Consider the following 51,244-nt stretch of genomic DNA (forward strand, 5'->3'; position numbering starts at 1 on the left):
TACGCTTGTGATACCTTGTTTGATCGTAGTTTTTACACCCTTTTCTTTGAGAAAATTACTCTCTCATTTCGATAAATAGGATCAATTATGCAGCAATTATGGGGTGTTTTTTCATAAGACCAGTTTCTTGTCCCACTTTTTTGACTTGGTTTGATCTACTAGGCTAGCAGCTTCTCTAAGTAATCGATCGCCGTTTCTTTAGGCAGGTCATGCTGGTCAATAAAGACCCAAGTTAAAAGGACCATGACAGTTTCGGAAAGATAAGCTACCAGCAAGTCTTTTGGAAGTTGGTGCTCAAGTCCGGATTTGAGGTCGCCAATGATTTGGTTGACCTCTTTTTTGAGGTAATTAACAAAACTTTGCACCATTTGGCCGTCGATATCGTTGTGCAGCAAGATCTTGCCTAAAAGCTCTTTCCGCTCGGTCAACAGATCATAAAGATTTCCAAAGTAAAGATGGGCCGCTTGTTCAGGTGTTAAATGCTGGGAATCATTGATTTGAATATCGCTCACGATCAGGAACCAGCAATAATTCAGCAGGTCATACTTATCTTCAAAATAATTGTAAAAGGTCGTTCGCGGGTAGTCCGCATCTGTGCAGATCTGGTTGACCGTGATTTTCTCAAATGCTTCTTGTTGGAGTAAATTTAAGAAGACTGAAGAAAATGCGGTCAAAGTTCGCCGTGCTCCACGAGTCAGTTTGTGGTCTAAATCAATTTTCATCTAATCATCTCCTGGACAGTTTGTTAGATCTGTTCATTTTTGGGCAAATGCAAAAGAATGTAGCTTGAATATTTTTTGGTTAAATTTTACTATTTCTCAATAGTTTAACATATGCACAAAAATGATTAGACGAAGAGGGAGAGAAAAATGGGGAAATTTAAACAAAACTATTGGTTATCTTTGCTGACTTGGCTAGTAATCGGGATCATTAGTCTGTTAGCCTTGCCAAATATTTCGCAGGTCGTAGCAGAACACGGGCAGACGCAGATCCCAAGTTCTGCTAAAAGTGAGGTTGCCAAGACTATCCAGCAAGATTGGGGGCACCATCTCAAGAATACACGGCAGATCGTGGTTGTCTTTAACAATGGTGACCAGCAGCTAAGCGGCCAACAGCAAAAGAAAATCACGCAAACTATCCATAAATTAAAGGCTGATAAAGATAAATATGGAATCAAAAAGTTCACGACTGCCGCGGATAATTCTGCCACGCAAAAACAGCTGGTATCTAAAGACAAGTCGACCCAGCTTTTGCAGTTAGACGTCAGCAAGAAACGCTCTGTCCGGGAAAGCACCCGGAATTTGAAAAAAGCGGCTGCTACGGCGGGTGTTAAAACCTACGTGACGGGCGGAGACGTCCTGACTGACGATTTTAGCCGGGCAACTGAAGAGGGGATCAAAAAAACTGAGGTTATTGCAGTAATTTTTATTTTACTGGTCTTGATCGTGATTTTCCGTTCGATCGTGACACCCTTGATTTCACTGCTATCAGTGGGACTTAGTTTTATTGTGTCGTTAGCGATCGTGATGAATTTGGCCAAAAACGGCTGGCTGACGATCTCTAACTTCACTCAAGTATTTATGGTCGTTGTCATGTTCGGAATTGGGACGGATTATAACATCCTCTTATACCATCAGTTCAAGAATTACTTGAGCCAAGGATTAGAGAAACATGCAGCAACTAAACATTCACTGAAAGTTGCCGGTAAAACGATCCTTTATTCCGGCAGCTCGGTTCTGATCGGCTTTTTGACCCTGGCTTTAGCCAAGTTTTCAATTTATCGCTCAGCGATCGGTGTCGGGATCGGCGTTGCGGTTCTCTTACTAGTTCTGTTGACACTCAATCCCTTCTTTATGGCAACACTGGGAGAAAAAATCTTCTGGCCCAGCCATCAGCAGGCTGAGACTAAAACGAATCACTTGTGGAGTTTTCTTTCAAAGAATTCTGCCGCTCATCCTTTTATTGCCTTGGGGATCGTGTTCCTAGTTGCATTACCATTTGTTTTCACCTACCAGAATGGTTTGAACTATGACACAACAGTCGAATTGCCGGACAATTATTCTTCGAAACAGGGCTTTAAAGTAGTTCAGCAACACTTTAGTCAAGGAACGGCGGAACCAACCACGATTTATATTCAGTCAGACCATAAGTTGAATAACGAAAAAGATCTGAAAAACCTTGACCAGATCACCCGACAAATCAAAGATCAGTCCGGGATCAAAACAGTGGCTTCTGTAACGCGGCCAAGCGGGACTAAAATCAATCAACTCTATGTTCAAGATCAGTTGAGAAACTTAAACGGACAAACAGGCAAGGTCCAGTCTGGTTTAGGTGAGATCAGCCGCCAAACAGGTACTAGTTCCTTTGACAGCAGTCAACTGAAAGATATCGGGAACAAGACCCAACTGATCGGGCAAAAATTAAAAGAGATCCAGTCGGCATCACAGAGCGGTTCTAGCCAGCAAAATGTCTTGCCGCAGTTGCAGCAAAAAATGACAGCTGCAGGTCAACCGTTGTCTGCACAACAACTACAGATGCTTGGTGTCATGCTGCAGCAGATGCAAGGCCAGCAAAAGGCGACCTTGAATGAACTGCAGCAAAGCTTGCAAGCCATTGCGGCATACACACAGGCCATTGGTCAGGATGCACAAGGAACGGGACAGCAGCTTAAAGAGCAGCAAGCTCGCATTAGTCAGGCATCTAAGGGACTTGCCCAAATCAATGGCGGGATGACTTCAATGAGCCAATATCTGCAGGGCCTGCAAAATTCAGCGGCTGGGGCAACATTTTATATTCCGCAAAATGTTTTACAGAGCTCGACTTTTAAGAGTGCCCAGGATAACTATCTTTCCGCTGATAAGAAGACTGCTAAGTTCACGATCATACTCAGTTCGGATCCGGCAGCTAAAAAATCGCTGGACAAAGTCAATGCTTTGCAGACACAAGTCAAAAACAATCTCCAAGGGACGTCCTTGAAAGGAGCCCGTGTGGCGGTTGGCGGCCAATCTGCTAGTTTAGATGATACTGCCAGGGTCTCGAAGGCTGATTTTTTCCGCAGTGCTGCTTTAATGTTGATTGGGATCGGCATAGCTTTAATGCTGGTGACTCGGTCGATCCTCCAGCCGCTTTATATTATCGGGACACTGATGTTGTCTTATTTTGGCGGGATCAGTATTGCGCGCTGGTTAAGCGGAGTGTTTTTAGGTGATAAGATGTTGAGCTGGAACACACCGTTCTTTACTTTTGTCATGTTAATAGCACTAGGCGTGGATTATAGTATCTTCTTGATGAGCAAGTACCGTGAGTATGGTGCTTGGAATGATGTACCTAGTCGCCGGATCGTGAAAGCTTCTGGTATGGTCGGGACAGTCGTGATCTCCGCTGCATTGATCCTTGGTGGGACGTTTGCGGCTTTGATCCCAGCTAATGTTGTCACCTTGACCCAAGTGGCAATTGGGGTCATGAGTGGACTGCTGATCCTAGTTTTCGCTATTCCAACTATCAACAGCAGCTTGATCAGGTTGACCTATCCTCTGGACGACAAAATGAAACAAAAGGAAAAGAAGTAAGTGTTTTTTCGCTTTAAATTTTCCACAAGAAAAAGCTTCTGTTATCTTGATCATTTCAGATCAAATTAACAGAAGCTTTTTAATGTCTTGGAGAAGAATTAGTAAACTGCTTCTTCACTTTCTGGGTCGAAGAAGTGGGCGCTGTTTAGGTCAAAACCAAGCTTAACTTCGGAGCCTGTTTCTGTAAAATCACGCGCATCAACTTTAGCAACAACTTCGGTATTGCCAATCTTACTGTATAGTTGCGATTCGGCACCGAGGAGTTCTGAAACAACCACTTTCGCGGAAACTACCGCATTCGGGAAGGTCTCCAGGAAGGCGTTTTCAGTATGCAGGTCTTCGGGACGAATACCAAAGACTAACTGTTTGTTTTGATAGCCCTTGGACTCTAAGACCTTCAGACAACCGGAAGGAACTTCGAGGTTGAAGTTGCCGTCTTCGTCTTTAATGGTGTTTCCGGTTAATTGAACTTTAAAGAAGTTCATGGCTGGTGAACCAATAAAGCCGCCGACAAAGACATTTGCTGGGTTATCATAGACTTCTTGCGGTGTTCCTACTTGCTGAACTTTTCCGTCTTTCATGATGACGATCCGGTCAGCCATTGTCATAGCTTCAGTTTGATCATGGGTCACATAAATTGTAGTAGTTTGTAGACGTTGATGCAGTTTAGCGATTTCTGCACGCATCGAGACCCGCAGTTTGGCATCAAGGTTAGAAAGCGGTTCGTCCATTAAGAAGATCGGAGCATCACGCACAATGGCACGGCCCAGGGCAACACGTTGCCGCTGTCCACCAGAGAGGGCGGCTGGTTTCCGGTCTAAGTAGTCGGACAATCCTAAGATTTGAGCTGCTTCTTTGACCTTTTGATCGATGTCTTCTTTACTATATTTCCGTAATTTCAAACCAAAGGCCATGTTATCGTACACAGTCATGTGAGGGTAAAGGGCATAGTTCTGGAAAACCATCGCGATGTCGCGGTCTTTTGGAGCCTCGTCGTTCACCGTCTTACCATCGATCTTCAGCTCACCCTTACTAATATCTTCAAGTCCTGCCAGCATCCGTAAGGTTGTTGATTTACCACAACCGGAAGGGCCAACAAACACTACGAATTCTTGGTCTTTAACATGTAAGTTAAAATCGGTTACTGAATAGTCAGAAGCATTTTCGTATTTTTTATAAATATGATTTAATTCAATTTCAGCCATTTCAAGTCACCTTATACTTTCTATCAATTCTTAAAAATTTTTGAATTACGGCTCTAATCCTTCATTTAAGACATCGTCCACTTCAACTTCTTTTTGCGGAGACTCGACGTGTGAAGGGATGAAAAACTCGTTTGCTTTTTTGATCACTGCTGGATCAACTTTTGGCTGCCGATCGACAGTCAACAAACCATTGACTTCTTGTTCCGTATCACTGAGCTGGGTGTAAACAAAGCCGGTCAGACAATGTGAAGCCCCGACAGCATCAATGATCCGCTGATATTCGCTGATGAACTCTTCGTCTGATTGTGCCCCTGTATAACCCCAGCCGTTAGCTGCATCGTGCTTGTTATACCCGACACCACCAAATTCAGTTAACAGGATCGGCTGACCAGTGTAGCTAAAACCGTCTGCAAAGATATCCCAAACTGGCGGGTTCATGATGATGTTTTCCCAAGAACTCAGAGTTTCTCGATACTGCTGGTAGGTCTTCTCATCATCCTTGGTACCATGGGCGTAATTATGGACCGCACAGATGTCAGTTTCGGTCTGAGCCCAGCCGTCATTAGACTCAACTAAACGAGTCGGATCAAGCGAATGGATCAAATGGTACAGAGCTTGAGTAAAGTGCTGCTGTTGGCGATCGATATGGACTTGTGGAACGCCCCAGCTTTCATTGATCGGGACCCAAGTCACGATCGACGGGTGGTTAAAGTCGCGTTCAATGATCTCAAGCCATTCTTTATAAAGTGTTGATTCAGCCTTAGCAGTAAAGACGTTCGCTGCAGCACATTCTCCCCAGCAAATGAAGCCTAGTTGGTCTGCCCAGTACAAGAAACGAGGATCTTCAATTTTTTGATGCAGGCGCGCACCATTAAAGCCCATTTCTTTGGTCAAGTTAATATCTGTTTTGAAAGCTTCATCATCAGGCGCAGTCAGCAAGCTGTCTGGCCAATAACCTTGGTCTAAGACCAGTTTCTGGTAATAAGGACGGTTGTTAAGGTAAACCATGCCTTTAGCTGTGTGGATCTTACGCATCCCAAAGTATGAAGCCACACTATCAGTTTGTCCGTTAGGGGCTTTGGTCTCGAAGGTAACATCAAACAAATGCGGGTGTTCCGGTGACCAGAGCCAGCCTTCATTATGATAGCCGATCCTAAAGATATGCTTGCCCAGTAAATCAGCGCTGAGCTCAAAACTTTCTTCTTGCGGATACAGTGTCACTTTGGCAACTTGCTGTTTTTCAAATGTGATCGTAGCCGTGACTGCGGTCTCTGGCACGAAGTTGGCGATTTGACCAGTGATTTTAATGCTGCCGTGATCAATATCTGGGTAATACTGGACTGAATCAAGGCTGGTGTGCGGCCGTTTTTCCAGCCAAACCGTCTGCCAGATCCCTGTCGTATTGGTATACCAGATGCCAGAGCTTTCACCTATCCAGTTTTGCTTGCCACGGGTCAATTCCTCATCACGGACAGGATCTTTCGCGCGAACTGTCAGTGTATGTTCCTTTTGGGCGGATAATTGTTTGCTGATATCAAAGGTAAAACTGGTATGCCCGCCTGAATGACTGCCAATATGCTGATCATCCAGCCAAACGTCAGCGTGAAAATCGACTGCTCCAAAGTGAAGCAGCAGATCTTCATCCTGAGCTAGTTCGGTAGAAAATGTCCGCTGGTACCAGACCACACTGTGTTCGCTTTGATCATCAATGCCGCTTAACTTAGTCTGATAAGCAAAGGGCACTTCAATTTTTTGCTCCCAGTCATGACCGGTGAACCATTGCTCTTTGACACCCAGATCCTGGTCGTCAAAAGAAAAGTCCCAGCTGCCATTTAAGTTAGTCCAGTTTTCTCTTTGAAATTGTGGTTGAGGGTATTCAGTTCTGTACATATTAATTTTCTCCTTCGTCAGCGAGATGTTGATCGCCATTTGTATGAGTTTAATGTGTTCTTAACTCGGTCGACGGACCGGATGATAATATTTTTCTCCTAAACGCTTCTCTTTACTCTCTTTTTTAAAGACATAATGATTATTGCTGGAACCAGGGTTGCAACCGAAATAATGTCCATGCAGAGATAAGCTAAAATCGCCTCTAGCACTAAAATTGGGGTGATTGCTTTTGAGAGCGGCTTTTGCTTTAAGAAATACATGGCGATCAATAGGTTAACCAGCCCAGCCAGCATGAATAATCCACCAATTAGGCCATTAAATGAATTTAATGGAACAGCATGTGAGAATTCTTCCAGCTCATTGATTTTAGTTGGGTTGAAGAAGCCTAGGAAGATCGTCAACGCGCCATCAATGAACTGCCAGGCAGCACAAGCGATTAAAAGAAATTTTTCCCAATTTTTTGCTAGCATGTTTGATTATCCTTTCACTCCGACTGATAACGACATCGATTGTAAGAAGTACTTCTGAGCCACTAAATATAAGATAAATGTTGGGATGATCGCGATGATCGCACCAGCCATCAAGGTTGGGATATCAGCAACATACATACCTTGCAGCAGCTTCAAACCTGGAGTGATCGGCATGCGGTTGATATCTGAAAAGACGATCGATGGCCAGAGGAAATCGTTCCAAGAACCTGTAAACGTGAAGAGGGCAACCACGTACAGGACTGGTTTAACCAAAGGCAAGATCACGATATGGAAAATCTGCCAGTCACTGGCTCCGTCGATCCGAGCTGCTTCATCGTAGGCAAGCGGGATATTATCCATGAATTGCCGGACCAAGAAGATATTTAACGCTCCGGTTGCTGCAGGGAAGATCATTGCCCAAGGTGTGTTAGCCCAGCCTAAGAAGGTCATGATCTTGTACAGTGGGATGATGTTCATAACTGCAGGAAACATCATGGTAGATAACAAGAAATAAAAGAGCGTGTTTCTGCCCTTAAAGCGCAAGCGTGAAAAGGCAAAAGCGGACAATGATGTTACGACTAAAACTAAGATCGTTGAGCCGCCCGCGATCACCAGTGAGTTTAAGAACCAGCGAAAGACAGGGGTGTTTGATGTGTTTTGCAACAATCTACTATAGTTGGTTAAGATCCAGTTGATCGGCAGGAAACGAAAACCAACCGATTGCATTTCGATGTTACTCTTAAATGAGGACATTACTCCATAGAGCAAGGGAACGACCCAGATGATCGCTAAGAGCAGCAAGAAAATAAATGAGGTCCATTTTGAGACACTGTTTTGTTTTGTTTTCATAAAGGTTTCACTCCTTTGCACTAGTCTTTATCTCTTAAGAGGTAGAGTTGGACCATGGAAACGACTGTGATACAGATCCCCAAGATAACTGCCATTGCTGAGGAAAGCCCAGCCAAGGACTGACCAGAACCAAAGGCATTTTGCTGAATGTTCATCATCAAAACAGAAGTTGATCCGTTTGGTCCACCATTAGTTAACATCAATGGTTGTCCGTAAATGTTGAACTGAGCAATTGTAGTTGTCACGATCGTATAAAGCAGCTGACCACGGATGCTTGGCAGTGTAATATGGATGAACTTGGACCAGCTTGAAGCACCATCCATATCGGCAGCTTCATAGTAATCCTTGGAGATCCCGTTTAGGGCAGCTTGATAAATGATCATATTGCCGCCAATCGTCCACCAAACCGTCAAAATTACGATCGTCATCCAAGCCCAAGGCTGTGTACCAGTCCAGACTTGGTTGAGGTGAAACAGAGTGTTTAAAGGACCGTAGTTCGGGTTGAAGATCAGTGACCAAACAATAACAACGGCTGAAATAGAGAAAAGACTTGGCAAGTAGAAAAGGCCTTGGAAAAATTTCCCTAAGAATGGCTTGGTATTTAATGCCACCGCTAACAGCAGGGGTACTACGATACAGAACGGCACAGATAATAATACGAATAAAATAGTGTGCCATAAACCGCTAGTTAATTGGTCATGGAAAATTGAGTTGGAGAACAGAATGTTCTTGTAGTTTTCCAGACCGACAAAATCTGGTGTCCGAACCAGATCCCACTTGGTAAAGGAGACATAGATCCCAAAGACCAGCGGGATCAAAAAGAAAATCGAGAAAATAATCAAATGCGGTAACAAATAGTAAAGTGGATGGCTCTTGGTAGGCTTTGAATTCCGGCTTTTTGTCCGGACGTTTTCAGCCGTTTTGGCTGTGTTAAGCATATCTTCCATCGTTTTTCCTCCCATCTAATAGAACCATAGGCATCGATTTAATTTAAAAAGGAAATTGCTAACCTTCTAATCTGCCATTTGTGCATCAACTTCGTCTTGGACAGTGTTTTGCATTTTCTTGAGATATTTAGAAATAGAAGTTTTGTTGAAAACTGCATCATAGGCATAGCGATCCAGATAATCGGCAAGATAGCCGTTATAACGATAATCAAAGATGGTCAGCGAATTTTGTTCAGTTTTGTTAGAAAGCAAGAACGATTGCTGCATATTGTTATATTTTGCATTCTTGGTAATAGCCAGTGAAGCCGGATTTTGTCCTGCTTCAGCCCAAGTTAGCGAATGAAGACGGACCCAGTTAATGAATTTTAAGGTTGCTTTAGTCTTAGCTTTGCTCCGCTTTGGCTGTTTCAGCAAAACAAACTGATGGCTAGAAGACCAGTTGACCATTTTGTTAGGGTTAGATGAAATTTGCGGCATATTGGTTACACCGTATTTGATCTTGCCTTCTTTGATCTGATTGTTCATCCAGATCCCTTCTGGGAAGAAGATATCTTTGCCAGTTAAGAATAATTGCATTGGATCTTGCCCATCTTGAGAGGTGATCTTTTCTTCACGTAATCTCTTGTAAAGGTTGATCGCTTTTTTAGATGTTGCATTGTTGAAAGTTGGGTTGCGGCCGTCTTTAGTCAACTTGCCGCCCATCTGACCATAAAGGGAAAGGAAAAGTGGTTTCCACCAGGTCAAGCCCAAAGCTGTAATGCCGTCTTTTTGGGATTTTTTCCCTGCTTCTTCAATTTCCTTGAAGGTAACAATGTTGTCATCTAGAGCATGTGGAGCATATTTTTTAACTAGATCCTTGTTGTAGTACATGAAGGTTGTATGGATATCCAATGGGACACCATAACGATGGCCTTCGTACTTGCCGTTTTTCCAAGCTTCAGGCACGTAGTTTTTGCCCTTGATCTGGGGAAACTGTGAGAGATAAGGATCATAACTATCAAGCAAGCCATTATGAACGTAATCTTTGATCCGTTCAACGTGGACGATTTGCAGATCTGGGATCCCTTTTCCGGAGTTGACGATCGTCGGGATCTTGGAATACATATCTGATTCTGTCAGCGAAACATTTTTAACCTTATACTCAGGGTTAGTTTTATTGTATTGGTTAATCAGCTTCTGCATGTTGGTACCATCTGGACCTGTGAATGGGTTCCAGAAAACGATTTGTTTATTGGACGCAGCATGAACAAAATCTGTCTTGGAACTAATGAAAAATGACAAGAATAACGAGAATGTTAACATAAACAAAACACGTAGTTTCTTCATCGGTGCTCCTCCCTTACTAACATGGTAGTTCACTATATAGCTAACAAAATTTTGAAAAAGCGCTTTCACAAAAACTATAATACTTCTCTGAGAAAGCGGTGTCAACGTTTGCTAAGCTTGATTTACCATGGTTAGTTTAAAAAGATAACATCTTGTCTTTGACAAAAAAATACGTTAACATTGTTAATTAAATAGTGAACTAATTGGAGGTGTGGGGTATGGACCTCGATATCAACGAAGCATCCTTGCCTGTTTTTCAAGCATTAAGTTCAGCGGTGAGATTAGAATTGATCCAGATCATTTCAACGGAAACTATCTCGGCGACACAACTAGCCAAGAGAATGAATGTCAGTAAGGCGGCTATCTCGAAAAATTTACATATTCTGGAAGAAACAGATCTGATCCGTTTGGAAAAAGGAGCTGATGGCCGTGAATTAGTCCCAAGAATGAACGTGGAAAAAATCAACGTTAATTTTCCGGAAAAGATCTTCCCGCAGTATCACAGCAAAGTCTATTCACTACCTGTCGGCAGTTATTTTGAGATCGAAGGGGTCGAACCATCTTGCGGCCTGGCGACTTCAAACGAAATTGTAGGTGCGATGGACGACGTGAACGTCTTTTTTTCAGCGGAGCGTTTTAGAGCTGAACTCTTATGGTTTACTCAAGGCGAGATCGAATATATTATTCCCAATGAGATCCCGCGTGACGGGAAAGCGGAACTGGTTGAATTTGACTTAGAATTATCCAGCGAATTTCCGCTCTCGAATAATAATTGGCAGTCGAAAGTCGGTTTTTGGATCAATGACATTTTTATTGGGGCAATTGAGCTGCCGGGTAATTATTCCGACGTGCGGGGGACATATACGCCAGAATGGTGGCCGGATGACTTTAGTCAATACGGGTTGTTAAAGCATATTCGGGTCGGGAAACTTGATACCGCTGTCGACAGCATCAGTATTTCAGATGTGAATGTCGCGGATCTGCACCTGGAAAAACAAAGGCGGCTGGCCTTAAAAATGGCTGTTTTGCCGGTCGATGGTGAAACATACGGCGGGGTGACGATCTTTGGCCGAGAATTCGGCAATCATCACCAAGACATCAAGGCGACGATTTACTATTCGCAAAAAGATTGAAAAAATTGGACTGGAGGATCAAGCTAGTTTGGCGGACCGCTTAATTGTATTGAGAGTTGTTTTTGGTTAGACTAGGGGTGTAAGCAGTTAACCTAGAAAAGCAGTAAGCATCAGCGAAAATACAGATTGGAGGAGCCTATGAAAGAAGTTTTACTAGCTGGTCAAAAAGTTCCAGCCATTGGGATCGGAACTTGGCATATGGGAGATGTCCCTGCCAGAGAAGAACAGGGAATTCAGGCAATCAGAAACGGCTTAGATGCTGGCGCCCGGTTAGTCGACACCGCAGAAATGTACGGCTCAGGCCGCTCGGAAACTTTAGTTGGGAAGGCGTTGCAACCATACAAACGTGAAGATATTTTCTTAGTTTCCAAAGTTTTGCCGCACAATGCTTCCAAAGCAAAGCTGGAACGGCATTTAGATCAAAGCCTGCGCAGGTTACAAACGGACTACCTGGACTTATATCTGTATCACTGGCGGGGCAGAGTACCTTTGAAAGAAGTAGTTAGTGAACTGGAGCGTGTGCGGCAGGCCGGAAAGATCAAGGCCTGGGGCGTTTCAAATTTTGATACCAGTGATATGGAAGAGTTGTGGCAATTACCTGCTGGAAAAAACGCAGCTGCTAACGAGGATCTTTACAACATCGAAGAACGAGGGATCGAGTATGACTTGTTACCATGGCAAAAAGAGCACGAGCTGCCCTTGATCGCCTATAGTCCAGTCGGCGGGCGCCAAAATGAACTCGGGACCACCATGTTAAGAAATAAGGTCGTCCAAAAAATGGCCGAGCAGCATGGTGTTAGTCCATATGTTTTGTTGCTGGCTTGGATCATCCGCGATGGCCGCACGATTGCGATCCCGCAGACAAGCGACCCAGACCACGCTGCTGCAAACGTGCAGGCAGGTGAACTGGAATTGACTGGAGCGGAACTGTCTTCTTTGGATCAAGAATATCCGCAACCGACCACTAAAGAACCGTTGTCGATCAACTAGTAGTTTAGGCAGATGTTTCACGTGAAACACCTCTGTACTGGCTGAGTACTATTAATTCACGGAAGTAAAATAACAAGTCATGGCTTGTTTTTAATCGGAGGAACGTCAATTGTTGAAAATTGCTTTTATTGGTAACGGCAAAAGTGCCAACCGCTATCATGTTCCATTTATATTGAAATTGCAGGATAAGTTTCAGATCAAAACAATGTATTCCCGTCATTTGAAAGACGATTGGCCGAGACTGCAAGGGGTACATTACACGACAGACCTGGATGAAATTTACCAAGATCCGGAATTGGACCTAGTGGTTGTTTCAACTCCGCCGCAAGTTCATTATTCCTATGCCAAAGAATTGCTGGAGCACGGTAAAAATGTCCTAGTTGAAAAACCCTTTACCCAAACGGCAAAAGAAGCCCAGGAGCTCTTTGCTTTAGCCCAGGAAAAGAACCTTTTTATCCAGTGTTACCAGAACCGGCGGTATGATTCTGACTTCTTGACCGTGCAAAAGGTGATCAACAGCGGAGTATTGGGTAAATTAACTGAGATCGAGATGCACTATGATTACTTCCGCCCTCAGGTTCCACAAGGCGAGCATAATTTTTCTTGGGCAGATAGTTTCGTGTACAGCCATGCCTGCCATACCTTAGACCAGGTTATTTCTCTTTATGGCAAGCCGGATAATGTTCACTATGATGTGCGGCAACTACTGGGACCAGGAAGAATGAATGACTATTTTGACCTTGATTTAAATTACGGCGACCTAAAAGTCTCCGTTAAGTCTAGTTATTTCCGGATCAAACCCCGCCCAAGTTTTGTTGTCTATGGGCAAAAAGGGAGGTTTGTTAAGGAGACAAAGGATCGGCAAGAAGAACACTTGAAGCTCTTTTACATGCCAGATCACGCTGATTTTGGCTTGGACCTGCCTGAACATTTCGGGACTCTGACCTATGTGGATGACCAAGGACAATATCATGAGGAAAAAGTTCCTTCTGAAGTCGGGGATTACAGTCGTGTTTATGCTGATATCTATGAAACCTTGGTCAACCACCGTGAAAAAGCAGTTAAGGATGAAGAAACTATTTGGCAGATCAGTATGTTAGAAAAGGCGGCTAACCAGCTCAACCAATAAATGTGAAAGAGACAGGCGCAGTGTCATAAGGGCTGCACAAATCATTGAGATACTTGGGTAGAAAAATTTTGATGGTGGATCAAGATAGTCAAGGCTTTTGAAAAAGAGGTCATAACCATGAAAGAAAACATGCCTGGAATTTTCAGAATACTGGAAACCAATTTACAAAATGTAAAAAGTGGAGCAACTTTTTCATTGCCCAGTCTTTATGGGCTGGATAACTGGGATCGCTTATATATTGGGGACAAGGTCATGGCTGGCAACCAATTCTTACGCAAAGTTCGGCAAGGAGAATATCCTGAGGTCAGAGAATTGCCTAAGAATAGCCGGCAGCAGCAAAGACACTACCAAAAAAGATAAAAAGCATGGACAGCAAGTTCAGCAGAGCGGATGCAGCTGAATTTAGGTGAGTATGCTGATGTCTGTCCAAGCAAAAGAAACATTTGGTTAAAATAAAGAATACCTGTTAGAAACTATATACTGTTTAGTTTCTAGCAGGTATTTTTAATTTAAATTATCTGATGATCAGCTCGGAGGCGACCGGGATCTGTTGGAGTTCATCGTGTTGTACTAGCTGAAAAGCCACCTGGCCGACCTTGCGAAAATGGTGGTCGATCGTTGAAATGTTCATTAGTTTACTGGATAGTTGATTTTCCTGGCCCATTAAAGGAGGGACAGGCAGTTCTGAGTCAAGGTAGAGCTGTCTAACACCTGCCGCAATATCATCACCATTGGTAAAAATAAAATCCGGCTGTTGATTTAGTTGAACATACTTTTGCGCACCACGGTAGCCGTCGGCAAATGTGGTCACATCTGTCAAAATCAGTTCTGCCGGTGGAAAATCCCCAAAAACCTGCCGGTAGCAGTTAATGGTCAACTTGCTGGTGGCGCTTGATTCATAGCCGCGGCTTAACATGAGCGCGATCCTCTGAAAGCCCTGTTCCTTTAGATGGGAAAATGCTTTGAGATAGGTTGCTTCGCGGATTGTGAAAGCGGCTGAAATCGGGATCGATCCGGGGTCTTCGCAACAGACCACTGAACCATATTTACGGTATTCAGCCAACTGAGCCAAGGCGATCCCGTGGGAAGTAAAAATCAAACCGGCCAAACTTTTACGGTGGAGTTGTTCCAAGTATTTGACCTCAAGTTTAGCGTCATACTTTGACTGCAGGAGACTGACGTTATATTTAGCTGCAAAGGCAGATTCCATGATCCCAGCCACGAGCTCAGTAAAATAAGGGTGTTTCATATGGGGCACAACTACTCCGATCGTCGAGGTTTGGCCTAAGCTCAGTTCCTGAGCAACAGAGTTTGGGACATAGTCCAATTCACTGACTACTTGGCGGATCTTACTTGCAGCCGTCTGTGAAACATAGCCGCTTCGATTGAGATAACGTGAAACGGTCGAAGTTGAGTATCCCGCACGTTTAGCAATGTCTCTAATGTTAGTCATCTTGATCCGCCTGCTCCTTTATTCTGCCTGGCTTAACTCCGAGTTTTGTTCGTTTGGCAACTGTGAAATGAAGTGAGTGATCCCATAGGCCACACCATCTTCGTCGTTGGTTTTCGTGACAAATTTGCCGGCGCTTTTGATCACATCCAGGGCATTGCCCATCACGATCGGCGTCCCAACCGCCTGCAGCATCGGTAAATCATTGTGTCCATCACCGAAGGCAGCAGTTTCTTCCTGGCTGATATGCTGCTCTTGCATAATATATTCGATCCCGCGTGCTTTGACTGCATTTTTGCTGGTGATCTCCAAGTACATTGTACCAGATTGCTGGATCGCTACGGCCTTTAAATTAAGGGTCAACAGTTCACTTTGTAATTTTAACATTGTCTGCTGGTCAAAAACGATCAGCATAATTTTAAAAATTCCAGCTTGAGCGGCTGTACGTAACGTTTGTGAAGTGGTCAAAGTTGGTGTGATCCCAGTCAGACCGGTCTCATATTCGATCCCAGCATCGATTTGCTCCGTCAACCAGGCATCTTTGGTGTAATAACTGCAACTGACACTGGGAAAGTTTTCTTTTAACCAACGCAGGAGAGTGCTGCTAGTCTGACTGGGAATGAAGTGACTTTCGAGCACCTGGAGTTTGCCTTGAGTGCGGCGATAAATCAAGCCGCCGTTAAAACCAATTTGTGTCGTAGTTAATCCTAAATCATCGATTGCGGCTGCCATTTCGAGCGGGGCTCGGGCTGAGACAAGACTTAAAGGGATCTGGCTTTCCCTGATGACGCGAATATTTTCGGCACTGACCTGACCAGCATTATTGAGCAGCGTTCCATCCATATCTAGAAAAATCTGTTTGATCATGATGTTTCATCCTTTGTACTTTATTTCAAACCTTACTTGGTTATCTTAAACTGTGGGACGCGTTCCAGAGCAAACTATTTCGCCAATTTTAGTGAAAGTAGTTTGTAAAAATTAAAATTAATCGATGTGAACTGGGCACCGCTGGTCTTGAGCGCTGACCAGTGCTTTTTGTGTTTTACGCTATATGTTGTATTTAAAATTAGTTGGGTATACCATATGTAGCATAGAGAGCGAGGAGTGATAATTATGGCAACAATGCAGCAGACTAAAATTTTCCTCAGTCAGGAATTTATTGAAAAAGTTAAAAATGAGGTGACCCCACACTGGGGACCGCTCGGCTGGGTCACATATAAGCGGACCTATGCGCGGTATTTACCGGATGAAAAACGCACGGAGAATTGGGATGAGACTGTCAAACGTACGATTGAAGGCAATATTAACTTGGATCCGCGTTTGCAAGATGATCCAGGCGCAGAGGTGCGCCAACAGCTGACTAGCGAAGCCCAGCAGCTTTTCCGTTTGATTTACGGCTTAGGTGCTACGCCATCTGGACGGAATCTCTGGATCTCGGGGACAGACTATCAAAAAGCGCACGGGGATGCTTTGAATAATTGCTGGTTCATCGCTATTCGCCCGCAAGCTTATGGCAACAGCCACATTGTGCCGGAATACCTCAAACCAGACCAGGACGCTGTGTCGATGCCGTTTTCTTTCATGTTTGACGAGTTGATGAAAGGCGGCGGAGTCGGATTTTCAGTCAAAAGAGAAAATATTGAAAAGCTGCCTGCAGTTTCTAATCCAGTTGATTTGACGGTTTTGATCAGTTCTCAGAGTCAAGCCTATGACGAAATCATTGCAGCCGGGGCCCACGATAAGGAACAATGGCTATCCGAGCACAATAATGACAGCGACTACGACTGGTATGAGCTGCCGGACACACGTGAAGGCTGGGTTTTAGCGAATGCCGCTGCAATCGACCATCATTTTGCGCAAACCAATCCGACCGGCAAGCATAAATTAGTGCTTGATGTCAGTCAGATCCGGCCGCGTGGTGCGGAGATCAGAGGCTTTGGCGGTACTGCTTCCGGACCAGCACCGTTAGTTGAAATGTTAAATGACATTAACCAGGTCGTAAACACACGAGCAGGGCAGCAATTGAGCTCAGTTGATTGTACCGATATCGGTAATTTGATCGGCAAAACCGTGGTGGCCGGCAATGTGCGCCGGTCCGCCGAGCTGGCTTTGGGTTCAGCCGATGACCAAGACTTTATTACCATGAAACAAGATCAAGAAAAACTCTATCATCATCGTTGGGCTTCTAACAACAGTGTCGCTATTGACCCGTCGTTTAATGATTATGAAGTGATTGCTGACTCTCTGCGTAAAAACGGCGAACCGGGTGTGGTCAACCTAGATTTGGCTCGTAATTACGGGCGGATCGCCGATGGCCGGCAAACTGGGATCGACCCGGACGTCGAAGGAACTAATCCGTGTGGTGAAATTTCTTTGGCGAACGGCGAACCATGTAATTTGTTCGAGGTTTTTCCGGCAATTGCGACCCAGCAAGGCTGGAATTTAAATGAGGTCTTTGCTTTAGCGGCTCGTTTTGCGAAACGTGTGACCTTCAGCCACTATGACTGGGAAGTTTCACGGCAAATCATTGCCAAAAACCGCCGGATCGGGATCTCAATGTCTGGGATCCAAGACTGGATCTTGAGTGAATTCGGCAACCGAGTTGTGCGCGGTTACGGTGAAGGAACAGATCCTGTGACCGGGGCTAAAATCAAGCGGCCAGTCTATGACAGCCGCGCCGTTAAAAAGGTCAGCGCACTTTATCAAGCAGTGGTGCAAGCGGACGAAGATTATTCGGCAGCGTTGGACTGCCAACCATCGCTCAAGCACACGACCGTCAAACCTTCGGGGACTGTAGCCAAGTTGGCGGGTGCATCCGAGGGCATGCACTTCCATTATGCCGGTTATTTGATCCAGCGGATCCGTTTCCAGGATAATGACCCGTTGCTGCTAGCTTTGAGCGCGGCAGGATACCACATGGAACCAGATGTTTATACCAAGAACACAATCTGTGTTGAATTTCCAATGCGTGCGCCGCATGCGGATGAAGCTGAATTTGCGTCAGCCGGCACGGTTTCTATTGCAGAACAATTTGCAAATCAAGCCTTTTTGCAGGAATACTGGTCGGATAATGCGGTCAGCTGCACGGTCACTTTCCAGCCAGAAGAAGGGCCTCAGATCAGTAAATTACTGAGTCAGTACCGCACGACAATTAAATCAACGTCCTTGCTGCCGTATTCTGGTGCAGATTTCAAGCAGGCACCGAAGGAACCGATCACCAAAGCTGAGTTTGAAACAAAAAGCGCTCAGATCACTCAAGATGTTCAAGCGATCTTTGCCCGGCAAAATGGTGAACAAGAGCAGGAAGAATTTGAAATCGTTGGGCAAGAGGACTGTGAGGGCGGTGCTTGCCCAGTTAAGTAGGAGTTAAATTATGACTAGTAAGATTTATACCAAGGTCGGAGATCAAGGATCAACTAAGCAGGTCACAGGGAAGATGGTGCCTAAGTATGATCTGCAGATCGAGACTTTGGGGCAGTTAGATGAACTTGAATCATGGCTGGGTGTAGTTTGTGCCAATTTAAGTTCCACAACAAAACGACTGGCACCAGAGATCCAGTCGCTGCAAGCCAAAATCTATCAAGTGCAGGCTGATATTGTTGTCAAAAGGTCCCACCAGATCACCTCCCAAGATACCGTTGTACTAGAAGAACGGATCGATGATTTGAACGCACAAGTCCCGCCGATCAAGGCCTTCATTTTACCCGGCGGTCAGGTGAGCGGAGCTGATCTGCAATATGCGAGAACTTTGGCGCGCAAAGCAGAACGGACCGCCAGCAAGCTGAATGCCAAGCAGCAGCCGTTGGCACCTGAAGTCCTGCAATATTTGAATCGTTTGTCGGACTATCTCTTTATGTTGGCCCGCTATGCCAACCTGCTGGATGGCTATCAAGATGTTTTGGCTAAGAAAAAGCCCACAAAGAACAAAAAAGTATGATGGAGAACAAGAAAAAATGCTAAAAAGAAAAACTTTGCCTGTTTTATTAATGAGTGTCTTCTTACTGACGGGGTGTTCCACGCAGGCCAACAGTGATCACAAGTCTGCAAAGCCCAGTTCCGTGACAGTCACCTACCGCTTGAAGAATGGACATAAGACTTTGGGTACAAAAAAAGTCCATGTAAAAAAGGGGGCTAAAGTGATCACTGGGTTGCGTAAAGCTTGGCCAGTCAAGGTCAAGAAAGGGATAGTTACGGCAATTGATGGCCGCCAGCAAAATGAAAAGCAAAATAAATACTGGATGTACACCGTGAATGGCAAGAGCGCTAAGAAGGGTGTGGAGCAGCAAAAAGTCTCTGATCAGGGGCACGTGGTCTTTACCTTGCAAAAAACGCAACAGTAGAGGAACAGCTTTTTTGATGCTCGGCCTTAGTTATTACAAGATATGTATGGTATACTAAGCGATAGTTTAATTACAAATAGAGCAGAAATCCCGTGACTTTAGTCATGGGATGAATGCGTCCTTCGTGTGCAATGAAGCATACTTATTTTTGCATCGTATCGTTAAGTTCTCAGCCTAATTTCTCAAATTGCGGTGTTGTTCTTTGTGACGTAATCTCGTTTGAATATCGTCAACAGGGAACACATGTTTTGATATTTACACCTGATTCGGATATAATCTATTTAATATTTTACGAAAGCAGGTGAAAACCATGGCAAAGTTGAGCATGAAAAAACTGCCCTATCATTATGGTTTAAAAGTGCGTTGTTATCCGTATAGTCAGCAAAAGGCAATTATTAAACGTAATAGTGATGCTAGTCGTTTTGTCTACAATGAACTAGTGGCGATCAATCGTGAGTTATATCAGTTAAAACAAGTTAAGTTGCCGCTTGATACGGTTCAACGAAGAATTTACCAACTTGAACAGCGTAAAAAAACGACCAAGAACATAAGTGACGAGCACTTATTTTTATGCCATAAAGATATTGACAGCTTGTGTTTAGCGAATGCCAAACAAAACTACGCTAAAGCTTGGAAAGCGTTTCGCAAAGTCCATCGGAGCGGAATACCAGTCTTTCATAAAAAAAGTTACTGTTGGAAGTATCAGACTAATGCCCAGTACAGTGACAAAGCCGTTTTACCGTCTTTGTTAAATGGCACCGTCAAGTTTCTGGATCGCAACCATGCTAAATTACCGAAGCTTGGTTTAATTAGAACAAGTGCAGTCCGTGGTAAAATTTGGCACATGCGTGATGTAGTTAGAATTGGTACAGTGACGGTCACTAAAGACAGTGCGGACTGCTTTTATTTGAGTTTCCAATTAGGTTCAACCCAACCTTTTATCGGGGCAGTGACCTTTACCAACGAAAAATTGGGTGTTGACCTGAATACAGAGAACTTCTTGACTGACAGTAATGGCACAGTTGTTGCCAACCCTCGTTATTATCGCAAAGTACTCAAACAACTTAACCGGCAAAAACGTAAACTTTCCCGCCGACAGGTACAGGCTAAGAGAGAGCACCGCCCTTTGCGTGACGCTAAAAATTACCAAAAACAACGCTTACTAGTGGCTAAAATGCAAGTCAAAGTGGCACAGCAACGGCTGAACTTCTTACATAATTTGACAACTGAATTAGTCAAGAACCACGACCTCTTGGTTGCCGAAGAGTTAAGAAGCAGAAACCTGTTGAAAAATCACGCCCTTGCTTTGTCGATCAGCGATGCTGGTTGGCGGATATTTTTACAACAACTGCAAACCAAAGCAGATCTTTATGGCAAGACCTTTGTGACAGTTGATCCACGCAACACCACGCAGACATGCTCAAAGTGCGGTTGCCTTTTGAGAGGCGACAACAAGTTGACCTTGCGTGATCGTAGTTGGCAGTGCCCACAATGTCAGACAAAACATCAACGTGATCACAATGCTGCCAAGAATATTTTGGCAAAAGGGATCGATCAATTAGCGTAAACAAAAGCCCCTTAGCAACTTGGGGACTGAATGCACTTGGTAATTAGCATGTCAGACGGCTTAACGACTTCGGTCCATAAGGCGCAGTGCTGTATCTAGCGAAATTGTAGCAGGTACTCGTTGGGTGCTAACGACTACAAGCCACGGGTTTTAACCCGTGGTAGTTGACAAGTTAGGTAATTTATTGGATAAATTATGATTTGATGACGTTTCGCGTGACCGGGCGCAGCCATGGAGCTGCAATGGTATTATAGAGGCGGGATAATACAGACGAAAAATAGAAGACTGTTTGTTTTTATAATAGAATTCAGGAACAATTTAGTTTAATTTTTTAATTAGGAGGCGCTGTACAATTATGTATGGCGCCTTCGTCAATTCTAAGCATTGTCTTGAACAGCCTGAAAAGAAAGGAAAGTCAAACTATGAGAATCAACATTTTGCAACATACACCCAATGAAGGACCAGGATCCATTCTTGAATGGGTACAACTTCATGGTCATCAAAGTTATGTTTATCATCCTTATCAATTCGGCTATCTGCCGCAAGCAGCTGAAACGGACATGCTGGTGATTTTGGGTGGTCCGATGAGTCCCAACGACGATTTGCCCTGGATCAAGCAGGAACGTGAATTGATCGCGCAATTGTTGGAGCGAGATGTGCCGCTGTTTGGGGCTTGTTATGGGGCCCAACAAATCGCAAAGACTATGGGGTACCAAGTGACAGATGCTCCGGCCAAGGAAGTTGGCTGGGCGCCGGTTTATCGGCAAACTGAAACTATTCCTGGTTTGCCCGAGAAACTGACTGCTTTGCATTGGCACCAAGAAATGTTTGAAATTCCAGCTCAGGCGGAACTGCTTTTTTCCAGCGACCGAGTGAAGAACCAAGGTTTCGTGCTGAATCATCGCGTTGTGGGCTTGCAATTTCACTTCGAACCCCAAGCCGATAATGTCCGGGAAATGGTAGTCAACGACTTTCCGTACATTAAGGGTTCAACATTAGGACAGTCAGCGGCTGATATTCTTCAGACACCAGTCCCGCCTGAAAATCAAGCAGTGATGTTTAAGATCCTGGATTACATTACTCAGCCGAAGTAAAGGCTGCCAGTTAAAACGCACAGGAACATGAGTTGGCTTGGGAGGCTAGCCGTAATCTGACAAAGTTTGGGCCAGATGGACATAGTTTGGCTCAAAGTCGGGCAGAGATTAATCCAGATGGAATCAGTCTGGCTTAAAGTCGACCAAAGTTTAATCTGATTGGATGACCTCTATGGTTATTCCAGTTCCATTGTTTGGAACTGGTGCCCAGTTTTCTCCACAAGTTTCAACAGATTGACGTATGAGATGAACACGGTCGAAGTGTTGACATTTGGGTGGATCCCGATCTGTGTGAGCTTGCTCAGGTCGGAGTCCAAAAGGACAGTCACTTGTTTTTGAGTGTCATTGAGCAGACCTAAAGGGGTCACTGCTCCTGGCTGCAAACCTAAAACCTCTTCCAGCTCAGATGGAGATGCAAAGGTTAATTGGCTGCGGCTGGTGTGCAGCTGCTGGGCTAAAGCTTTGAAATTCAACTTTTTTTGACCAACGACTAGACATAAGTAAAAGTTGTTGGTCTTTTTGCGTTTCAAAAACAAGTTTTTGATTACGGGTGCTGTGGGATCCTCTAAACCTGTGGGATCATGGGCAGTCCAAACAGCCTGGTGCTGGACTTCTGTAAATGGAAGCTGGTTTTCTTGTAAAAATTCCAAGGTTTGTGCACGCGTGGCTTTGGGCATGCTCAAGGCTCCTTTCTCATCAATTTTTATTTAGCTATTGTAGCCCATCGAGAACGATTGTGAAAGAAGTTAAATTCTTACTTTTCAGTTTAATGTGAGCTGAGAATGCCGGTAAAACAATGTTGTGAGCAATCATTCTCTTTGCCGATCCTATTGAAGGCTCATTCACAATGTGCTACTTTTAAACTAAATGAAAATGATTCTCAATTAGTTAAGAAGAAGGGGAAAATATGACAACGCTCAGGATGGGCCAAGCACAACAGAAATACCTGATCACTAAAGTGAATGGCGACCGTGCATTGACCGTGCGCCTGGGCGAATTGGGGCTGAATAAAGGTAAGCTCGTGACGGTGATTTCAGAGGCCAAAAACGGCAGTGGGCTAGTTATTTTTATCCAAGGTCAACGGTTAGCTCTTAGCGAAGCGATGGCTGCTCAAATCGAGGTCATCTTGCTGGCAAGTTCACAGCAAAAACAAGCAGTTCCCTTATCTCAGTTGGCGGTCCACAACTCCGCGGTAGTTGTCAGGTTAAACGGGGATCAAGCTTTGCGCAAACGGCTGATGGATATGGGTTTGACCAGAAATACGCTGGTGCAAATTTACCATGTTGCCCCGTTAGGCGACCCGCTGGAATTGCAGGTGCGCGGGTACAAGTTGAGCATCCGCAAGGCTGATGCCGCGCAGATCTTAGTCCAGGAGGTCAGCCTATGAGTCTGATCGCGTTAGCCGGCAACCAAAATAGCGGTAAGACCACACTCTTCAATGAACTGACCGGATCGAGTCAGTATGTCGGCAATTGGCCGGGAGTGACCGTTGAAAAGAAGATCGGTCGTTTAAAAGTAAATAAGCAATTAGCAATCCTCGATCTGCCAGGAATCTATTCTCTTTCACCGTATACATTGGAAGAACGGATCTCACGTAAATATTTGCTGGAAGAAACGCTGGATCTAATTGTCGATGTTGCAGACAGCACCAACTTGGAACGCAGTCTGTACTTGACTTTACAGTTGTTAGAAACAGGCCTGCCACTGGTCTTGGCTTTGAACATGCAGGATCTGCTGAAAAAGCAGGGGCGCAAGATCAACCGTAAAAAGATGGAATACATGCTTTCATTGCCGGTCGTGTCACTCAGTGCTGCCAAAAAAGAGAACCTCGCCGGGCTGACTAAAACAATGGAGCAAGGTGTGGCAGATCCGCCGAGTTATCCTTATCCGGAGTATGATGACCGCCTGGAGTCGGCGCTGTCGATGATCAGCACTCAGCTTTCCGGCCAAGTTGCCCCAAGCAAGCTGCGTTATTATGCGCTCAAAGTTTTTGAACGTGATGAGAAGGTGCAAAAAGAGCTGCAACTGAGTTCTCACCAGCAAAAAGAAATTAGCGAGATCATCGCCACAGCCGAACAGCTTTTTGATGACAGCAGCGACAGTATTGTTGTCAATGCACGCTACGATTATGTTGCGCAGATCATGAGTATGTGTGTGGTCGATGAAAATGACTTCCAGATGAGTGCGAGCGATCAGATCGACCGCATTGTGACCAACAAGTGGCTCGCCTTGCCGATTTTTGCCTTGGTCATGTGGCTGGTTTATTATGTTTCGATTCAAACAGTGGGCACGATGGGAACGGACTGGGTCAATGACAACTTGTTCGGTCAATGGATCCCAAATGCGGTCAGTCAAGTCTTGCAAAGCTGGCACGTAGCCGGTTGGATGCAAGGCTTGATCATCGATGGGATCATCGGCGGTGTCGGTTCGGTCTTGGGCTTTGTCCCGCAGATCATGATGCTGTTTTTGTGCTTGGGAATTTTGGAAGACTGCGGCTACATGGCGCGGATCGCCTTTGTGATGGACCGGATCTTTCATCGTTTTAACCTTTCCGGCAAATCGTTTATTCCGATGCTGATCTCGACTGGCTGCGGGGTCCCGGGGATCATGGCGACCCGTACGATCGAGTCGGAAAAGGACCGCAAGATGACGATCATGCTTACGACCTTTATGCCCTGTTCGGCGAAACTCACTGTGATCGCACTGATTTCGGGGACTTTCTTCCCGCACCAGAGCTGGGTCGCTCCATCAGCCTATTTTCTGGGAATGTTAGCAGTCGTTGGTTCTGGAATTTTCTTGAAGAAAACGCAGATGTTTGCCGGTCCGCCGCAACCCTTTGTGATGGAGCTGCCGGCCTATCATTTGCCGCGAGCGCGCAATATTTTCCACTATGTCTGGTCGCGCAGCAAACGTTTCGTGCAAAAGGCAGGGACGATCATCTTTGCTTCTTGCGTTGTGATCTGGTTTTTATCCAACTTCAACTGGAAGCTGCAGATGGTTTCTCAAAATCAGAGCTTGCTCAAGGATGTGGGTAACTTGTTAGCACCTGTCTTTGCCCCGTTAGGCTTTGGTGATTGGCGGGCGACCGTCGCTGTCTTGGCTGGTCTAGTGGCGAAGGAAAATTGCGTTGGGACATTGCGGCTGGCATTTGGCAGCAATTCGGCCCAGTCCTTTGCTCAAGCGTTGAATGCAGCCTACACTCCGATGGCGGGTTATGCCTTCTTGGCCTTCAACCTCTTATGTGCGCCGTGTTTTGCCGCGATCGGCACGATGTATAAAGAATATGGCGACAAAATGTGGACCTTGCGTGCGTTGGGCTACCAGACAGGACTGGCTTATCTAACGGCACTTTGCCTGTATCAATGTTGGCTGATTTTAACCGGTAGTTTTTCTTGGGGCAATATTTTGTTTGCGCTGGGCGGGATCTCATTAATTGCCTATGGATTGGTGTTCAAAAAGGATCATTCCTTAGAAAAAAAGCAAGCCGTAGTTTAGGGATTTGAAATTGGAGGCGAAAAGTTGATGGCTGCAACAATAATTTTAGGGATTTTTATTTTCGGTGCGTTTGCCTGGGTCGTTTACCATAAATTTATCAAACACGACGCCTCGGACTGTCACTCCTGTGAAGATGTCGGCTGTCCTTTGGCTCATGCCAAGATGGAACAAAAGACCTCTCGTCATGGATCATAATTCCATAAAAAATTGGAGTGCCAGCTTTTTTAGGTTGGCGCTCCAATTTTTGTTACTCGTTATCTAAATGTGGTGTTAGAAATTAAGTTTGGTTGCGGCAGGTTTGGTTTCAACTAAGACCTTGCCGTGGCGGATATTGTAAAGAACAGTCCGGTGCTCGTTTAAAATATCGTAGAAATTGCTGCCGTCTAGAATAATACAGTTGGCCGGTTTCCCGACCTCGATCCCATACTGGTCGTTGACATGCAAGGTTTTGGCACCGTGATAGGTCACGAATTTAAATGAATCCTGGAGCTGCTGGTAGCCCATTAACTGACCGGCATAGACACCCATCGTCAGCGGGTCGAGCATATTACCGCATCCGAGTGGATTCCATGGATCGGCGACATCATCTTCACCAAAGGAAACATTGATCCCGGCCTCGTTGAGTTCCTTGATCCTGGTTAAGCCGCGTCGTTTCGGGTAGGTATCGAAACGACCGCCCAAGTGCATGTTGACTGAGGGATTGGAGACAAAATTCAGTTCTGCCATGCCTAAGAGGCGGAATAATTTGTAAGTATAGGCATCGTTATAGGAGCCCATCGCAGTCGTATGACTGGCTGTAACGCGGTCCTTCAAGCCGGTTTCATAAGCTTGAGTTGCTAAGACTTCTAGATTGCGCGAGTTCGGGTCATCGATCTCATCGCAGTGGACGTCGACTAGCTTGTCATATTTTTCTGCCAGGCTGACCAAATATTTGACTGAATCGGCGCCATACTGCTGGTTAAATTCATAGTGCGGCACGCCGCCGACCGCATCCGCGCCTTCTTTGACTGCCTGTTCCAGTAAAGCTTTGCCGTTGGGGAAAGAGAGGATCCCTTCTTGCGGGAAGGCTACCAGCTGGAGGTCAACGATATCCTTGACTTCTTCTTTTAATTCCAGCAAGGCTTGCAGGGCGATCAGATCCGGGTCAGTCGTGTCCACGTGACTGCGAACATATTGAATCCCGTTTGTGACTTGCTTGAGCAGTGTTTTTTTGGCACGTTCCTTAACGTCTGCGATGGTCAGCGATTTTTTGCGCTCCGACCAGATCCTGATCCCGTCAAATAAAGTCCCGCTCTCATTCCACTCTGGTTGACCGGCCGTTAGTGTGGTGTCGAGATGAATGTGTGAATCGACAAAGGGCGGCAACAATACCTTGCCGTGGCCATCGATCACTTCTTCACCCGGGTTAGGCTGGAGCTTTGAGTCGATCGCGGCAAATTTGCCGTCAATGATCCGCAGAGCAGTGGTTTCTGGCTGGTTATTAATGTGAACGTTTGTGATCAGCATATGGTTTTGCTCCTTCAATAGTGTGTTTGTTGCTACCATCATACCGCAAAGCCGGTTTTGGGGGTAGCTAAAGCTTAGACCAGAAATTCGGCCAAAAGGGTGCGATTTTCCGGGTGTTTATTGGTTTCAAGCCATGCCAATTGGCATAAAACATCTGCCAGAGTGAGCTCTTTCATTTTAGCAGCGACTGTTGCTTGTAAAATGGCATATTCACTGCTCAAAGCCTCTTGGATGTTACCACCCACGATGCATTGCGGCTCTGTTTGTGCATCGACTTTAAAAAGGCTGCCTTCACCTAGGGCACAGGCAACGTCATAAAAGGAGATCAGCCTTGTACTCCTAGTTAAAGCTGGCGCAGCTTGACCGTTGGTCGTCTTGAGTAAGCCGGCTTTTTTTAACTTGCCCATGATTTTGCGGACGTTGGTCGGGTTGGTGTGAACACTGCCAGCGATTGCCGTGCTGGAAAGATCTCCGTTTTTTTGAAAAATTGCTATATAAGCCATGATGTGAAGTGCATCGCTTAATTGGGTCGATGTACGCATAATGCTCAACTCCTCATGCTAAATTCTTGACGAAAACTAACTTGACCTTTATTATAACCTGTATAAATTAAAGGTACAGCAGAATGTTTTGAATCTCAGAAAGGGCGGATAAAATGAGTGTTTTAGTGACAGGTGCAACAGGCGGATATGGCGGCGCTGCTTTAGATGCCTTAAAAAAATTATTACCTAACGACGAAATTTATGCTTTGGCTCGCACTGAGGAAAAAGCTGCGAAGTTAAAGGAACAAGGATTTAATGTTCGTCTGGGTAATTATGACGATCAAGCCGCACTGCAAGAGGCATTTACTGGTATCGACAGACTGTTATTTGTTTCCAGCAGCGAGCTGGACAAGCGGCAAGCCCAACATAAAAACGTGGTCGCTGCCGCCAAAGAAAGCGGAGTGTCATACATTGCCTACACAAGTTTCGGCAAGGCTGATACTTCGACGAGCCCCTTAGCGGCAGACCATGCTTATACAGAAAAACTGATCTTAGATGCTGAAATCGCGCATACTTTTTTGCGCAATAACTGGTATTTGGAAAACGAAGGAGCCGCAATTGCCGGGGCACTAAAGTCTGGCAAGTTGGTCCATGGCGGCGGTGACGGCTTGGCTGGCTGGGGCTTGCGCCAAGAATATGCTGAGATCGGAGCCCGTGCTGTTTCCGGCAAGTTCGATTTCCCAGCAATTTTAGAGGTTGGGGGACCGTTGATCTCTTATCAGCAATTAGCCGCCGATCTGGAACAGGCCTCCGGTGAAAAAATCACTGCAGTTGCTGCAGATCCGGCAGAGGTTGCCAAATTTCTGGAGAAGGAAGCTGGTTTGCCGCAGGGATTGGCAGAAGGTCTCGTGGGTTCACAGGCAATCATTAAGAGCGGCAGTTTAGCGGTCGAGCCTGATGACATGGAGAAATATCTAGGTCGTCCGTTGACACCAACCGTTCAGGCTTTGAGAAGATTCTCGTAAAATAGTGTTAAATAATAGCTTTCAAGCTTTCGGGCTTGGAGGTTATTTTTTTGCCGCCACCTCCAGCCCCAAGTATGGGAAAGTTGGGTCCCGAGGTCGCAACTCCAGCCCCAAGTTTGGCCAAGTTGGGGCTGGAGATCAATCCATTCAAAATGTTAAATCAAGTACTTCAGTCAAGAAAATTAGCTAGTCAACGGTAGTAGGACAGTAAAGTCACTCAGCTGATTATTTTTCCCAGAAAATGGCGGATGATCCACCAGATAAAAGTTGATTTGGCGGGCATGATCGAACTTCTATAACCTGGGCTTATAGAGAACTTAAGTCTGGTTAAGTTGTGGAGTCTGTAAATCCAAGATATATTGATATTGTTGAAAGCGTTATCATATACATCCGTTCAAACTAATATAAATTGGAGGCTTTACAGATGAGCGACAAGAAACAAGAAATTTTGCAAGAATTATACCCGGAAGATATCTATCATTATGCCAGCAAATTAACTTTGGGCGAAGCTGAAGTTTTGCAGCAAACGCGCCAGATCTTGGAAAAAGAAGTGCGCCCAGTCATCAATGACAGCTGGGAAAAAGCCCAATTTCCATTTGAACAGTTTTACAAATTAGCTGATGCAGGGATCATGAACAGCCCGAAATTATTTGAAGGCCGGGAAGGCGAGAGAAAACCAAGAGAAATTTATAATGCATTTCTGTACTACGAATTAGCCCGTTTCGATGCTTCCGTTGCAACATTCTATACTGTTCACGGCGGCTTGGGCTACAACACATTACTGCTTGGCGGCGATGAACGCCAGGTGGCAGAATTTGCACCAAAAGTTGCTAACTTTGAATGGCAAACCTGTTTTGCCTTGACCGAACCTGATCACGGTTCAGATATCGCCGGCGGCTTGGCAACGACAGCTAAACGCGAAGGCGATCACTGGATCTTGAATGGTGAAAAACGTTGGATCGGCGGGGCTGATACGGCCGACATCGTGCCAGTTTTCGCGCGTGACGTTGATGATCACAAGATCAAATGTTTCGTGGTCCGCAAGGGTGCCAAGGGATATAATGCTGTTCCGATCCAACATAAAGCTGCTCTGCGTCCGGTTCAAAATGGCCATATTACGATCGAAGATGTAGTCGTTCCTGAAACAGATCGTTTGCAAAACATCAACGGCTTCAAAGATGTGGCTAACATTTTGATCCATACACGTGCTGATGTGGCACATATCGCTACAGGTATGACAGGCGGTGCCTACACTGCAACTGTTAAGGTTGCTAATTCTCGTGATCAATTCGGCAAGAAGCTCTGCCATTTCCAGATCACTCAAGAAAAATTAGCACGGATGCTGGCTAATGTAACTTCAGCGATCGCTTATTCTGTCCGGATCGCCGAGCTGATGGATGAAGGCGAATATGAAATGGTCAACTCCGCTTTGGCTAAGATGCATAATGCTTTAGTTATGCGGGAAACAGCTGCTTTAGGCCGTGGGATCGTTGGGGGCAACGGGATCACCTTGGAAACTGATATTGCCCGTTTCTTCGCCGATGCTGAAGCAATTTATACCTACGAAGGGACACATGAGGTCAATGCGTTGATCGTTGGACGTGAAATTACTGGTAAAGGTGCTTTCGTATAAGTTATAATTAAATCAATCAATAAAAAAGATCCAGGATGCGAGTAAACATTCTGGATCTTTTTCTTGATCAGCTTTAGATTGGTTGATAAAAATGGTTGATAATATCATTAAAGACGAGATTTTCGACGGAACTGTATTTATTTTTGATCGGACGGCAGAGATGGAAGTTAAAGGGAATGAAATCCTTAAAGTGCTTGGTGGCAAAAACGTTGGCATCGAGATATTTCTCGATCGGCCGCGAAATAATTGTGACCACATCAGTATCTTTCGTGATGTCGATCAAATAATCCCAGGAAGAAGAAGTAAACTTGATCTGGTCTTCGAGCTTGACTTGCCTGAGCTTTTCTTGAACCAAAGAATAGGTCATGAATTCTTTATTAAAGGTCCCGATCGGATACCCCTTGAGGTCACTCCACTTGAGAGTCTCTTTCTTATTTAGGGGATGATTGCGATCAAAAAAGGCAACCATCTCATCAATTTGTGTGACGTGCTGTTCATAAGTCTTAATATCTAGGTTAGTCGGTTCGATCAAGATCGCGATGTCTAGGTCATCGTTGATCAGTTTGCGGCGTAATTCATTGCTGCCTCCTTCGGTGATCTCGATGTGGGCTTCAGGGTGGTTTGCCAAAAGATGCGGAAAGAAGTTGGAAAAATAGACCCGTAAGATCAGGGAAGGCATGCCGATCCGGATCGTTCCTTTCTGTTTTAAAGATTCGATCCGGACCATTTCTTCCATTTCCTCATATTGGTCGACGATTTTTAAGGCAAACTCGTAGATTTTTTCACCCGCCCGAGTTAGCGAGTAAAGACGTTTGTTTTTTCGGTGAAACAACAAGATGTCATGATCGTATTCGAAATTAGAAATGAATTGACTCAAGGCTGATTGACTGATATGGATCTTTTTGGCCGCAAGCGAAAGGTTATAGTCGCATTCGACAATATTGATGAAGTAGATCAACTGTACAATGTCCACAAAATTTATCCTCTTTTCTGGTGGAAGGTATAAAAGCGCTTTATTTACCTTTTTATCTTATACCTAATCAAGGGCAAATTGTAGTGAAAAAAGTGTTGTGGTCAACTTAGTTATCAAGCGAATAAATAGATCCGAGTCATGATCAAGTTTTAAGACAAGTTAAAAAAGTAAGTAAATTCAGGCTGTCGGCAAAAACTATAAGTTGAGCTTATATGCCGCATAAGTTGTTGTAACGGGAAAGAAAGCGTTTCCTATTTATTTTTGAGCGAATTATTTGTAAGATAGATTCAGGATAAATTAACGCTTACTAAATGACATTTTTGAACGGATGTTAGGAATATGTGTTTAATTTAGGAGGAAATTATTTTGACAGAAGTTGTAATTGTTTCAGCATTGAGATCAGCAATCGGTAAATTGGGCGGTGCCTTTAAAAATGTTTCCGCCGTTGAACTTGGAGCAAAAGTTCTGAAAGAATCATATGAAAGATTAGATTTGGATCCAGCTGAATTTGATGAAGTTATTTTAGGTAATGTATTGAGTGCCGGTTTAGGGCAAAACGTAGCCCGGCAGATCTCCATTCACGCCGGTGTTCCCAAGGAAGTTCCTGCATACGCAGTCAACCAAGTGTGCGGTTCCGGTGTTAAGTCAGTCATGCTGGGAGTTCAGTCGATCTTGGCAGGCGACAATGAAGTCGTAGCAGTCGGCGGCGCCGAAAGTATGAGCCAATCACCATACGTTTTAAAAGACTATCGCTTTGGCGGTCGGATGGGCAACGGTCAGGTGATCGATACTTTGATCAACGACGGTTTGTGGGATGCCTTCTATGATTACCACATGGGGATCACGGCTGAAAATATCGCCGAGAAATTCAACATCACCCGTGAAGACCAAGATGCCTTCTCATTACAAAGCCAGCACCGTGCTGAAGCAGCAATTAAAGCCGGCAAATTTAAAGACGAGATCGTTCCGATCAGCGTTCCTCAACGTAAAGGTGCCGATGTGATCGTTGACCAGGATGAGGGTCCCAGATTTGGTCAAACACTTGAAGCTTTGCAAAAATTGCGGCCAGCCTTTAAGAAGCCGGATGGCACAGTAACTGCTGGCAATGCTTCTGGGATCAACGATGCCGCAGCGATCTTGATCTTAATGTCTAAGGAAAAAGCTGAAAAGTTTGGGTTAAAACCACTTGCGACAATTGTTTCTTACGCTTCAGCTGGTGTGGATCCGCGAATCATGGGGACCGGCCCGATTCCAGCAACCAAGAAAGCTCTAGCTAAAGGCGGCTTGGAAGTTGCTGACTTAGATCTGATCGAATCCAACGAAGCATTCGCTGCCGAAGCATTATGTGTCAACCAAGAACTTGGGCTTGATCCAGAAATCGTCAATGTTAACGGTGGCGCGATCGCCTTAGGTCATCCAATTGGTGCCAGCGGTGCACGGATCATCGTAACTTTACTGCATGAAATGGCTAAACGTGATGCTAAAACTGGACTGGCAACCTTATGTATCGGCGGAGGTCAAGGCAACGCGCTGATCGTTAAACGCTAAAAGTCAGCCTAGCCCCATTAAATTGTGAAAGGTAGTTTGCAATGCATCTTTATAATGATTTATTTACCCCAGCACAAAAGAAGCTGTTAGAGGAGACTTCTGAGTATACGGAAACTCGCCTGGCCAAGGACGCTAAACACTTCGATGAAACAGGAGAATATCCGCAAGAGCTGCTAGAGTATTTCTTTCAAAAAAAGGTTTTTGAATTAGTTAGTTCTGGTGATCGAGCAGATTTAGCGGCATTTTTTGAAATTATTCGCATCGTATCGACGAAATTTGCAGCTTTAGCCAGCATCATGCTGACCCAAGCCTTTTATGCGATCGTTCCTGTGAGCCAATTTGGGACTGAAAGCCAAAAATCAAAGCTGTTGGCACAGCTGGTCGATCGGCAAAAAATCGGAGCTTTTGGTTTGACCGAGGAAAGTGAAACTAGCCAGAATTCTACCGATGTTAAAACAGTGGCTTGGGAAACCAAGACTGGCTGGGAGATCAGTGGGGAGAAAAAATACCTTTCCAACGCACCGATCGCTGATGTTTTCTTGATCGTAGCGGCGACACGGCAGCTAGACGGAAAAGAGGGTCAAGGACTCTTCATCATCGACCAAGGCACGCCAGGACTGAAGATCAACGAGCCGATGAATAAAATGGGTGTTCGTTCACTGCCTGTAGCTGGGGCGAGTTTAAATCATGTTAAAGTTAGCGCCGACAGTCTTTTGGGCCAGAAAGCTGAAGGCAAAAAACAAGTTGAAATAGTAATGAATTTGATGAAATTAGCGGTTGCGATCCAGGCATTGGGGATCGCACAAGGTTCCTTTACTAAAGGTTTGGACTACTTGAACTTAGTTCGCCGGATCGGGAACCGTTTGATCGATAACCAAGATATTCAGTACCGGATGGCAGATCTGCGGACCAATATTTATTCTGCCGAAGCATTCGTTCGCCAGATCATTTTGACAGACCCGCAGAACACGATCGATGTGGCAATGGCTAAATTACTCACAGCTAATGTGGCGGTCGATGCAACGGAAACTATCATTCAATTGACTGGCGGTTATGGTTATATGAAAGACAGCGAGATCGAAAGATACGTCAGAGACGCGAAAATTACAGCGATTTACGGCGGCTCATCTCGCTCACAAAAAGAAATTATTGCAAAACATTGGATCGAGAACAGATAGGAGAGAACTATTATGATGGAAATTAAAAAAGTGTTAGTTGTTGGTGCTGGTCAAATGGGCAACGGGATCGCGCAATCATTTGCCCAAGCCGGCTATGATGTAGTCTTAAATGACATTAAGCAAGAATTTGTTGACAGAGGTTTCGCTAAGATCAAGGCTAATTTAGCCCGTCAGGTGGAAAAAGGACGGATCGATCAAGAACAAGAGGCTGCAACTTTAGCGCACCTGAGCAGTTCGACCAGCTATGCTGATGCTGCCGACGTTGACCTAGTAGTTGAAGCAGCAACTGAAAATGAACAGATCAAATTGGATATTTTCAGACAACTGGATGAAATTGCACCGAAGAGTGCGATCCTTTCTTCTAACACTTCTTCGATCTCCATCACGAAGATCACTAGTGTAACTAAGCGCCACGGCCAAGTGATCGGGCTGCATTTCTTTAATCCGGTTCAAGCAATGAAATTAGTGGAACTAAACGTTGGTCTGACAACTGATGAAGAAACAGTCAAAGTTATGAAAAAAGTCGGCGAGTCGCTGGGCAAGACCGTGATTTTGTCTAAAGATTCTCCAGGCTTCGTAGTTAACCGGATCTTGACGCCGATGATCAATGAAGCTGTGATGGCTTTAGAATCCGGGATCGCCTCGGCTGACGAGATCGATGAAGCCATGAAGTTGGGGGCTAACTTCCCGATGGGACCACTGCAATTGGCTGATTTTATTGGACTTGATGTTTTATTGTCAATAATGAAAACGCTTTATAACGGCTTTAGCGACAGCAAGTACCGTCCAGCTCCATTATTAACGAAGTATGTTGAGGCCGGCATGTTAGGCCGCAAGACTGGTCAAGGATTTTATTCTTACGAATAAGAGGGAAAAGGTGAATTTTTGATGGCAAAATACAAAACGATCATTTTAGACGTCAAAGATGACATTGCGACTTTAACGCTCAATCGGCCGCAAGCATTGAATGCCCTGAATACCCAGGTCTTGTTGGAAATCGATCAGGCAATTAACGTCATTAGTGCTAATCAAGCAATTAAAGTTGTCATTGTGACGGGAGCAGGCAATAAAGCTTTTGTTGCTGGAGCTGACATCAAAGAAATGGCGACCAAGAATGCAATTGAAGGGCAGCGCTTCTCGGAACTAGGCAACCGGACTTTCAGTAAACTGGCGAACTTAAAGCAGCCTGTGATTGCAGCGGTCAACGGCTATGCTTTAGGCGGCGGGTTGGAATTAGCCTTGGCCTGTGATATTCGGATCGCATCGACCAATGCTCGGATCGGGCAACCAGAAGTCGGCTTGGGGATCATCCCTGGTTTCGGTGCAACGCAGAGATTATCGCGTGCGCTAGGTCCGGCGAAAGCCAAGGAGTACATCTTAACTGCACGCAACGTGAAGGTCGATGAGGCTTTACGAGTTGGACTGTTTAATAAAGTTGTGGAACCGGAGCATTTATTAGATGAAGCCAATCAGATGGCTGCTCAGATCGCAGCTAACGCACCTTTAGCGGTTCAGAATGCTAAAGCAGTCATCAATGAAGGATTTGAGATCAATTTGGAACAAGGCTTAAAACTAGAAGAAAATACCTTTGGAATGCTATTTGCAACGAATGACCAAAAAGAGGGTATGGGCGCTTTTACAGAAAAAAGGAAAGCAGTCTTTGCCAGCAGATAAAGGTTGTTAATACCTTAGAAGCAAGCCCATAGTAAAAGATCAGTTTTTGACAGGGGCGTTGCATACAAGCTCAAAGGGACAACCAAGAGAAATGGAGTGTAAAATAATGTCTGTAGAATTTGAAAATTTATACCAGCAAAAATTGACGACAGCACAAGAAGCTGTTAAGCAGATCGCACCAGGTGATGGGATCATCTATCCACTGGGTGCCGGAGAACCTAGTGCTTTACATGAGGCCTTAGAAAGTTATTCCGGCCTGGAAGGTAACCGGCTTTATACTATGTTATCCATGCATCGGACCTTGAAACTGCCTAAGCATAAACTCCGTCAGATTTCTTTCTTCTTATCTGGCATGGACAGAAAAGCTTTTAACAGCGGTGAAACTGAGCTAGTGCCTTCCCACTTTTCTGAGATCCCTCGGATCTTGCAGGCACGCGAACCAGAACCAGTGCTAATGGCAACTGTTTCCCCGATGGATGAAAATGGCAACTTTTCTCTTGGTGTTGGTGTTTCATATTTTGGTTCACAGGTCAAAAACGCCAAAAAGATTATCCTGGAAGTCAACGAAACGATGCCTTATACCTACGGGATCGACAACTTTATTCATATCAGCCAGGTTGATGCTTTGATTGAAAATAACGAACAAATTCCAACCTCCGTTGAGCCGGAATTAAACGAAAAAGACAATAAGATCGGCCAATACATTGCTGATATGGTCCGTGATGGCGATACGATCCAGATCGGGATCGGTGCAATGCCGAACGCTGTCATGAACAACCTGGTCAACAAAAAGAATCTGGGGATGCACAGCGAGATGTTTACTGCTAAGGCGCAGCTTTTGCATGAACGCGGGGTTTTGACTAACACCAAGAAGCAAAACTTTAAAGGGACTTCAGTAGCGACCTTCGCCTACGGACCTGAAAGTTTGTACAAATTTATGGATCATAACAAAGATATTCTGATGGTACCAAGCGATATCTCAAATGGCTTGAAGTATATTGCTCAAAATGATAACTTTGTTTCGATCAATTCCGGGGTTGAAATTGATTTTCTCGGTCAGGTCTCCTCCGAACGGATCGGTAAAAAATACTATTCTTCAACGGGCGGCCAGGCTGATTTCGCTAAGGGTGTCAACTTATCCTTGAACGGTCGCGGGATCGTCTGCATGTACGCAACAGCAGTTAAAGACACGATTTCAACGATCGTTCCGACGATCACAGTTGGCTCACCGACAAGTACGCATAAAAACGATGTTGATATGCTGGTGACAGAATATGGGGTCGCTCACTTGAAGAATAAGACGACTAGCGAACGTGTTCTGGAATTGATCTCTGTGGCTGCACCGAAGTTTAGAGCCGAACTTCTCCAGCAGGCGATCGAGATGAAGTATCTGGAACCAAACTATTTCGATAACAGCGAATTGGCGAGTGCGGTTTAGCCGGGGCCAAGTAAAAAATGAATTGGGCTTGCATGTAAAACATGGGCCCTTTTCGTGTGTTGAGAGGATACCCAATGAAAGGGGTTAATTATAGTGGATCAGTTTAAAGGTTACTTAGTTTCAGAGACAGAAGACGGGGTCAAAGCGCAGATCAAGGATCTGACACTAAATGATTTGTCAGAGGGGAATGTCTTGATCAAAGTCGAATACTCTTGCTTGAATTACAAGGATATGCTGGCTTTTCAAGCGCATGGCGGCGTAATGCGTCAGTATCCCTTAGTTCCCGGCATGGACCTGGCAGGGACCGTGATCAGCTCCGAAGATCTGAATTTTAAAAGCGGGGACCAGGTTTTGTGTACCGGTTATGACTTGAGCGTGACGCACTCTGGCGGACTGGCTGAAGTTGCACGGATCCCAAGCGAGTGGCTGACTAAGTTGCCGGCCGGCATGTCGACTAGAGACGCAATGGTTTACGGGACGGCCGGTTTGACCGCAGGTTTGTCGATCGATGCTTTGCTTAAAGCCGGCATGAAACCGACCGATGAAGTGCTGGTTACTGGAGCAACTGGCGGTGTGGGAAGTGTCGCTGTTGCGATTTTGGCTAAGTTGGGCTTCGAACACATCACAGCCCTAGTTCGGAAGCCAAATCAAGTTAAAGCAGCGCAGGATTTTGGAGCAACCGCTACCTTGGATGCAGCTGATTTAAAGGTTGGCAAACCACTCCAGCACCAGAGCTTCGATTACGTTTTAGATACGGTGGGTGGAGATGTAGCAGCTGCCTTATTGTCAATGATCAAGATTGGCGGGGCGATGAGCGCCTGTGGGAACGCGGGCGGCCACAAGCTGCAAACCTCGATCTTACCATTTATTCTGCGGGGGATTTCCTTGTTGGGGATCGATTCGATCCAACCGGCAGCCGCCATTCAGAACCATATCTGGGACCAGCTGGCCTCCGATTGGAATGTGATCGACCAGTTGACGGTTGATGAGATCGGGCTCGAAGATGTTTTGACAGTGGTTGAGCAGTTAAAAGCTGGTCAACACTTGGGACGGACGATCGTTAAGGTGCAATAGAACAGACCCAGACCTCTCCTTAAACAGAAATGTTTAGCGAGAGGTTTTTTCTTGCATAAAAGACTATAATTAATCTGAATTATTTTTGAGGAGAGTTTACCATGAATCTTAGTCTATTATTCGGTCAGATCACGTTGATGTTTGCCTTGATGCTAGTGGGCATTTTGTCAAATAAAGTCAAATTTATGCACCCGCAGACGGCCAACGACTTGACCAATGTTTTATTGTACATAGTTTCGCCTTGTTTGATCATTAAATCTTTTGAGCAGCCGTATTCGACTCAGCGAGCGCGTGCCTTGGGCCTGTTAACAGTCGGGATCTTCTTAGTCTATCTAGTTCAAATCGTGATTTCACGCCTTTTGTTTAGGAAGATCAAAGACGCTAACTTGCGGCGGATCGTAGAGTACGGGAGCATATACTCGAACGCTGGTTTTATTGGGATCCCGCTTGTCAGCTCACTTTTTGGTTCACAGGGAGTGTTTTATGCAGTGGTCCCTTTAGCGATGTTCAATATTTTTAACTGGACCCACGGAGTGCGGTTGTTTGCTAGTGGCGTCCAGCAAAATAGGTGGCAGCAAGTTCAAAACGTCGTGTTGAATCCTAACATTATTGCTTTAGCTGTGGGATTGGTGATTTTTATTTTTTCGTTACAGCTGCCGGCGCTGCTCAATCAGATGATCAACTATATCAGCGCGATCAATACCCCAGTCTCGATGCTAGTCATCGGCAATAGTCTGGCTAATATTGCTCTGCGCAACTTCAAAATAAACGTGCCGATCAGCGTTTCCTTGTTTTTGCGGAACTTGTTTTACCCGTTAGTCACGATCGTGATCATGAAACTTTTAGGGATCAGTGGCACACCGCTGATGACTGCGATCCTGATGATGGCTTGTCCAGTCGGCGGGATGGTCGTTTTGTTTACCTTGCAAAATCATGGCAAGCAAGAACCAGCTTTAGCTTTGATGGGGACTTCAACGGTATTGAGTCTGGTGACGATTCCACTGGTCTTTTTATTCAGTAACTTCTTGTTTTAAATCAGTCACGCTATAATAGAAGAAAAGTCACTCAGAATGGAATGGAAGCAATGAAATCTAAAAAAGAAATTGTAAAGCGAGCTGAACAGCTGATCAAGCTGCTGGAAATTGAAAGCGCCGCTAGTGACCCGCGTCTGCAAAAGGTAGTCGCCTATGGTAAGGATGCTTTGGATAAAAAACAGATTGCCCCGCAAACTATCATGGAAAAAGTCGTGTCTGCGGTTTACTCATTGAAACTTAAGGGAATCATCGAGGTTGATGCCACCATGCTTTCGACCTTAAAGGAAATGGAGAAGCTCTCACGACAAAGAAGCTGGCTGCCTTTCAAAGCCTACGATCCTTGGTGAGAGAAAACATGAACAAAAGGCAGGCAATGTTTTGATTTTTGCCCTTAAGCCTCCGTAAAGTTCGTTAAAAATATGCTATTTTATGGTTTTAAAAAATAATATTCGGATTTAGCTTGAAGACGCATGCCGCTTTTGTTACAATTATCAAGGTGTGTTTGAGAGGCTCAAACTCAGAACAATTGGCAGTAATTATACTTTAATGAGGTGAACGGAATGTCATCAGTAGTAGTAGTGGGTAGTCAATGGGGCGACGAAGGAAAAGGTAAGATCACTGATTTCCTCAGTCATGATGCTGAAGTGATCGCACGTTATCAAGGCGGCGACAACGCTGGGCATACAATTGTTTTTAACGGAGATACTTACAAGTTGCGTTTGATCCCGTCTGGTATTTTCTATCAAGATAAAATCAGTGTGATCGGTAACGGTGTGGTACTGAATCCGAAAACTTTGAACCAAGAGATCGATTATCTGCATGAAAAGGGGATCTCAACAGATAATTTGCGTATCTCGGACCGGGCCCATGTGATCTTGCCTTACCATATCATCTTGGATAAATTACAGGAAAAAGCTAAGAAGGATAACAAGATCGGGACTACTGCTCATGGGATCGGTCCAGCGTATATGGATAAAGCAGCTCGGACCGGGATCCGGGTCGCTGACTTGCTGGACGAAGATATTTTTGCTGCTCAGCTCAAAATTAATTTGGCGGAGAAGAACCGCTTATTTAAAAACATGTATGACTATGATGAAACACCGCTTGATTTCGATGAGGTCTTCGCAGAGTATTACGCCTACGGCCAGCGTCTGAAAAAATACGTGACTGATACATCTGTAGTTTTAAATGAAGCCTTGGATGCCGGCAAACGTGTGCTTTTTGAAGGCGCGCAAGGTGTGATGCTGGATATCGACCAAGGAACATATCCATTTGTAACCTCCTCTAACCCGGTAGCCGGCGGCGTGACGATCGGTAGCGGTGTGGGACCTTCTAAGATCAAGAAGGTTGTCGGTGTCTGCAAGGCTTACACTTCACGTGTCGGCGATGGCCCGTTCCCGACCGAGCTTGAAAATGAGATCGGTGATCATATCCGCGAAGTCGGCCATGAGTACGGGACTGTTACCAAGCGTCCACGGCGGATCGGTTGGTTTGACAGTGTTGTAATGCGTCATGCCAAGCGCGTTTCTGGGTTGACTAATTTGTCCTTGAATTGTCTGGACATTTTGACTGGGTTAAAAGAAGTCAAGATATGTACTGCCTATGAATTACGGGGTGAGAAGATCTACCATTATCCAGCCAATTTAAAGGATCTGCAGGCTTGCACACCGGTTTATGAAACACTGCCGGGCTGGGACGAAGATATTACCGGCTGCAAGACCCTGGAAGACCTGCCGGAAAATGCCCGTGCATACCTGCACCGCATTCAAGACCTGGTTGGTGTGAAGGTTTCGACCTTCTCCGTTGGTCCCGACCGCGAGCAAACCAACGTTTTGGAAAACGTCTGGGGCTTGTAAGAACGAAATTAAGCTGAGAATCACTTAGGAGCTAGTCCTGGGTGATTTTTTTGACCGCTCACATTGTTAGCAGCAGTTCTTGGGAATTGAATCGAGGTCAAACTATCGTTTAAATGAAAAGTTATTTTTAATAAAAATGAAATATACAGAATACAGGGGCGAAAAAGTCTGCTAAATCAGGATATTTGTTGCCAAACAATCTGCCGAATGGAAGAAATATGCAAAAAAAATCAAAAATTAAAGGAAATAAAAATTATTTTTAAAATTGAAAACTTATGGTGCTTGATTTTAGCTTGTCAAATCAAAATTTTGAACAATATTCGTACTTTTCATTTGTTAAAAAGGGCGGTAAAATTATTAAGGTAATAGGTGAACGGAACTGACGTTTGAATGTCAGTAATTAACTATTTGGGGGAATGTTGTGTGACACTATCAGAAAAGACTTCGACTAAGGATCTGGTTAAGACTGTGATGCAGCAGCGCTCGTGTAGTTATGAAGAAGCAATTTCATTCTTATTGAGATTTGCGCAAAACAACTAAAAGAACTGCATAATTTTTAAACGGCATGATTCCAATTTTCTTGAGGGGATCATGCCGTTTATTGTTTTGTCTGCCAAGTATTGTGACTGCGATCAGAGATCGATTTTAAGCAATGTGAAATTAATTCAATTTGTGTTAAATGTTTTAAATTTTGTCAAATCTTGTGAACAATTTAATATGTGAAACCAAAAATATCTATATATGAATCGGGAAAGGAACGCCCGTAAAAAGCCTGATGTATACGCTAACATTTTATTTTTATCATCTGATAAAAAGGCGGATTCTTTGTGAATTGTGACCGAAAATCCGGGTGGATTTGATATTGAAATCTGTCACAAAGGGGTGTACTATTAAAGAGAAGAAAGCGTTTAATAAAGAACGGTTTCAAAAATAGGGAGGTTATTTATTATGATGAACAAGGTTGAAGAGAAACAATCTTCTGCTTGGACAGGCTTTAAGAAGGGTCAATGGCAGACTGAGATCGATATTCGCGATTTCATCGAGCACAACTTTACCCAATACAATGGTGACGAATCCTTCTTGGAAGGACCAACTGAAGCAACAACTAAGTTAAATGATCAGTTAACCGAATTAAAGATGAAACAACGTAAGGTCGGCGTTCTTGATGCAGATACGAAAGTAGTTTCTACAATTACTTCTCATGCTCCTGGCTATTTAGACAAAGACCTGGAAAAAATTGTTGGTCTGCAGACAGACAAGCCGCTGAAGCGTTCATTGATGCCGCAAGGCGGGATCAACATGGCTAGAGAAGCTCTGGAAACTAATGGCTATCACATTGATCCAGAAGTTGAAGAATTCTACACTAAGATTCAAAAGACACATAACCAAGGTGTTTTTGATGCTTATAATGCAGATATCCGTCATGCGCGTCACAACAAGATCCTGACCGGTTTACCAGATGCTTATGGTCGTGGCCGGATCGTTGCTGACTTCCCACGGATCGCTTTATATGGGATCGACCGTCTGATCGAAGCTAAGACTCAAGACCTGAACCTGACAGGCGACGGTGAGATGACCAGTGATGTGATCGAACAACGTGAACACATTTCAGATCAGATCCGTGCTTTGCGCGACATGAAGACCATGGCTGCATCATATGGCTATGATATTTCAAAACCTGCTACTAACGCTCAGGAAGCTATTCAATGGCTTTACTTTGGTTACTTGGCAGCTATCAAGACTCAAAACGGTGCTGCAATGTCGATTGGCCGGATCGATACTTTCATTGATATTTATATCAACCGTGACTTGGAACGCGGTGTCTTGACAGAAAAAGAAGCCCAAGAATTAGTCGATCAATTTACGATGAAATTACGGATGGTCTTCTTTATGCGGACGCCTGAATACAACTCACTGTTTACCGGTGATCCGATCTGGGCCACACTTTCATTGGCCGGAACAGGCTTGGATGGCCGTCATCATGTTACTAAGACAGCTTATCGTTTCTTGAATACGCTGCATGACATGGGTGCTGCTCCTGAACCAAACATTACTTTGTTATGGTCAGACAACTTGCCAATGGCATTTAAACAATATGCATCCAGTGTTTCAATTGAAAGTTCTACGATCCAATACGAAAACGATGACCTGATGAAGAGAGAATGGGGCACAGATTACTATGGCATTGCTTGCTGTGTTTCTGCTCAACCAGTTGACTCAGGTGTTCAGTTCTTCGGTGCGCGCGCTAACTTAGCTAAGACAGTCCTTTATGCCTTGAACGAAGGCCGCGATGAAATTACTGGCCAACAAGTTGGACCAGAATTGAAGAAGATGAGCTCAGAATATATCGACTATGATGAATTCATGGGCAAATTAGATCGGATGATGGACTGGTTAGCTGATGTTTACGTTAACGCTTTGAATGTTATCCATTATATGCATGACAAGTATTACTATGAATCAGCTCAGTTGGCATTGAAGAACACTAAACTTGATTACACCTTCGCTACAGGTTTGTCAGGCTTGTCAGTAGCTGCCGATTCCATTTCAGCTATCAAGTATGGTCATGTTAAAGCTATCCGTAATGAAGACGGTCTGACAGTCGGCTTCAAGGCTGATAAAGACTTCCCTCGTTACGGCAACAATGATGATCGTGCCGATGAGATCGTGGTTTGGTTAGTTAAGACCATGTATCAGAAGATGAACACACATCATCTCTATAAGGATGCTAAGTTGTCAACTTCTGCTTTGACGATCACATCTAACGTTGTTTACGGTAAGAATACGGGTGCTACACCTAATGGCCGTGAATTGGGCGAACCATTTGCACCAGGTGCTAACCCAGCATACGGTGCTGATATTTCTGGTGCTTTGGCATCATTAGTTTCAGTTTCCAAGATTCCTTACAAGTACGCTACAGATGGGATCTCCAACACCTTTGCTGTAACACCAACGACACTTGGTAAAGCTGAAGATGAACAAGAAGATACTTTGGTTAATATGATCGATGGTTACATGAAGAACAACGGTCACCATATTAACGTCAATGTCTTCAAACGTGAGACTTTACTGGATGCACAAAAACACCCAGAGAAGTACCCAACGTTAACGATCCGTGTTTCCGGCTACTGCGTATACTTTGCAGATCTGACCAAGGAACAACAGGATGATGTTATTTCAAGAACATTCCACACTTCAATGTAATTGATACCTCAGTTATTAGAGGTTGGAGGTTGAGAGAGAGATTATGAGTACAGAAACTAGAACGAAAAGAAAACGGAATCCACGTTTACGTCCCTTACCGATGCGTGACGGACAAGTGGAAGGCTATGTGCACTCAATTGAAACATTTGGTGCCGTTGACGGACCGGGCATCCGGTTTGTGGCCTTCATGCAGGGCTGTAATATGCGGTGCAAATTCTGCCATAACCCTGACACTTGGAAGAAAAATGTCGGGACTAAGATGACCTCGGATGAAATTTTAGAGCAAGCCGAGTCTTATAAAGCCTTTTGGGGAACTCAAGGCGGGATCACCTTGTCCGGTGGTGAGATCTTGTTGCAGATCGAATTTGCGACAGAGCTTTTTACCAAGTGCAAAAAGCTGGGGATCTCAACTTGCCTTGATACTTGCGGCCAGCCGTTTACCCGCCGTGAGCCGTGGTTCAGTCAATTCAACAAATTGCTGGATGTGACGGACATTATCTTGCTGGACATTAAACACATCAACTCCGCTGAACACAAGAAGTTGACGGGATATCCGAATGAAAACATTCTAGATCTGGCTCGTTATCTCTCAGAGATCGGCAAACCAATGTGGGTCAGACAGGTTTTGATCCCGACGATCACTGATCAAGATCAGTTTTTGGAGGAGACCAGCGACTTTGTTAAAACATTGCATAATGTAGAGAAGTTCGAAGTTCTGCCATACCATACGATGGGTGTCCATAAGTATGCCGAAATGGGTGTCAAATATCGTTTGGACGGGATCGAGCCGCCATCCGATGAACGGGTGGCGAACGCACGAAAACTCCTGCATTGTGATGATTATCAAGGTTACCGCAACTGGAAGCCAGGCGATTCAACATTGGACAAGCCAGTCAGTTAAAATAAAAATGGTGCTATCTTGGAAGATGATTCCAGATAGCACCCTTTTTATTTAGGCCGTTTTTCACTGAAATGATTGGGCCTGTAAATTGTACAATTCTGAATAATAGGAATTATTCTGCATTAGTTCATCATGCGAACCCAGTCCAATAATTTCCCCATTTTTCAACACCAGAACTCGGTTGGCCATTTTAACAGCTGACAAGCGATGTGTGATGAAAAACACCGTTTTGCCCTTGGTCATTTCGATAAAACTTTGATATATTTCAAATTCACTCCTTGGATCTAAGGAAGCGGTCGGTTCATCCAAGATCAATATTTTGGAACTTGGCATAAACGCTCGCGAAATAGCAATTTTCTGCCATTGACCACCTGATAGATCAATTCCGCCATTAAATTGTTTTCCAAGCATTGTGTCTAAAGTTAAATTTTTCTCAACGTAGGAATCATAAAAGCCGCCTTTTTGCATAGCACTTATAATGAGCCCCTCGTCGTGTCTTTTTGCTGGATTTCCTAAGCCGACTGCATCTCTGATTGGTAAGTAAAACCTGGCATAGTCTTGAAAGACAACTCCAAATTTTTTTCTGTACTGGTTAATGTCAAGCTCGCTAATGGGTGTGTTATTAATTAATATCTCACCTTCTTGTGGGTCGTAGAAGCGCATTAACAGCTTAACTAGAGTTGATTTACCGGAACCGTTTTCTCCAACTATTGCAATTCTTTCCCCTGCACTGACTTTAAAAGAAACATTCGCTAATGCTTTTTGTTGTTGTCCCGGATATTTAAAAGAAATATTGTTAAAGACAATGTCTTGCGTTTTTTGTGGGAAAGGCAATTCACCGGAGAAGTCATTTTCTTCTTTGACGTTCATAAAAGAAAAATATTTTTCCATATATAATAAAGTATCGTAAAGCAGACTGGAATTTTCGATAAAAGCATACACTCCATCGGCAGTAGAAGTTAAGGTTGAGACAAATATTAAAAATACTCCTGCTGATGCATGTCCTTGTTGAATATCTCTGATCATCCACAGTAAACTTCCAATACTTAAGACAACACTGAACACTAAAAAGGCTAAGGATATCCACATTTGATGTAGTCGGATGTTCTTCATTTGCGCGTGCATTCTTTTGTATACTCTTCGATAAGACTTGATAAAATAGTCGAACATTCCGAATAATCTAACTTCTTTTGCATTCTCTGTAGTTAACAGCGCCTCACTATAATACTGCACTTTTCGAGCGTCTGGGCTGCGTGTCACCATTGTTTCAAACGAATTTTGTTGAATGTGATAACTGACTAAACTTTGTGGAATTATTGCGACCAATAAAATCAGCGCGATCCAAAAGTTATAACGTGCAAGTAAAAACAACATCGAGATAACTGTGATCAACTCTCGTATCATGCTGATCCCAAAGACGATCAAGTTAACCGGCTGCCAGGATGCCTGAGAATTAATAAATTGAAGGTTATCATAAAAATCAGGGTCCTCAAACAAGTTTAATCCTTTGATCGTCTTGGATTTTTCCATTAATTGAGTGTTAACAAAAGCGATCAGCTGGTCTGTTAAAATACCTTGTAATGAGGTATTTATCGGGACAGCTGCGGAAGAAATAAAGAATGTTATCCCCCAGAATAAAAGTAACTGACTTGATATTTCTGTGTTTAATAGTTCATCCAACAGCATTTGAGCTAATTTGATCAACGCGGCTGGTGCAATCGCTTGAATCGGAACTAGGAAAAGCAGTATTAAACTACTTGTTTTTGAAGCTTTCCAAAATAAAGCAAAACTTTGGAGATATAAAGATATATATTTTTTAAGGTTTATAAATACCTTCAAAAAACCACCTACAATCTACTTCCATTTTATAGGTGAGACCCAATCAGAATACAAGGATGCGATTTCTGCATCGTCTAATTTTAAAGTTGCGACGATTTTGTAACGTTCTCTCATTTTTAAGCTATCATCAAACGAAAGTTCTAACTTAGAAAAAGGCTCTACCCTCGCAATCTGAAATCTCTCACCTTGTTCATCATATTCCATAATTTCTAGTGGATCACTAAAAGAGTAGTAACGATCAGTTTCAGCATCAATATTTGTAATTAATCCAGTTACAGGACCAGGCAGATAGCAGCTTGTCCGATATTTGGCACCATCGACAATTTCTTTTGACCTGAGAGAATCGGTGTACACTTTCCCATAAAAGATAGCCACCTCACCTGCAATAGCTTGCTGGACAGAAAAGGATGATTGAGGGCCAACACGATAGATCGTGCTTCGGCTTGAACGAATTGCGATCCGACCATTATTTGTTTGTATCTCATGGTTAAGCCCCAAAAGAGTCCCAGCTGTAATGTCAGAGATATTGCCAGTATGATCTAAAGATTTGACTTCATTTCCAGAGACATATGTGACCACGAAACTACATGTTTTCGGTAAGTTGCTTTGTTTAACTAGTTGATACTCGTGAGTGTCAAAAAATAATCTTTAGTTCCTAACAGTACATTCATATAACCCTCTTTTTTATAACTAAGAGTTAACCCCTAGTTAATTTAATTTTAATCTTAGATGTGAAATTGTCAACAAAGAAGGATTGCTTAATTTGTTTCCAACTTTTTAATTGTAACGACTTAGTGATACTAGAGAATCATAGTCTAAAATCTTGGTTAGTTTAGAAAATTTGTGAGGCTTATTTTAGTTTTAAATTTCACAAAGTTGTGCAAATAAAAAATCCATATTGGATCATTATGTGTAAGTACGATTCGACATTTCAATAAAGCTTTGAATAGTTTAACAATAATTCTTGGCTTACTTGCACAGCTGATTGTACAATAAAAAAAGAAAGGGGCTGAGTCAATGGAAGCTGTATCCTATTCTGCCTTACGTAAAAATTTGAAACATTATCTACAACAAGTTAATGATGATGCAACTACATTATTAATAACTAATCGTGATAACGCTGATGATACGGCGGTTTTAATGTCAAAAAGAGATTATGATAGTATGACTGAAACACTCAGAATTGTGAGCAATCCAGCCTTAATGGATAAGCTCCGTCGTGGACAAGAGCAAATTGCTGTGGCTAAAACTAAGCAGCATGAGTTGATAGAGTCAAATGATTAAAAGCGTGGACTGATGATGCATGGGACGATTATATGTATTGGCATCAGCAAAATGATAAACGAACCATTAAGCGAATCAATAAACTAGTTGAAGACATTGTTCGACACCCATTTGAGGGACTTGGCAAACCAGGACTGATAAAATATGAGCTAACTAACACTTGGTCAAGAAGGATCACGCAAGAACACTGTCTAATCTACCAAGTTGAAGATGGTATAATTTATATTTTATCTGTGCGTGATCATTATTAAAGAAAAAGTAAAAGCGGGACACATAAACTAGAGTTTTGGTTTATGCGTCCCGCTTTATTATTATGCAGCCTAATTTTTGTCCTAGACTACTTATTATTTGAGTTTTTGCAGAAAATTATCCAAATCTTCCCGCTGATATAACTGACGGTTACATTGGCTGCTGTCTAAACAAATGTAATTGCCTTTTTTAGTATAGCGCCCATCACCAGCCTTTTTGCTGACGGCAGTAAACAAAACAACGTTGGCCTCGTGATGACAGATTGAACAAAAACCTTTGATCGCAGTGTTCGAAATATCGCCAAGAGTCCCTGCGAGACGCTCGCCTTGGTAGAACAACAGAAATTTTTTCTGGGTCCCTAGGTCATTCCAGCCAATAAATGTGTTCTCACGTAAGTCGATTGCCGAAAAGTCAGGGACTTTTAACTTCTTAGTTTTGCGAAAGACCTTTTCGACCTGTTTTTTAGTCGGTTGTTCAAATGGGATCACATGCTCTTTGAGTTCGCTTAAATATTTTTCCGCTGCTCGCCGACGCAGGCGTTGATCCATGACAAAATCCAGCAAAGCTTTTGTGTCGATCTGTGAAGCTGCTAGGAGCTCACGGATCTCTTCTGCCGCTAAGGACTGGATCGCACCGATCGTTCGATAGTCATTCACAGATTCGTAGTTGTGGATCAAGTTGGCAACGATTGCTTGCAAATGCATAAATTGATAGGGTTGTAGTGTTGTTTTCATTAGAATTCCTTTCTGAATAGCGTGAATCACTGAGAAAGAAAATTCTTTTCTAGTGATCCGGTCAACGAATGTCAACCTCTGCACTAGAAGATACGGTTCGTATCATCTTATCACCTCCAAATAGCTTTGCTAGTATAGCAAAACCTGTATAGAAAAGCAATCGGTGTTAATCGGTACTGATCCGCAATACACCAGCCCCCTGAACATCTCCCGCCGCAAGATAACTGAGAGCATCACGTGCCTCCTTGAGCGAGTAAGGGCGAGTTTCAGGATGGATTTTGAGGCGTTCAGCTAGTTGCAGGAATTCTTCACCGTTTTTTCTCGTGTTGCTCTCTACGCTAGTGATCTTTTTTTCATGAAAAAGATGCTTCTGGTAGTTTAATGGTGGGACATCGCTCATGTGGATCCCAGCTAAGGCCAGTGTTCCTCCTGGCTTTAATCCAGCAAGCGCCTGTGGAACGATTTCTCCCGCTGGAGCGAAGATGATGGCTGAGTCCAGCAACTCTGGGGGCAGATCATAGGCTTGGCGTGCGGAAGAAGCGCCAAGTTTAAGGGCTAATTTACGCGCGTGTTCTCCGCGGGTCAAGACGTGGACTTTGATCCCTTGTTTAAGTGCTAACTCGGCTGTGATATGAGCGGAACCGCCAAAGCCGTATAGGCCAAGCGTCCCTCCGGCTGGGACATTGGCTAAAACATAGGCACGGTAGCCAATGATCCCCGCGCACAGTAGGGGTGCAGCAGTTAACGAGTCAAAGGAATTAGGGATCTGATAGGCGAAAGCTTCGTTGACCGTGGCAAATTCAGCGTAGCCGCCGTCATGATCCCAACCGGTATACTTAGAATTTGGACATAAGTTTTCCTGACCGGCGCGTCAGAAGCTGCATTTACCGCAAGTCAACCGTAACCAAGGGATCCCGATGCGTTGACCAATTTCAAAGCGGGTCGCTTGTGGTCCCAGCTGGCACACTTCACCGATGATCTCGTGGCCGGGAGTAACGTGTTCTTGGTGGACTGGCAAGTCTCCTTCTGTCACATGGAGGTCTGTGCGACAGACACCGCAAGCTAAGACCCTGACTAGGACTTCGCCTGGACCGGGTTGAGGGACAGGTTTGGTGACTAGCTGGAGTGGTGACGGCTCAGCATCGATTGGAGCCTGTTGTCTTACTTCCCAAGCATGCATCGTGTCCGGGATCTTTTGCAAATTGACATTGACTTGTTTTGTCTGTGCCATTTAAACCACCTCAATTCATTTTTAGACACAGAACCATTTTTCCCCTTTATTATAATCTTTGTTCCAGCAAATGTTTAACCGTTTGCAATACAAAAATACGTACAATAAACATTTTTAAAATCTTAAAATTCAGAATTCCATTGTTAGACAGCTTTATGAGTGGTAAAATTTAAGAATAAATCAATGAATAACGAACAAGGAGACGAAGTTGTGGAAAATACGGATAAATCGATCTCGAAAAATCTGCTCTTAGGTTTACAACATTTACTGGCCATGTACTCGGGGGATATTCTGGTGCCTTTATTGATCGGGGGTGCTCTGCACTTTACTGCCGCGCAGATGACCTACTTAGTGTCAATGGATATCTTTATGTGCGGGATCGCCACACTATTACAGTTAAAACGCACGCCGTTGACAGGGATCGCTTTACCTGTTGTGTTAGGATGTGCAGTTGAATATGTTGCTCCTTTACAAAATATTGGCAATCATTTTGGCTGGCCATTCATGTATGGCGGTATCATCTCCGCGGGGATCTTTATCGCATTAATTGCTGGTCCGTTTGCTAAAATGCGCCGTTTCTTTCCACCCGTTGTGACCGGCTCATTGATCACCCTGATCGGTTTTACTTTGATCCCAGTTGCTTTTCAAAACCTTGGCGGCGGCAATACGAGTGCTGCCAGTTACGGCAATCACATCAATTTGATCTTAGGTTTCACGACTGCTCTGGTGATCGTGGTGATCAACATTTGGGGCCGCGGTTTCTTGAAACACATTGCTGTTTTAGTCGGGATCTTGGTGGGAACGCTCCTCGCCATTGTTTTGGGTAAAGTTGGCTTTTCATCTGTTGGATCCGCCCATTGGTTCCAGCTGCCAGTCCCGTTTTACTTTGGGGTCCCCAAGTTTGAATGGTCTTCGATTGCTACGATG

45 protein-coding genes and 2 pseudogenes (1 of these 47 running past the window's edge) are annotated in these 51,244 nt (G+C 44.2%); 30 read left to right on the plus strand and 17 right to left on the minus strand.

Annotated elements, in window-relative coordinates; all coding sequences use genetic code 11:
- Nucleotides 1-79, plus strand: the final stretch of a protein-coding gene (locus LFYK43_RS01560; protein ID WP_229717877.1) for a hypothetical protein. 569 nt of this gene lie to the left of the window's left edge; 79 of the gene's 648 nt are visible here — the last part of the coding sequence; the start codon falls outside the window, past its left edge; the stop codon is at nucleotides 77-79.
- A 79-nt stretch (nucleotides 80-158) separates the two neighbouring features.
- Here the strand turns inward: LFYK43_RS01560 and LFYK43_RS01565 are convergent, their stop codons facing one another.
- A complete protein-coding gene (locus LFYK43_RS01565) occupies nucleotides 159-722 on the minus strand; it encodes a TetR/AcrR family transcriptional regulator (protein ID WP_124974743.1) in 564 nt (187 codons plus the stop codon).
- A gap of 147 nt (nucleotides 723-869) precedes the next feature.
- Here LFYK43_RS01565 and LFYK43_RS01570 point away from each other — a divergent pair, with 147 nt between their 5' ends.
- Entirely contained in the window at nucleotides 870-3,569 is a 2,700-nt protein-coding gene (locus tag LFYK43_RS01570) for an MMPL family transporter (protein ID WP_124974745.1), read from the plus strand.
- 98 nt (nucleotides 3,570-3,667) lie between these two features.
- On the opposite strand, the gene LFYK43_RS01575 is transcribed toward LFYK43_RS01570, so the two are convergent.
- The 6 genes from LFYK43_RS01575 to LFYK43_RS01600 all read right to left on the minus strand — a co-directional run bounded on the left by LFYK43_RS01575 (nucleotide 3,668) and on the right by LFYK43_RS01600 (nucleotide 10,256).
- Nucleotides 3,668-4,774, minus strand: coding sequence for an ABC transporter ATP-binding protein (locus LFYK43_RS01575; RefSeq protein ID WP_124974747.1), 1,107 nt, complete (start codon nucleotides 4,772-4,774; stop codon nucleotides 3,668-3,670).
- 45 nt (nucleotides 4,775-4,819) lie between these two features.
- Nucleotides 4,820-6,664: a glycoside hydrolase family 2 protein gene (locus LFYK43_RS01580; protein ID WP_124974749.1), complete on the minus strand. Its 1,845-nt coding sequence runs from the start codon at nucleotides 6,662-6,664 to the stop codon at nucleotides 4,820-4,822.
- A gap of 98 nt (nucleotides 6,665-6,762) precedes the next feature.
- Entirely contained in the window at nucleotides 6,763-7,134 is a 372-nt protein-coding gene (locus tag LFYK43_RS01585) for a hypothetical protein (RefSeq protein WP_124974751.1), read from the minus strand.
- A 6-nt stretch (nucleotides 7,135-7,140) separates the two neighbouring features.
- Entirely contained in the window at nucleotides 7,141-7,983 is an 843-nt protein-coding gene (locus LFYK43_RS01590) for a carbohydrate ABC transporter permease (RefSeq protein WP_124974753.1), read from the minus strand.
- Between the two features lie 20 nt (nucleotides 7,984-8,003).
- Entirely contained in the window at nucleotides 8,004-8,921 is a 918-nt protein-coding gene (locus tag LFYK43_RS01595) for a carbohydrate ABC transporter permease (protein WP_124974831.1), read from the minus strand.
- A gap of 75 nt (nucleotides 8,922-8,996) precedes the next feature.
- On the minus strand, nucleotides 8,997-10,256 hold the full coding sequence (locus LFYK43_RS01600; RefSeq protein ID WP_124974755.1) for an extracellular solute-binding protein: 1,260 nt from the start codon (nucleotides 10,254-10,256) through the stop codon (nucleotides 8,997-8,999).
- A gap of 218 nt (nucleotides 10,257-10,474) precedes the next feature.
- Between LFYK43_RS01600 and LFYK43_RS01605 the strand changes: the two genes are divergently transcribed.
- The 4 genes from LFYK43_RS01605 (at nucleotide 10,475) to LFYK43_RS01620 (ending at nucleotide 13,868) form a co-directional block, all read left to right on the plus strand.
- Nucleotides 10,475-11,389 (plus strand): ArsR/SmtB family transcription factor, encoded by a 915-nt coding sequence (locus LFYK43_RS01605; RefSeq protein WP_124974757.1) that lies wholly within the window; start codon nucleotides 10,475-10,477, stop codon nucleotides 11,387-11,389.
- Nucleotides 11,390-11,527: 138 nt separating this feature from the next.
- A complete protein-coding gene (locus LFYK43_RS01610) occupies nucleotides 11,528-12,379 on the plus strand; it encodes an aldo/keto reductase (RefSeq protein ID WP_124974759.1) in 852 nt (283 codons plus the stop codon).
- Between the two features lie 109 nt (nucleotides 12,380-12,488).
- Nucleotides 12,489-13,508 carry a Gfo/Idh/MocA family oxidoreductase gene (locus LFYK43_RS01615; RefSeq protein WP_124974761.1) on the plus strand — a complete coding sequence of 340 codons (1,020 nt, stop codon included), beginning with the start codon at nucleotides 12,489-12,491 and terminating at the stop codon, nucleotides 13,506-13,508.
- 117 nt (nucleotides 13,509-13,625) lie between these two features.
- On the plus strand, nucleotides 13,626-13,868 hold the full coding sequence (locus tag LFYK43_RS01620) for a single-stranded DNA-binding protein (RefSeq protein WP_124974763.1): 243 nt from the start codon (nucleotides 13,626-13,628) through the stop codon (nucleotides 13,866-13,868).
- Between the two features lie 154 nt (nucleotides 13,869-14,022).
- Here LFYK43_RS01620 and LFYK43_RS01625 read toward each other — a convergent pair whose 3' ends face one another.
- Together LFYK43_RS01625 and LFYK43_RS01630 are read right to left on the minus strand one after the other, a co-directional pair.
- Nucleotides 14,023-14,961 carry a LacI family DNA-binding transcriptional regulator gene (locus tag LFYK43_RS01625; protein WP_124974765.1) on the minus strand — a complete coding sequence of 313 codons (939 nt, stop codon included), beginning with the start codon at nucleotides 14,959-14,961 and terminating at the stop codon, nucleotides 14,023-14,025.
- A gap of 18 nt (nucleotides 14,962-14,979) precedes the next feature.
- Entirely contained in the window at nucleotides 14,980-15,825 is an 846-nt protein-coding gene (locus tag LFYK43_RS01630) for a Cof-type HAD-IIB family hydrolase (protein ID WP_124974767.1), read from the minus strand.
- A gap of 255 nt (nucleotides 15,826-16,080) precedes the next feature.
- On the opposite strand from LFYK43_RS01630, the gene nrdJ reads away from it, so the two are divergent.
- The 5 genes from nrdJ to LFYK43_RS01655 all read left to right on the plus strand — a co-directional run bounded on the left by nrdJ (nucleotide 16,081) and on the right by LFYK43_RS01655 (nucleotide 21,959).
- Nucleotides 16,081-18,321: a ribonucleoside-triphosphate reductase, adenosylcobalamin-dependent gene (gene nrdJ, locus LFYK43_RS01635; RefSeq protein WP_174713947.1), complete on the plus strand. Its 2,241-nt coding sequence runs from the start codon at nucleotides 16,081-16,083 to the stop codon at nucleotides 18,319-18,321.
- Nucleotides 18,322-18,331: 10 nt separating this feature from the next.
- A complete protein-coding gene (locus LFYK43_RS01640) occupies nucleotides 18,332-18,895 on the plus strand; it encodes a cob(I)yrinic acid a,c-diamide adenosyltransferase (protein ID WP_124974771.1) in 564 nt (187 codons plus the stop codon).
- Between the two features lie 16 nt (nucleotides 18,896-18,911).
- Nucleotides 18,912-19,298: a DUF4430 domain-containing protein gene (locus tag LFYK43_RS01645; protein WP_124974773.1), complete on the plus strand. Its 387-nt coding sequence runs from the start codon at nucleotides 18,912-18,914 to the stop codon at nucleotides 19,296-19,298.
- Nucleotides 19,299-19,623: 325 nt separating this feature from the next.
- Nucleotides 19,624-20,865, plus strand: coding sequence for an RNA-guided endonuclease InsQ/TnpB family protein (locus LFYK43_RS01650; protein WP_124974833.1), 1,242 nt, complete (start codon nucleotides 19,624-19,626; stop codon nucleotides 20,863-20,865).
- Nucleotides 20,866-21,287: 422 nt separating this feature from the next.
- The gene (locus LFYK43_RS01655) at nucleotides 21,288-21,959 is read left to right on the plus strand and encodes a type 1 glutamine amidotransferase (RefSeq protein ID WP_124974775.1); all 672 of its coding nucleotides are present in this window, start codon (nucleotides 21,288-21,290) and stop codon (nucleotides 21,957-21,959) included.
- A 176-nt stretch (nucleotides 21,960-22,135) separates the two neighbouring features.
- Here the strand turns inward: LFYK43_RS01655 and LFYK43_RS01660 are convergent, their stop codons facing one another.
- Nucleotides 22,136-22,636, minus strand: a complete 501-nt coding sequence (locus tag LFYK43_RS01660; RefSeq protein ID WP_124974777.1) for a YbaK/EbsC family protein — start codon at nucleotides 22,634-22,636, stop codon at nucleotides 22,136-22,138.
- Between the two features lie 230 nt (nucleotides 22,637-22,866).
- Between LFYK43_RS01660 and LFYK43_RS01665 the strand changes: the two genes are divergently transcribed.
- The 3 genes from LFYK43_RS01665 to LFYK43_RS01675 are packed head-to-tail and all read left to right on the plus strand — an operon-like array spanning nucleotide 22,867 to nucleotide 25,649.
- A complete protein-coding gene (locus tag LFYK43_RS01665; RefSeq protein WP_124974779.1) occupies nucleotides 22,867-23,346 on the plus strand; it encodes a FeoA family protein in 480 nt (159 codons plus the stop codon).
- Nucleotides 23,343-25,454 (plus strand): ferrous iron transport protein B, encoded by a 2,112-nt coding sequence (gene feoB, locus LFYK43_RS01670; protein WP_124974780.1) that lies wholly within the window; start codon nucleotides 23,343-23,345, stop codon nucleotides 25,452-25,454. Before LFYK43_RS01665 ends, feoB begins: the two co-directional genes overlap by 4 nt.
- 27 nt (nucleotides 25,455-25,481) lie before the next feature.
- The gene (locus LFYK43_RS01675) at nucleotides 25,482-25,649 is read left to right on the plus strand and encodes a FeoB-associated Cys-rich membrane protein (RefSeq protein ID WP_124974782.1); all 168 of its coding nucleotides are present in this window, start codon (nucleotides 25,482-25,484) and stop codon (nucleotides 25,647-25,649) included.
- Between the two features lie 75 nt (nucleotides 25,650-25,724).
- Here the strand turns inward: LFYK43_RS01675 and codA are convergent, their stop codons facing one another.
- Together codA and LFYK43_RS01685 are read right to left on the minus strand one after the other, a co-directional pair.
- Complete coding sequence (gene codA, locus LFYK43_RS01680) at nucleotides 25,725-26,960, minus strand: cytosine deaminase (RefSeq protein WP_124974784.1); 1,236 nt, start codon at nucleotides 26,958-26,960, stop codon at nucleotides 25,725-25,727.
- A 74-nt stretch (nucleotides 26,961-27,034) separates the two neighbouring features.
- On the minus strand, nucleotides 27,035-27,502 hold the full coding sequence (locus LFYK43_RS01685) for an Rrf2 family transcriptional regulator (protein WP_124974786.1): 468 nt from the start codon (nucleotides 27,500-27,502) through the stop codon (nucleotides 27,035-27,037).
- Between the two features lie 113 nt (nucleotides 27,503-27,615).
- Between LFYK43_RS01685 and LFYK43_RS01690 the strand changes: the two genes are divergently transcribed.
- Entirely contained in the window at nucleotides 27,616-28,467 is an 852-nt protein-coding gene (locus LFYK43_RS01690) for an NmrA family NAD(P)-binding protein (protein ID WP_124974787.1), read from the plus strand.
- Between the two features lie 424 nt (nucleotides 28,468-28,891).
- Nucleotides 28,892-30,100, plus strand: coding sequence for an acyl-CoA dehydrogenase FadE (gene fadE / locus LFYK43_RS01695; RefSeq protein ID WP_124974789.1), 1,209 nt, complete (start codon nucleotides 28,892-28,894; stop codon nucleotides 30,098-30,100).
- Between the two features lie 73 nt (nucleotides 30,101-30,173).
- On the opposite strand, the gene LFYK43_RS01700 is transcribed toward fadE, so the two are convergent.
- Nucleotides 30,174-31,073, minus strand: coding sequence for a LysR family transcriptional regulator (locus tag LFYK43_RS01700; RefSeq protein WP_124974791.1), 900 nt, complete (start codon nucleotides 31,071-31,073; stop codon nucleotides 30,174-30,176).
- Nucleotides 31,074-31,439: 366 nt separating this feature from the next.
- Between LFYK43_RS01700 and LFYK43_RS01705 the strand changes: the two genes are divergently transcribed.
- The 11 genes from LFYK43_RS01705 (at nucleotide 31,440) to pflA (ending at nucleotide 44,980) form a co-directional block, all read left to right on the plus strand.
- Nucleotides 31,440-32,621: an acetyl-CoA C-acetyltransferase gene (locus LFYK43_RS01705; protein ID WP_124974793.1), complete on the plus strand. Its 1,182-nt coding sequence runs from the start codon at nucleotides 31,440-31,442 to the stop codon at nucleotides 32,619-32,621.
- A gap of 41 nt (nucleotides 32,622-32,662) precedes the next feature.
- Nucleotides 32,663-33,799, plus strand: coding sequence for an acyl-CoA dehydrogenase family protein (locus LFYK43_RS01710; RefSeq protein ID WP_124974795.1), 1,137 nt, complete (start codon nucleotides 32,663-32,665; stop codon nucleotides 33,797-33,799).
- A gap of 15 nt (nucleotides 33,800-33,814) precedes the next feature.
- Nucleotides 33,815-34,666 (plus strand): 3-hydroxybutyryl-CoA dehydrogenase, encoded by an 852-nt coding sequence (locus LFYK43_RS01715; protein WP_124974835.1) that lies wholly within the window; start codon nucleotides 33,815-33,817, stop codon nucleotides 34,664-34,666.
- Nucleotides 34,667-34,687: 21 nt separating this feature from the next.
- Nucleotides 34,688-35,473 (plus strand): enoyl-CoA hydratase-related protein, encoded by a 786-nt coding sequence (locus tag LFYK43_RS01720; protein WP_124974797.1) that lies wholly within the window; start codon nucleotides 34,688-34,690, stop codon nucleotides 35,471-35,473.
- 106 nt (nucleotides 35,474-35,579) lie between these two features.
- Nucleotides 35,580-36,911, plus strand: coding sequence for an acetyl-CoA hydrolase/transferase family protein (locus tag LFYK43_RS01725; RefSeq protein ID WP_124974799.1), 1,332 nt, complete (start codon nucleotides 35,580-35,582; stop codon nucleotides 36,909-36,911).
- A 93-nt stretch (nucleotides 36,912-37,004) separates the two neighbouring features.
- Entirely contained in the window at nucleotides 37,005-37,985 is a 981-nt protein-coding gene (locus LFYK43_RS01730) for a YhdH/YhfP family quinone oxidoreductase (protein ID WP_124974801.1), read from the plus strand.
- A gap of 101 nt (nucleotides 37,986-38,086) precedes the next feature.
- Nucleotides 38,087-39,019, plus strand: coding sequence for an AEC family transporter (locus tag LFYK43_RS01735; protein ID WP_124974803.1), 933 nt, complete (start codon nucleotides 38,087-38,089; stop codon nucleotides 39,017-39,019).
- Nucleotides 39,020-39,060: 41 nt separating this feature from the next.
- Entirely contained in the window at nucleotides 39,061-39,366 is a 306-nt protein-coding gene (locus LFYK43_RS01740; protein ID WP_229717881.1) for a hypothetical protein, read from the plus strand.
- Between the two features lie 213 nt (nucleotides 39,367-39,579).
- Nucleotides 39,580-40,875, plus strand: coding sequence for an adenylosuccinate synthase (locus LFYK43_RS01745; protein WP_124974807.1), 1,296 nt, complete (start codon nucleotides 39,580-39,582; stop codon nucleotides 40,873-40,875).
- Between the two features lie 948 nt (nucleotides 40,876-41,823).
- Nucleotides 41,824-44,079 (plus strand): formate C-acetyltransferase, encoded by a 2,256-nt coding sequence (gene pflB / locus LFYK43_RS01750; RefSeq protein ID WP_439957195.1) that lies wholly within the window; start codon nucleotides 41,824-41,826, stop codon nucleotides 44,077-44,079.
- 43 nt (nucleotides 44,080-44,122) lie between these two features.
- Nucleotides 44,123-44,980, plus strand: coding sequence for a pyruvate formate-lyase-activating protein (gene pflA, locus LFYK43_RS01755; RefSeq protein ID WP_124974809.1), 858 nt, complete (start codon nucleotides 44,123-44,125; stop codon nucleotides 44,978-44,980).
- Between the two features lie 63 nt (nucleotides 44,981-45,043).
- Here the strand turns inward: pflA and LFYK43_RS01760 are convergent, their stop codons facing one another.
- Nucleotides 45,044-46,819 (minus strand): ABC transporter ATP-binding protein, encoded by a 1,776-nt coding sequence (locus LFYK43_RS01760; protein ID WP_124974811.1) that lies wholly within the window; start codon nucleotides 46,817-46,819, stop codon nucleotides 45,044-45,046.
- 15 nt (nucleotides 46,820-46,834) lie between these two features.
- Nucleotides 46,835-47,398: a FecR family protein gene (locus tag LFYK43_RS01765; protein WP_124974813.1), complete on the minus strand. Its 564-nt coding sequence runs from the start codon at nucleotides 47,396-47,398 to the stop codon at nucleotides 46,835-46,837.
- A 438-nt stretch (nucleotides 47,399-47,836) separates the two neighbouring features.
- On the opposite strand from LFYK43_RS01765, the gene LFYK43_RS01770 reads away from it, so the two are divergent.
- On the plus strand, nucleotides 47,837-48,103 hold the full coding sequence (locus LFYK43_RS01770; RefSeq protein WP_124974815.1) for a type II toxin-antitoxin system Phd/YefM family antitoxin: 267 nt from the start codon (nucleotides 47,837-47,839) through the stop codon (nucleotides 48,101-48,103).
- A 5-nt stretch (nucleotides 48,104-48,108) separates the two neighbouring features.
- Nucleotides 48,109-48,354 (plus strand): annotated as a pseudogene (locus tag LFYK43_RS01775) (Txe/YoeB family addiction module toxin); the annotation flags it as partial.
- 93 nt (nucleotides 48,355-48,447) lie between these two features.
- Here the strand turns inward: LFYK43_RS01775 and LFYK43_RS01780 are convergent.
- Together LFYK43_RS01780 and LFYK43_RS01785 are read right to left on the minus strand one after the other, a co-directional pair.
- The gene (locus LFYK43_RS01780) at nucleotides 48,448-49,086 is read right to left on the minus strand and encodes a FusB/FusC family EF-G-binding protein (protein WP_124974819.1); all 639 of its coding nucleotides are present in this window, start codon (nucleotides 49,084-49,086) and stop codon (nucleotides 48,448-48,450) included.
- Nucleotides 49,087-49,252: 166 nt separating this feature from the next.
- Nucleotides 49,253-50,317, minus strand: a pseudogene (locus LFYK43_RS01785) (zinc-dependent alcohol dehydrogenase family protein).
- A 183-nt stretch (nucleotides 50,318-50,500) separates the two neighbouring features.
- On the opposite strand from LFYK43_RS01785, the gene LFYK43_RS01790 reads away from it, so the two are divergent.
- Nucleotides 50,501-51,244 (plus strand): solute carrier family 23 protein (locus LFYK43_RS01790; RefSeq protein ID WP_174713946.1); only part of this gene is annotated, 744 nt, incomplete at its 3' end.

Source organism: Ligilactobacillus salitolerans (assembly GCF_003864415.1).
Classification (GTDB): Bacteria; Bacillota; Bacilli; order Lactobacillales; family Lactobacillaceae; genus Ligilactobacillus; species Ligilactobacillus salitolerans.

Bases quoted from the DNA above. Each gene is read 5' to 3' on its own strand.
- LFYK43_RS01565 (WP_124974743.1), bottom strand. From the start codon at position 722: ATGAAAATTGATTTAGACCACAAACTGACTCGTGGAGCACGGCGAACT.
- LFYK43_RS01570 (WP_124974745.1), top strand. From the start codon at position 870: ATGGGGAAATTTAAACAAAACTATTGGTTATCTTTGCTGACTTGGCTA.
- LFYK43_RS01575 (WP_124974747.1), bottom strand. From the start codon at position 4,774: ATGGCTGAAATTGAATTAAATCATATTTATAAAAAATACGAAAATGCT.
- LFYK43_RS01580 (WP_124974749.1), bottom strand. From the start codon at position 6,664: ATGTACAGAACTGAATACCCTCAACCACAATTTCAAAGAGAAAACTGG.
- LFYK43_RS01585 (WP_124974751.1), bottom strand. From the start codon at position 7,134: ATGCTAGCAAAAAATTGGGAAAAATTTCTTTTAATCGCTTGTGCTGCC.
- LFYK43_RS01590 (WP_124974753.1), bottom strand. From the start codon at position 7,983: ATGAAAACAAAACAAAACAGTGTCTCAAAATGGACCTCATTTATTTTC.
- LFYK43_RS01595 (WP_124974831.1), bottom strand. From the start codon at position 8,921: ATGCTTAACACAGCCAAAACGGCTGAAAACGTCCGGACAAAAAGCCGG.
- LFYK43_RS01600 (WP_124974755.1), bottom strand. From the start codon at position 10,256: ATGAAGAAACTACGTGTTTTGTTTATGTTAACATTCTCGTTATTCTTG.
- LFYK43_RS01605 (WP_124974757.1), top strand. From the start codon at position 10,475: ATGGACCTCGATATCAACGAAGCATCCTTGCCTGTTTTTCAAGCATTA.
- LFYK43_RS01610 (WP_124974759.1), top strand. From the start codon at position 11,528: ATGAAAGAAGTTTTACTAGCTGGTCAAAAAGTTCCAGCCATTGGGATC.
- LFYK43_RS01620 (WP_124974763.1), top strand. From the start codon at position 13,626: ATGAAAGAAAACATGCCTGGAATTTTCAGAATACTGGAAACCAATTTA.
- LFYK43_RS01625 (WP_124974765.1), bottom strand. From the start codon at position 14,961: ATGACTAACATTAGAGACATTGCTAAACGTGCGGGATACTCAACTTCG.
- LFYK43_RS01630 (WP_124974767.1), bottom strand. From the start codon at position 15,825: ATGATCAAACAGATTTTTCTAGATATGGATGGAACGCTGCTCAATAAT.
- nrdJ (WP_174713947.1), top strand. From the start codon at position 16,081: ATGCAGCAGACTAAAATTTTCCTCAGTCAGGAATTTATTGAAAAAGTT.
- LFYK43_RS01640 (WP_124974771.1), top strand. From the start codon at position 18,332: ATGACTAGTAAGATTTATACCAAGGTCGGAGATCAAGGATCAACTAAG.
- LFYK43_RS01645 (WP_124974773.1), top strand. From the start codon at position 18,912: ATGCTAAAAAGAAAAACTTTGCCTGTTTTATTAATGAGTGTCTTCTTA.
- LFYK43_RS01650 (WP_124974833.1), top strand. From the start codon at position 19,624: ATGAAAAAACTGCCCTATCATTATGGTTTAAAAGTGCGTTGTTATCCG.
- LFYK43_RS01655 (WP_124974775.1), top strand. From the start codon at position 21,288: ATGAGAATCAACATTTTGCAACATACACCCAATGAAGGACCAGGATCC.
- LFYK43_RS01660 (WP_124974777.1), bottom strand. From the start codon at position 22,636: ATGCCCAAAGCCACGCGTGCACAAACCTTGGAATTTTTACAAGAAAAC.
- LFYK43_RS01665 (WP_124974779.1), top strand. From the start codon at position 22,867: ATGACAACGCTCAGGATGGGCCAAGCACAACAGAAATACCTGATCACT.
- feoB (WP_124974780.1), top strand. From the start codon at position 23,343: ATGAGTCTGATCGCGTTAGCCGGCAACCAAAATAGCGGTAAGACCACA.
- LFYK43_RS01675 (WP_124974782.1), top strand. From the start codon at position 25,482: ATGGCTGCAACAATAATTTTAGGGATTTTTATTTTCGGTGCGTTTGCC.
- codA (WP_124974784.1), bottom strand. From the start codon at position 26,960: ATGCTGATCACAAACGTTCACATTAATAACCAGCCAGAAACCACTGCT.
- LFYK43_RS01685 (WP_124974786.1), bottom strand. From the start codon at position 27,502: ATGCGTACATCGACCCAATTAAGCGATGCACTTCACATCATGGCTTAT.
- LFYK43_RS01690 (WP_124974787.1), top strand. From the start codon at position 27,616: ATGAGTGTTTTAGTGACAGGTGCAACAGGCGGATATGGCGGCGCTGCT.
- fadE (WP_124974789.1), top strand. From the start codon at position 28,892: ATGAGCGACAAGAAACAAGAAATTTTGCAAGAATTATACCCGGAAGAT.
- LFYK43_RS01710 (WP_124974795.1), top strand. From the start codon at position 32,663: ATGCATCTTTATAATGATTTATTTACCCCAGCACAAAAGAAGCTGTTA.
- LFYK43_RS01715 (WP_124974835.1), top strand. From the start codon at position 33,815: ATGGAAATTAAAAAAGTGTTAGTTGTTGGTGCTGGTCAAATGGGCAAC.
- LFYK43_RS01720 (WP_124974797.1), top strand. From the start codon at position 34,688: ATGGCAAAATACAAAACGATCATTTTAGACGTCAAAGATGACATTGCG.
- LFYK43_RS01725 (WP_124974799.1), top strand. From the start codon at position 35,580: ATGTCTGTAGAATTTGAAAATTTATACCAGCAAAAATTGACGACAGCA.
- LFYK43_RS01735 (WP_124974803.1), top strand. From the start codon at position 38,087: ATGAATCTTAGTCTATTATTCGGTCAGATCACGTTGATGTTTGCCTTG.
- LFYK43_RS01740 (WP_229717881.1), top strand. From the start codon at position 39,061: ATGGAAGCAATGAAATCTAAAAAAGAAATTGTAAAGCGAGCTGAACAG.
- LFYK43_RS01745 (WP_124974807.1), top strand. From the start codon at position 39,580: ATGTCATCAGTAGTAGTAGTGGGTAGTCAATGGGGCGACGAAGGAAAA.
- pflB (WP_439957195.1), top strand. From the start codon at position 41,824: ATGATGAACAAGGTTGAAGAGAAACAATCTTCTGCTTGGACAGGCTTT.
- pflA (WP_124974809.1), top strand. From the start codon at position 44,123: ATGAGTACAGAAACTAGAACGAAAAGAAAACGGAATCCACGTTTACGT.
- LFYK43_RS01770 (WP_124974815.1), top strand. From the start codon at position 47,837: ATGGAAGCTGTATCCTATTCTGCCTTACGTAAAAATTTGAAACATTAT.
- LFYK43_RS01780 (WP_124974819.1), bottom strand. From the start codon at position 49,086: ATGAAAACAACACTACAACCCTATCAATTTATGCATTTGCAAGCAATC.